Genomic DNA, 57,671 nt, shown 5'->3' with positions numbered 1-57,671 from the left:
AGGTCGACATCTCTCTCGACCCGTTTCCGCAAAATGGCGGCATCAGCACTTGGGAATCCCTTTATGCGGGCGTTCCGGTCGTCGCCAAGCTCGGCCTTGGCGCTTCCTCGCGCGCCGGTGGCTCGATCGTGGCGGCGGTCGGTCTCGACGATTGGGTCGCCGAGGACGACGACGGCTATGCCGCGATCGTGTGCAAATACGCGGCGCAGCCTGATCGCCTGGCGAAGTTGCGCGCGGAGTTGCCGGTCCGGATCGCGGCTTCGCCCGCCGGAAACGTCGAGCTGTACACGCGCGAGGTCGAAGCAGCCTATCGCCGGTTCTGGCGCGATCACTGTGCCGGCGCTGCCGGACGCGGCGAGGCGGGGTAAGCGGCCCTTGCATCGCCCCCGGGAAATCCCGGAGTCGCTGCGGGTCGGGTGACGAGCCGGCCAGGGCCGCGAATCAGTTAGACTCGCACCAGGGCATTCTCCGGAGAGACACCTTGCAGACCAGCGGCGGCGGCGCGCGCGCATTCCAGAACGCGCGATTGCAGAAGAAGTTGATGAAGCAGGCCGACGCCGTCATCGCCGCTGCGGCGAACGCCTATGGCCAGGGCCGATATACCGAGACCGAGGCGCTGTGCCGCGAGATCCTGAAAGCCCTTCCGGATCATATCGACGCCCTGCACCTGCTCGGCATGTGCGCCCATGACGCCCGGCGCCTCGAGGAGGCGAAGGAGCTGCTGGAGCGCGTCATTGCGCTCGACCCGCGCCTGCACGATGCCCACAACAACCTCGCCACAGTGCATTTCGACCTCGGCAATTACGAAGAGGCTCGGCGATGCCAGGAGAGGGCGATCGCGTTGAAGCCGAATTTCGCGGTGGCGCTGACAAATCTCGGCAACACGCTGATGCATATGGCGCTCTACGAGCAGGCGCTCGAGATGCACGAGCGCGCGATCAAGATCAAACCGGATTATGCCGATGCGCTCTGCAATCGCGGCATGGTCGAGCTCGTGCTTGGGCAGGTCATGCGCGCCAAGGAGAGTTTCGATCGCGCCCTGCTGTTTCAGCCGCGCCACGCCGAGGCGATCGTCGGCGTTGGCATGGTCAGCATGGAGCTGCGGCACCACGAGGAGGCGGCGGCCAAGTTCGCCATGGCGCTCGCGATCAAGCCCGGCGCGCCGAGAATCCTGGCCCAGCGGGGACGGCTGAGCTACGAGCTGCAGCGTCTTGAGCCCGCGCTTGCGGATTTCGATGCGGCGCTCGCGATTTCGCCCAAGCTCGAACTGGCTCTCCGGGGCAAGGCGCAGGTCTGCCTGGTCATGGGGAGGACCGCGCAGGCGATGGCGGCCGCGACGACCTTGATCGAACGAAATCCGCGCTCCGAAATAGGGTTGGCGCTGCTGGGCTTCGCCTATTCCAACCAGGGAGACATGGACTCCGCGATCCAATATCTCGATCGCGCCCTGGCGCTCCGACCGGATTATGGGGACGCGATCAGGGGCAAGATCTTCTTGCTGGACTACCTCGCAGACGCCGATTTCGCGGTCCAGCAGGCGGTACGAAAATCCTGGTGGGATGCGATCGGCTCGAGGATACCGCGAAGGACGCTGCCGAAGCGGCCGCTCGATCCGGACAAGCGGATCGTGGTCGGCTACGTCGCCGCCGAATTCCGGCAGCACTCGGCGGGACTCACGTTGCTGCCGGTGCTGCGCAACCATGATCACGCCAAGTTTGAGATCATCTGCTATTATTCCTGGCCGGGAGCGGACGAGTACACCGCCAAGTTCAAGTCAATGGCGGACGTCTGGGTCGACGCCTGGCAGATGTCGGACGACGAGCTCGCCGATCGTATTCAGGCCGACAATGTCGACATCCTGATCGACGTTTCCGGCCACACCACCGGTAACAGGCTGCAATGCTTCGCGCGAAAGCCGGCTCCGATCCAGGCCACTGGATTCGGACACGCCACGGGTACGGGCATGCCGACCATGGACTATGTGCTCGCGGATCCCATTTTCATTCCGCCATCGGTTCGGCATTTGTTTCCGGAGAAGATCTATGATCTCCCGTGCCTGATCACGATGGAGCCGGTCACCAATCTGCAGCCTTCCGAGCTGCCGATGCTCCGCAATGGCTACGTCACCTTCGGCGTGTTCAACCGCATCTACAAGATCTCGGATGATGCGATCCGCGTGTGGTCGCGCATCATGCGGGAGGTGCCGGGATCGAAGATCGTCCTCAAGCATGGTTTGCTCGATGATACGCTGCTGCGCGACAGCCTGATCGCACGCTTCATCGCGCAGGGCATTGCGGAGGAGAACATCACGTGCCTCGGCACCACCTCGCGCGACGACCATCTGATGGCCTTCGACCAGATCGACATTTCGCTCGACACGTTTCCGCAGAACGGCGGCATCAGCACCTGGGAATCCCTCTACAAGGGCGTTCCGGTCGTCGCCAAGCTCGGCATTGGCGCCTCCTCGCGTGCCGGCGCGTCGATCGTGGCCGCCGTCGGGCTCGGCGACTGGGTCGCGGAGGATGACGACGGCTATGTCGAGATCACCCGCAAGTTCGCCTCCCAGCCCGAGCATCTGGCGAAATTGCGTGCGGACCTGCCGGCCCGGATTGCAGCCTCGCCCGCCGGCAATGTCGAGATCTACACGCGTGAGCTCGAAGCGGGTTACCGCCAATTCTGGCGCGACTATTGTGCCGCCGCTTCGGAAGGCGGCGACGCCACGTAGGCGGAGCGGCCGCGCCACGCGGTTCCAAAAGCCGGATCCGCCGTGAGCCCCGGGATATTCCCGAGGGCCGCCGGCCGTACCGACCGGCCCGGGACGAATCAGTTAGACTCGGCCTGGGCCATCCCCCGGAGAGACACCTTGCAGAGCAGCGCCGGCGCGCGCGCATTCCAGAATGCGCGGTTGCAGAAGAAATTGAAGAAACAGGCCGACGCCATCATCTCCGCGGCGGCGAGCGCCCATGGCCAGGGCAGGTACGCCGAGACCGATGCGCTCTGCCGCCAGATCCTGCAAGCCATTCCAGATCATTTCGACGCCACGCATCTGCTCGGCGTGTGCGCGCAACAGGGCGGCCGACTTGAAGAGGCGCAACAGCTGCTCGAACGCGCGATCGCGATCGATCCGCGTTCGCACGAGGCGCAGAGCAATCTCGCGAGCGTTTACTTCGCCCTCCAGAAGCTGGAGGCGGCCCGCGCCTGTCAGGAGAAGGCGATCGCGCTGAAGCCGAATTTCACGCCGGCCCTGGCCGGCCTCGGCAACACACTGCTCCAGATGAACCTCCCCGAGCAGGCCATTGAGGTGTACGATCGCGCCATCAAGCTGAAGCCCGACTATGCCGACGCGCTCTGCAATCGTGGCGTGGCGGAGATGGCGGTTTACCGGTTCGACCGCGCCAGGGAGAGCTTCGATCGCGCGCTGTTGTTTCAGCCGCGCCACGTCGAAGCGCTCATCGGCAAGGGCGTGGTCAGTATCGAGCTCAAGCGCTACGACGAGGCGGAAGCCGCGCTCGCGGCGGCGTTCGCGATCAAGCCCGATTCCGCGAAGATTCTGGCACAACGCGGCCGCCTCAACGCGGCACTGTCGCGGCTGGAGCAGGCGGCAGCGGACTTCGATGCGGCACTCGCAATTTCGCCCCGGTTCGAAGTGGCCTTGCGGGGAAAGGCGGAGGTCTCGCTCGGCATAGGGAACACCGCACAGGCGATCCTGGCCTGCACGACCTTGCTCGAGCAGAATCCGCGCTCCACGATCGCATTGGCATTGCTGAGCTCCTGTTTTGCCAACCAGGGAGAGATCGCCTCCGCAATCGAACATCTCGACGCGGCGCTGGCGATCGCGCCGGATCCAGACTTGATGGCTCGGAAGATCTACTATCTGGACTTCCTCCCTGATGCCGATTTCACGATCCAGCAGGCCGCGCGAAAGTCCTGGGGCGAGGCCATCGGCGCTCGCGTTCCGCAGCGGAAGCTCGCGCCCCGCCAGTTCGATCCCGACCGGCGGATCGTGATCGGCTATGTTTCTGCCGAGTTCTGGTACCACTCGGCATCGTTCGGCCTGCTGCCGGTGCTGCGGCATCATGATCATGCCAACTTCGAGGTCGTCTGTTATTCGTGCTCGCCGACGCGCGATGCGGTGACGGCCGAATTCAGATCGGCGGCCGACGTCTGGGTCGACGCCTGGCAGATGTTCGATGACCAACTGGCTGACCGTATCGAGGCCGACAAGGTCGATATCCTCATCGACGTGTCCGGGCATTCGTCGGGCAACCGGCTTCAGGTCTTTGCCCGCAAGCCGGCTCCCATCCAGGCCACGGGCTTTGGACACGCGACCGGTACCGGCCTTCGGACCATGGACTACGTGCTCGCGGACCCCGTTTTCATTCCGCAGTCGGCGCGGCATCTGCTGACCGAAAAGGTCTATGACCTGCCGTGCCTGATCACGATCGATCCGATCCTGGATGTGCCGCCTTCGGAGCCTCCCATGCTCCGCAACGGCTACGTCACCTTCGGCGTGTTCAACCGCGTCAACAAGATCTCGGACGAGGCCATCCGCGTGTGGTCGAAGGTGATGCGCGAGGTGACCGGATCGAAGATCATCATCAAGCATACCCTGCTTGACGACCCGCTGGTGCGCGACGGCCTCCTCGCACGATTTGTGGCGCAGGGGATTGCGGAAGAGAACATCACCTGCCTGGGCATGTCAGAGCGCGCGGAACATCTGCGGGCCTTTGCGGAGGTCGATATCTCGCTCGATCCGTTCCCGCAGAATGGCGGCGTCAGCACCTGGGAATCCCTCTATGCGGGCGTCCCTGTCGTGGCCAAGCTCGGTCACGGCGCCTCGTCGCGTGCCGGCGGCTCGATCGTGGCGGCCGTCGGTCTTGACGACTGGGTTGCCGAGGATGACGACGGCTATGTCGAGATCGCCCGCAAATTTGCCTCGCAGCCCGAATATCTGGCGAACTTGCGCGCGCAATTACCGGCCCGGATCGCAGCTTCGGCCGCGGGCAATGTTGAAACCTATACGCGCAAGGTCGAGGAGGGCTATCGCCGCTTCTGGTGCGACTATTGTGCGGCGGCTTCGGAACGCGGCGAAGCGACGTAACCCGGACCAACCGGGCCGAGCTTGCGGATACGCATGCGCGGCCCGAGGAGGCCCGTGACGGTCACACGAACGGCGGCTTGATGTTGCTGCGCTTCTCCAGCCATTCCGGCACCGGCAGATTCTTGGCGCGCATGAAATCCGCGTTGAACAGCTTCGACTGATAGCGGCTGCCGGAATCGCACAGCACGGTGACGATCGTCTTGCCGGGCCCGAGCTGCTTGGCGAGACGCATTGCGCCGACGACGTTGATGCCGGTCGAGCCGCCGAGGCACAGGCCTTCGTGCTGGAGCAGCTCGTAGATTACGCCGACGGCTTCGGCATCGGGAATGAGATAGGCGTCGTCGACCTTTGCGGTCTCGACGATGGCGGTCGCGCGGTTGAGGCCGATGCCTTCGGTGATCGAGCCGCCGGGCGTCGCCTTGGCATCACCGGTCCTGAAATACTCATACATGCCGGCGCCGTGCGGATCGGCGCAGGCGATCCGTACGTTCTTGTTCTTGTCCTTCAGGTAGCGGCTGGTGCCGGCGAGCGTGCCGCCGCTGCCGACCGAGCAGACGAAACCGTCGACCTTGCCGCCGGTCTGCTCCCAGATCTCCGGCCCCGTGGATTCGTAATGCGCCTTGGCATTGTCGAGGTTGTTCCACTGGTCGGCGAACAGCACGCCGTTCGGCTCGGTCTTGCGCAGCTCGTCCGCAAGACGGCGGCCGACATGCTGGTAGTTGTTGGGATTGGCGTAAGGCAGGGCAGGCACCTCGATCAGCTCGGCGCCGCACAGCTTCAGGAAGTCCTTCTTCTCCTGGCTCTGCGTCTCCGGGATCACGATCAGGGTGCGATAGCCTCGCGCACTGGCGACGACGGCGAGGCCGATGCCGGTGTTGCCGGCGGTCGCTTCCACCACGAGGCCGCCCGGCTTGAGCTCGCCGCGCTTCTCAGCCTCCAGGATCATCCATTTGCCGGCGCGGTCCTTGACCGACTGGCCAGGATTCATGAACTCGGCCTTGCCGAGAATGGTGCAGCCGGTCAATTCCGAGGCGCGCTTGAGCTTGATCAGCGGGGTGTTGCCGATGGCTTCGACAACGTCGTTTCGAATGGTCATGTCGGGAAAATCGCTTACCAAGGGGGTTGATCAGGTTGGCCAGAACCTAGTGCTTGGGACGCTAAAGGGGAAGGCTTTTGCGCTGCGGCGAAACCGACTGAAATGCCTGTCCGACCAGAGTTATTCTTGGGACACGCGACCGGCGATGATGCGCTCGGCCGCGAGGCGGGATATCAGTAGGAGGAAATGACTGAACTCCGTCAGAGCACGGAAGATGATGGTCGTCGCCAGCCACTTCGCGACCGCTTTTTTCCAAGGACCGGTCGGCACGACATCGGGAACGTGGATGGCGGCCGGATGGCCGAAATCATACCTGCACGGCGAATGGCTTTCTTTTCGGCCATTGACGGATTTGTGAGATGGCTCGGCCAAAGGGCGCGACGGAGCCGAAGCCGCGCTGAGCGTAATGTGGCGGGATGGAAAGGCGTAGGTGCCAGTGTGGCAGCAATATCACATGAAATCTTGGTAAGCTTGCTGGCGTCTCCCGGCGTTTTCAGAATGAGAAAAGCGACTGCGAGACAGGCATCTTTTGTATTTTCGTTCAATCGTCTCAGGTTCGCTGGCATGGCCATCTCGCAACTGCGGGACTGTCCCGCAGTTCGGCGCCCGGCTAGTATCAATGTCGAGGTTCCGCTGAAAGCATCACCACGGTGAACGCGTTGTCCAAAGCCCCCCGATCGTCCCGCCGCGAATCGGTTAATCCGGTTGCGCGGCGGCTTGATCTGCCCGGCGGGGGGTGGATGTGACACAGCATGATCCGGCGATCGCCATGCGGCGGTCCGAAGGTTCTGCCTCCCGGACGCTGCGTGCGGCGCGTTGGATCGCGGTGCTGTGTCTGGCCGCAGGTTCAGGCGCGTGCGTGCTGACCCAGGATCTTCCCGATCCCGCCCTCGATGTTCCCACGCAGTACAAATACGCCGGCAAGGGCGATGCGCCGCCGTCGCTGGATTGGTGGCGCGGGTTTCGCTCCAGGGAGCTGACGCAGCTCATGGAGGAAGCCCAGACCGTCAACCTCGACATCGCCGCCGCCGTCGCGCGCATCGTCCAGGCCGACGCGCAGGCACGGCAGGCGGGCGCGGCGCTGCTGCCGACCCTGTCCGGCACCGGACAGGAGACCTATTCGCGCACCTCCGGCTCCTCCGCGTCGGGGCTCACCAATGGCGGCCGTGAGGTCGTCAACTACCAGGCATCGCTGAGTGCGAGCTACCAGCTCGACTTCTGGGGCCAGAATCGCGACGCGCTGCAGACGGCCGAGGAGACGGCAAACGCCAACCGCTTCGATCGCGACACCGTCGCGCTGACGACGCTGGCAAGCGTCGCCAACGCCTATTTCCAGGTGCTGGCCTCGCAGGACCGCATCCGAACCTCGCAGCGCAACATCGCCAGTGCGCAGCGCATCCTCGATGCCGTGAGGGAGCGCCGCAAGGCCGGCACCGGCACCGATCTCGACGTTGCCCAGCAGGAGAGCGTGCTTGCCAATCAGAAAGCCCTGGTGCCGCCGCTGCGCCAGACGCTCGACCAGAACAGGAATGCGCTCGCCGTGCTGGTGTCGCGGCCGCCGGAAAGCGTGCGCATCGACGGCGGCTCGCTGAACAACGTCGCCATCCCGCGCGTCACACCCGGCCTGCCGTCGGAGATCCTGACGCAACGGCCCGACATCCGCCGGCAGGAAGCGCAGCTCGCCTCGGCGACCGCGAACATCGGCAATGCCCGCGCGCAGTTCTTTCCGACCATCCAGCTCACCGGCAATGGCGGCTACCAGAGTTCCGCGCTGGTGTCGCTGTTCCAGCCGCACGCGGCATTTTTCCAGCTTGTCGGCAGCGCGACGCAGCCGATCTTCGACGGCGGCAAGATCCTCGGCAATTTCGAATTTGCCAAGGCACGGCAGGACGAATTGCTGCAGACCTACCGCAAGACAATCGTCCAGGCGTTCACCGACGTCGACAATGCGCTGTTCTCGATCAAGCAGACCACGATCAAGCTGCAATTGCAGCGCGACGTGCTCAACGCCTCCAGGCGCGCCTTCGATCTGTCCGAGCAGCAATTGCGGGCCGGCACCGCCGACATCGTGACCGTGCTCAACACCCAGCTGACCCTGTTCACGGCGGAAGACGCGCTGTCGCAGGCCCAGCTCGCGCGGCTTCTGGCTATCGTCAGCCTGTATCAGGCGCTCGGCGGCGGCTGGGAGCCGCGAATGGAGAAACCGGTCAATGCTCTTTAAGCCGGACAGCAAGCGAGGCGCGGAGGAGGGGACGGCGAGAAAGTCGCGCGGCCGCGGCTTCATCATGACCGTGATCACGCTGGCGATCCTCGGCGGCCTGTTCTATCTCGGCTGGACCGTCACGCACCAGCAGCAGGCCACCAACCGCAACAACCAGCGGCTCGATCTGCCGGTCCCGGTGCTGGCGGCGAGCCCGCGGGTGCAGGACGTTCCGGTCTATCTCGACGGCGTCGGCGCGATCCGTGCGCTCAACACGGTGACCGTGCGCTCGCAGGTCGACGGCAAGCTGATCGCGGTGAATTTTACGGAAGGGCAAGACGTCAAGAAGGGCGATGTGCTCGGCGAGATCGATCCTGCGCTCTACCAGGCGACATATGACCAGGCCGTCGCCAAGAAGGCGCAGGACCAGGCCCAGCTCGCCAACCAGCGCATCGACCTCACGCGCTACGAGCAGCTCGCGGCCTCCAACGCCGGCTCCAAGCAGCAGGCCGACACGCAGCGCGCGCTGGTGGCGCAGACCGAGGCGCTGGTCAAGGCCGACCAGGCCGCGATCGACAACGCAGCGGCGACGCTGAGCTACACCAAGATCGTGGCGCCGATCTCGGGCCGCGCCGGCCTGCGCCAGGTCGACCAGGGCAACATCGTTCATGCCTCCGACACCACGGGCCTCGTGGTGATCACGCAATTGCAGCCGATCGCGGTGTGGTTCAGCCTGCCGCAACAACAGATCATGCGGGTCAATGCCGCCGCGGCGAAGGGGGCGCTGGCGGTCGACGTGTTCGGCAATGACGGCCTCACCGTGATCGACACCGGCAAGCTCACCGGCATCGACAATCAGGTCGACCAGACCACCGGCACGCTCAAGCTCAAGGCCGAATTCCCCAACGCCAATTACCAGCTCTGGCCGGGACAGTTCGTCAATGTCCGCCTCAAGGTCGAGACCCTGATGCAGGCGCTGGTGGTGCCGACATCGGCCGTGCAGCGCGGTCCGATCGGAACCTTCAGCTATGTCATCGGCGAGGACAATATCGTCTCGGCCAAGCCCGTGACGGTGACCCAGCAGAACGAGCATGACGCCGTCATCGCCAGCGGCCTGTCGGCGAGCGACAGGGTCGTTACCACGGGCTTTGCCAATCTGTCCGACGGCTCCAAGGTCATCATCGGCCGCGACGACCAGACGCCATCGGCCGATCTTGCCCCGCGCAAGCGCTCGCGCGGGCCGGACGCCCAGAAGGATGGCGCCAAGGATGGGCAGAAGGACGGCCAGAAGGACGGGCAGGGCAAGGCCGGCGAGTTCCGCGCCAAGCGCGGCGGCAGCGAGGGCGACCAGAAGGGACAGACCGGTCCGGCTCCGGGACCTTCCCCAGCACCGGCCGCGGGCAGTGGAGCCAAGCAGCCATGATCCCGACAACAGCCGCTTGATGCGGCAGGCATAACCCATGGGTGTCTCCGAACCCTTTATCCGCCGTCCGATCGCGACCTCGCTGCTCGGCATTGCGCTTCTGATCGGCGGTCTGCTGGGCTATTTCGCGCTGCCGGTCTCGGCGCTGCCGCAGGTCGATTTCCCGACCGTGCAGGTGACGACGCAGCTTCCGGGCGCGAGCCCCGATGTGATCGCCTCTCTGATCACCGCGCCCCTGGAGCGGCAGCTCGGCCAGATCCCTTCGCTGTCGGCGATGAACTCGACGAGCTCGTTCGGCGTCAGCCAGATCTCGCTGCAGTTCGATCTCAACCGCGACATCGACGGCGCCACCCAGGATGTGCAGGCCGCGATCAATGCCGCGGCGGGCGTGCTGCCCAAGACGCTGCCTTATCCGCCGACCTACGCCAAGGTGAACCCGGCCGACGCGCCCGTCATGACGCTGGCGCTGCGTTCCGACACCATCTCGCTGCGGGTGATGAGCGACATCGCTGACACCATCTTGGCGCAACGCCTGAGCCAGATTTCAGGCGTCGGGCGCGTCGCGGTGCTCGGCGGGCTGAAACCGGCGGTGCGCATCCAGGCCGATCTGGCGCGGCTCGCCGCCTACGGCATCGCCATGGAGGATTTGCGCACCGCGATCGCCAACGCCAACGTCTCCGGCCCGAAGGGCTCGCTCGACGGCGCCCAGCAATCCTACATCATCGCGGCCAACGACCAGATCGCCGCGGCCGACGCCTACAAGCCCGTCATCATCGCCTATCGCAACGGCTCGCCCGTCACCATCGCCGACGTCGCCCAGATCGTCGATGGCCTGGAGAACGACCGCACCGGCGGCTGGTACCAGGGCACACCGGCCGTGATCATCGACATCCAGCGCCAGCCCGGCGCCAACGTGATCGACGTCGTCAGCCAGATCCGCGCCGAAATCCCCAAATTGCAGCGCGCGATCCCGGCCGGTGTGAACCTCACCATCGTGTCCGACCGAACCGTGACGATCCGCGCCTCGGTTCACGACGTGCAGTTCACGCTCGTCCTTGCCGTCGTGCTGGTGACCTTGGTGGTGCTGCTGTTCCTGCGCTCGATCCGCGCCACCCTGATCGCGGGCGTCGCACTGCCGCTGTCGCTGATCACGAGCTTCGGCATCATGTATTTCGCCGGCTTCAGCCTCGACAATCTGTCGCTGATGGCGCTGACGATCGGCACCGGCTTCGTCGTCGACGACGCCATCGTCATGATCGAGAACATCGTCCGTCACATGGAGAACGGCGACGGCCCGATGGAGGCTTCGCTGAAGGGCGCCAGCGAGATCGGCTTCACCGTGATCTCGCTGACGGTGTCGCTGATCGCCGTGTTCATCCCGCTGCTGTTCATGTCTGGCCTCGTCGGGCGCATGTTCCGCGAATTCGCGCTCACCTTGACGATCGCCGTCGTCACCTCGGCCGTGGTCTCGCTGACGCTGACGCCGATGATGTGCTCGCGCCTGCTCAAGCACGCCCACGAGGAGCTGGCGGTGCCGGGACTGGCCGCCATCAGCCGCTTCATCGATCGCACGGTCGAAGCCTACCACCGCACGCTGCTGGTGGTTTTGCAGCACCAGCGCACCACGCTGGCCGTGACTTTCGCGACACTGATCGCGACCCTCGTTCTCTACGTCGTCGCGCCAAAGGGTTTCCTGCCGCTGCAGGACACCGCCTCGATCACGGCGGTGACGGAGGCGGGCCCGGACGTGTCGTTCGCGGAGATGCAGAAGCGGCAGGCCGAGGCGGCCTCCGCCATCAAGGCCGACCCCGACGTAACAGGCGTGGTCTCGGTGATCGGCGCAGGCTCGGTCAATCCGACCACCAATGTCGGCCGTCTCGTCATGACCTTGAAACCGCGCGGCGAGCGGCGCGACGATGTCGCGGCCGTCATCATCAGGCTGAAGGAGCGGGTCTCGGGCATCCCCGGCATGACCGTCTATTTCCAGCCGGTGCAGGACGTGCAGATATCGACCCAGTCGAGCCGCTCGCAATACCAGTACACGCTGACCGGCACCGATGCGGCGCTGGTGTCGGAATGGGCGCGCAAGCTGGTCGCCGAGCTGCGGCGCGATCCCTTGTTCCGCGACGTCTCCTCGGAGGCGCAGGAGGGCGGGTTGCGCGCCCAGCTCGATGTCGATCGCACCCGCGCTGGCCAGCTCGGCGTGAGCCTGCAGGGAATCACCGACACGCTCAACGACGCCTTTGCGCAGCGGCAGATCTCGACCATCTACGGTCAGGCCAATCAGTATCGCGTGGTGCTGGAGGCGCTGCCGATGTACCAGCGCGATCCCTCGATCCTGTCAAAACTCTATCTGCCGGGCGCGGCGAGCGCGACCGCCGGTGCGCCCAACGCCCAGGTGCCGCTCTCGGCCGTGGCGACGCTGAAACGCACCACGGCGCCGCTTGCGATCTCGCACCAGGCGCAATTCCCGTCGGTGTCGCTCAGCTTCAATCTCGCGCCGGGGGCCGCGCTCGGCGATGCCGTCGACGCCGTCAAGACGATCGAGACCCGGATCGGCATGCCCAACAACATCGTCGGCGTCTATGCCGGCGATGCCGCCGAATTCGCCAAGGCGCTGGCCGGCCAGCCCTGGCTGCTGCTCGCGGCCGTGATCACGATCTACATCGTGCTCGGGGTGCTCTACGAGAGCTACATCCACCCGATCACGATCCTGTCGACGCTGCCTTCGGCCGGCGTCGGCGCCATCCTGGCGCTGGTGCTGTGCGGGCAGGACCTCTCGGTCATCGGCCTGATCGGCATCATCCTCCTGATGGGCATCGTCAAGAAGAACGCGATCATGATGATCGACTTCGCGCTGGAGGCCGAGCGCAGGCAGGGGATGTCGCCCGACGAAGCCATCGTGCAGGCGTGCCTCTTGCGCTTCCGCCCGATCATGATGACGACGCTGGCGGCGCTGTTCGGCGCGCTGCCGCTCGCGATCGAGAGCGGCACCGGCGCCGAGCTGCGCTTCCCGCTCGGCATCTCCATCATCGGCGGCCTCTTGCTGAGCCAGCTGCTGACGCTCTACACCACGCCCGTGATCTACCTCGCGCTCGACCGCATCAACCGCCGCCTCGAGCAGGCGCTGCCGCCGGCCGAATCCGGCGGCCCGCCGGTGGCCGGCGCGACCGAGGGGATGCAGTGATGGCATCGATCTCGGAGCCCTTCATCCGCCGCCCGGTCGCAACCACGCTGCTGTCGATCGGGTTGTTCCTGCTGGGTGTGGTCGCCTACGAGTTCCTGCCCGTCGCTTCGGTCCCGAACGTCGACTTCCCCGCCATCTTCGTCTCGGCCAGCCGGCCGGGCGCCGACCCCTCGGTGATGGCGGCGACGGTGGCGTCCCCGCTGGAGCGGCGTCTCGGCGAGATATCAGGCATCAACCAGATCACCTCGACCTCGACGCTCGGCAACACCAGCATCCAGCTCCAGTTCGATATCGGCCGCAACATCGACAAGGCCGCGCGGGACGTGCAGGCGGCGATCAATGCTGCGATGGTCGACCTGCCGAGCGACCTGCCGACGCTGCCGCGCTTCCGCAAGGCCAACACGGCCGGCGCGCCGATCTACGTGCTGGCGTTGACCTCCAAGACGATCTCTTCGGCCGCGATCTACGATGTTGCCGACAGCGTGCTGGCGCAACGCATCTCGCAGGTGCAGGGGGTCGGCAACGTGGCGATCTCCGGCGCCGACCAGCCGGCCGTGCGGGTCCAGCTCAATCCCGTCGCGCTGTCCAACGCCGGCATCGCCACCGACGACGTGCGCACCGCCATCATCAATGCCAATCCGCTCGGCCCGGTCGGCATCTTCAATGGCGAGCGGCAGAGCGAGACGCTGTCGCTGAACAAGCAGATGCGCAGCGCGAAAGAGTTCCGCGACATCGTCATCAAGAGCGCGAACGGCAATTTCGTGCGGCTGTCGGACGTCGGCGAGATCGAGGATTCCGTCCGCAACGCCCGCTCGATCGCCTGGTTCAACAAGCAGCCCGCCGTGCTGATCCAGATCACCAAGCAGGGCGATGCCAACGTCATCGACGTCGTCGACCGGGTGAAGGCGCTGCTCCCCGAGCTGAAACAATGGATTCCGGCCGGCGTCGAGATCTCGACCCTGGTCGATCGCACCGGCACGATCCGCGCCAGCGTGCTCGACATGCAATGGACATTGCTGGCGACCGCGGTCCTGGTGATGGTCGTGGTCTTCGTCTTCCTGCGCAGGCTGACGCCGACGATCGCGGCCGGCATCTCGGTGCCGCTGGCGCTCGCCGGCACCTGCGCCGGCATGTGGGTCGCGGGCTTCTCCATCGACAATCTGTCGCTGATGGCGCTTGCGATCTCCGTCGGCTTCGTGGTCGACGACGCCATCGTGATGATCGAGAACATGTATCGCAATCTCGAGCACGGCATGCGGCCGTTCCAGGCGGCGCTGGAGGGTGCGAAGCAGATCGGGTTCACCGTGGTCTCGATCAGCCTGTCGCTGATCGCGGCCTTCACGCCGCTGATCTTCATGGACGGCATCGTCGGCCGGCTGTTGCGCGAGTTCTCGCTGACGCTGACCTTCGCCATCCTGGTCTCGACGCTGGTGTCGCTCACGGTCACGCCGATGATCTGCGCCCACTACATTCACCAGGCGACCTCCGGCACGGCGACGCTGTTCGATCGCGTCATCGAGGGCACGCTGTCGCGCATCGTCGCCTTCTACGCGAGAACCCTGCGCACCGTACTGGACTACCCGCTGGCGACGCTGCTGGTGTTCTTCGCCACCATCGGCCTCACCGTGACGCTCTACATCAAGGTCCCCAAGGGCTACTTCCCGACCGACGATTCCGGCTTCGTCATCGGCGCGACGCGCGCCTCGGCCGACATCTCGTTCCAGTCGATGCTCGGCCTGCAGCAGCGGCTCGCCGACATCGTGATGAAGGATCCGGCCGTGGCCGGCATCGGCTCGACCGTCGGCGCCGGAGGCGGGCCGGGGGGAGCGACCTCGAACCGCGGCATCATGTATATCAGCCTGAAGCCGCCGGAGGAGCGCGACCACGTCTCGACGGAGGTCGTGATCGATCGTCTGAGACGTGCGCTGTACCCGGTGGCCGGCATCCGCCTCTTCATGTTCGCCGCCCAGGACGTCCGGGCCGGGGGGCGGCAGAGCGATTCAGACTATCAATACACGCTGACCAGCACCGACCTCAGTCTGCTGCAGAAATGGGCGCCGATCGTCGCCAAGCGCATGGAGAGCGTCGAGGGCATCACCGACATCTCCAGCGACCGCGACCCCGGCGGGCTTCAACTCACCCTGAACATCGATCGCCAGAAGGCGTCGGCGCTCGGCGTCAGGGTTCAGGACATCGACAACGCACTCAACAACGCCTTCTCGCAGCGGCAGATCTCGATCATCTACACCCAGCGCAACCAGTACATGACCGTGCTGGAGATCGACCCGAAATTCCAGGTCGATCCGTCCAACCTCGATCGCATCTATGTCGCGGGCGCGGGCGACGCGCAGGTGCCGCTGTCGGCCGTGGTGCATGCGAGCCGCGGGCTCGCCGCGCTCGCAGTCTATCACTCGCAGTCGTTTCCCTCGACCACAGTATCCTTCAACCTCATGCCGAACGTGCAGCTTCAGGCGGCGACGCAGAACATCCAGCGGGTGGTCGAGGAACTGCACATGCCGGAAGGCATCCGCGGCAGCTTCGACGGCAATGCCGGCGACTTCGCCAAGACCAGCGGACGCCAGCCGCTACTGATCCTCGGCGCGCTGGTGGCGATGTATATCGTGCTGGGCGTGCTCTATGAGAGCCTTGCCCATCCGCTCACGATCATCTCGACGCTGCCCTCGGCTGGGTTAGGGGCGCTGCTCGCGCTGCAACTCACCAACACGCCGCTGACGGTGATCGCCTTCGTCGGCATCATCCTCTTGATCGGCATCGTCAAGAAGAACGGCATCATGATGGTGGATTTCGCGCTCGAGGCCGAACGCCAGCGCGGCCTGTCGTCGGCGGAGGCGATCTTCGAGGCCTGCCAGGCGCGCTTCCGCCCGATCCTGATGACGACCATGGCGGCGCTGTTCGCCGGCATTCCGCTGGTGGTGGCGACCGGCCCCGGCACGGAGCTGCGCCGGCCGCTCGGCATCACCATCATCGGCGGCCTGTTCGTCTCGCAGATCCTGACCCTCTACACCACGCCGGTCATCTACCTGCTGATCGACCGCCTGCGGCGGCGGCCCGCGCCGCGCCCGCTACCGGCACCGGCGGAATAGGTTGTTGAAGCCGCGCTTCGAGCGTATAGCGGCGCCCATGTCGAACCCGCCAGAACTCGCCGCCGTCGCCGATCCGATCCCGGAGTGCCCGCACTGCCAGAAGCCGATGCCGCTGTGCGTCTGCGACAGCGTCACGCCGATCGAAAACCGGCTGTCGCTGCTCATCCTCCAGCATCCTCAGGAGCAGGACAGGGCGCTTGGCACCGCGCGCCTGCTTGCCCGGCATTTCGCCGATGCCACCGTTCGGGTCGGCCTGTCCTGGCCGAGCCTGTCCAAGGCGCTGGGCCGGCCGGTCGAGAATGCCGCGCACTGGGCTGTGCTCTATCTCGGCTCGGCACGCGCCGCCGACCTCGATGCGCAAGCCGAGATTGTCGCGCTCAACCGCAAGGGCGAGATCGCGGAGAACCAGCGCGCGATCCTCGGCAAGCTCGAAGGCGTCGTGCTGCTCGACGGCACCTGGAGCCAGGCCAAGGCGCTGTGGTGGCGCAATCCCTGGATGCTCAAGTGCCAGCGCGTGATCCTCAATCCGGCACACCCCTCGCGCTATGGCCGTCTGCGCAAGGAACCGCGCCGCGATGGGCTTTCGACCATCGAGGCCGCGGCGACTGTCCTGGCCGGCCTCGAGCGGCGCCCCGATATCGCCGACACGCTGCATGCGAGTTTTGAACGGCTGTTAACACGCTATCGCGAAGTTCAGGCCGAGATGCCAGAACTGGCTCCCAAGCCTGCGGCAAAGGGCCGGCGCGACTTTCGGCGGCGCAAACGAGCCTGACTTCGGCCCAACTCATCTGTACGGTCGATTGCACCGCAAGGCGCGGGCGTCTAGAGACCATCGGCCGGTACAGGTCCGATCTGCAGTTCTGGTGCGGCATCGGAGAGTGGCAACCGAAGGGGCAGTCGTATTCAGCTCGCAGTGAAGGAAATTCTGACACAGGCGGCGCGGCCCGACCGTTGGGGCACGCTCGCGCTGATGGACATTTCGCTGCGCTACCGGCGGACCGTGATCGGCCCGCTCTGGATCACGCTGACGCTCGCCGCCACCATCGCAAGCGTCGGCACGGTCTACGCGGCACTGTTCAAGCAGGACATCGCCGCCTTCCTGCCGTCCTTCGCGGTCGGCCTGATCGTCTGGACCCTGATCGCCACGACGCTTCAAGAGGGTTCCAACATCTTCGTCGCGTCCGGTCACCTCATCAAGGCGGTGCCGGCCCCGCTGATCGTTCATGTCCTGCAGATGATTACGCGCAACATCATCATCTTCGCGCATCATCTGGTGATCGTCGTGCTGCTCTACCTCGTGATGCCGTGGCCGCTGCGCTGGAGCATGCTGCTCGTGGTGCCCGGCTTTGCGATCCTCTTTCTCGTGCTGATCGCTGGCGCCGTCGCGCTCGGCATGCTCTGCGCGCGTTTTCGCGACATCGGCTCGGCGATCGTCAGCGGGCTGCAATTCGTCTTCTTTCTCACCCCGATCATCTGGACCGAGGACAGCGTGCGTGGCACCTCGTTTCACTGGCTGACATGGGTCAATCCATTCGCGACGCTGCTCGATCTCGTGCGGCGGCCGCTATTGTCGCAGCCGACCGATATGGAGCAATGGCTGCTCGGTGTAGTCTATGCAATCGTCGTGGCCGTCGTCGCCCTCTGCTGCTACGCGAAATACCGCCATCGCGTGGCGTATTGGCTGTGATGCGGGCATGACCACCACGGCCCATATCGTGCTTCGCGACGTCTCGGTCACGTTCCCGGTGCTGACATTCCGCGACCGTTCGCTGCGCAGCCGGTTCGTCGGCGCTGTGACGCTGCGCCGGAAGCCGGCGGTCTCGCACATCGTCACGGCGTTGAGCGGGGTCAGTCTCGACGTCCGCGCCGGCGACCGGCTGGCCATCATCGGCGCCAACGGCGCCGGCAAGACCACGCTGCTGCGCGTTCTCGCCGGCATCTACCATCCGACGGCGGGGAGCATCGACGTGCTCGGCCGCTGCCTGTCGTTGTTTGATCTGTCAGCCGGGTTCGACGAGGAAGCGACCGGCTACGAGAACATCATGCGGCGCGGCCTCGTGATCGGCGCGCGGCGTGCCGAGATCGACGCGCGGCGCGCGGAGATTGCGGAGTTCACCGAGCTCGGCGACCGGCTCGACCTGCCGCTGCGCACCTATTCCAGCGGCATGATGCTGCGCCTGATCTTCGCGGTCGCGACCGCGGTCGAGGGCGAGATCGTGCTGCTCGACGAATGGATCGGCGTCGGCGACCAGCGGTTCCGCAAGAAGGCGCGGCAACGGCTGGACGAGATCGTTGCCCGCGCCGGCATCCTGGTGCTCGCCTCGCATGACATCGAGCTGATCCAGAGCACCTGCAACCGGGCGATCTTGCTGGAGCAGGGCAGGATCATCGCGGCCGGCGCAACCGATGCGGTTCTCGCGCAATATTTGGCGGGGGCCGGGGCGAAGAAGGCGTAGCCGTCCACAACGAGCCCCGCTGATGCGGCGTCCGGTCAAACTCGGACGAAGGCAGTTGCCTAAGCCATTGATCCCCTATATTGGTCCGGCCTTACGGGGCCACGTGGCGGAGTGGTTACGCAACGGTCTGCAAAACCGTGTACACCAGTTCAATTCTGGTCGTGGCCTCCATCACAAATCTCTGATTTTCCAGCACAATTTGATCCGCGCTTGGACTCGGTGCCGCGGTGCGCGGGTGCTTGCCGCGAGCTGCGCGGCGGCGCGGTCACCGGGTTTGCCCGGGGCCGGCTGGAAACCTCCGATTCAGGCTCACTGGCATAGAGTTCGCATCTGCGAAGTGATGCAACTCGTCACCCGAGCACTGGAGCCACAAATGGGCGACATCGTCCGATTTGTCCCGAAATCCGAGCTGGAGCGGGCTCGTCTCATTCGCGAAGCCCGCGCGATCTACGACAGCATCTTTCCATCGGCAGTACCCGACCGGGCGACGCAGGATGGCGAGGAGCGCGTCAAGACCTGATCGTCGCCGCGTCGCGTTTGCAACGTCGGCCGGACGGCACGACGCCCGCGAGACGGTCGGTTCGGCTCACCGTGAAATCAGCCCTCAGCAGGCCGCGTACCAGCCGTCGGGAAACGGCAGGAGGGGCCAGGCGCCCTCATTGTCATTGGCAGCCATCGGAGTTCTCCTCGGTGTCGCCTCGAGGCTCCACGAGCGCGGCGCGAACTCCTGCTCCGAAGCGATAGCGAAATCGTCGATGACCATGGCGTCCCGGACGGCATCCAGCAGCAAATTGAATTCGGCTTCGCTTCTCATCGCACCCTCGCAAAACGCGGTTGGCGCAATGTCGCAAAGCCGGTTTGTCACCCGATTGAGCCGATCGTTCGCATTTTAACGATCCGGCGATCGGGCCTCGATTGGTTAGCAATCTCTAAAGAAGTCCCTTCGGGAACCTACGTTCCTCCCGACGACGCCGAGTGTGAAAGAGATCACATCTTCCGCGATTTATTCCTCCTACCCCTTCGCACAACACCGGCCGCCAGGGCCGGGAGGCGGGCAGGGCAGACAGGAGACTGGTCATGAAGGCGAGGTTCTTGCGGTTTGCGGGTGTGAGAAGCCGGGCGCGTCGCGCCTCCACGGTCGGGCTGTTCCTGACGTTGTTTGCCTCGGCGGCGCACGCGCAGGGCACGGCGGAGCAGCGCCGGGCCTGCACGCCCGACGTCTACCGGCTCTGCGCCGGCGAGGTCCCGAACGTCCGCGCCATCACGGCCTGCCTGCGCCGCAACCGCGCCAGTCTGAGCGAAGCCTGCCGCACCGTGTTCGACCAGGCCGGGGGCTGAACGACCTGTGGGTTTGTGCGCAGCAAGTCGTCTGACCGACTGACGAATTCGCGATTCCGGCGCTGTGGATATGCTGCGGACAGGCTGTGGATCGGCAACGGCTCGTGAAGCCCGAGGCGAGTGAGGCAAGACCGTCATCACCTCAGACTGCGTCGTTGCGCGCGGAGCGAAGCAATCCAGAGTGCTTCCGCGGGCGTGGCTCATCCAACTCGGCCCAGACTGTTGCCGAACGCTCCCCGCATTTCGTCTCAAATTGCAACCCGCGCGTGCAAGAAGTCTTGATCGGCTGTGATCTAGGGGTGAGTGCCAGGCTTGAACGCCGCTCCGGGCCCCGACGACTAATCGATAGCGTGCATGAGGATCAGGGAAACGTGATCAGGCTTCCACTTCCTAAAGCACCAAAATGGTGCTTTAGTGCTTTCCATGAGCCAGTCGTCCCGAAACGCGCCATCTGCGCTGCGTTACAGGCTTGCCCCTGACCCGGCCGCCAAGGCCGCCCTGGAGGCGACGTTCGGGGCCTATGACCGCATGATGGAAATCCTCGATGAGGTCGCGCGGAGCCACAACATCGGGTCCAACGTCGTGCTGCTGCATGCTCACGCCTATGAGCCGATCCGCAAGGCAACCGCTCTGCCCTCGCGCCTGGTGACGCTCGGCCTGCGCGACCGCGCCGACTATCGCGCGGCGCAGGGCCGCCGCCTGCCGCTCGACGACAAGCTCGCCAAGATCAAAGGCCCCGCGACCATTTCGATTGCGACCGTGGAGGGGCGCTTCAGCGTGCCCTTCGACTATGCCGGCTACGCCGAAGGCTGGGGGCAGAGCGTGCCCGCGCGCCTCGTCCGTACCGAAGACGGCTTCGAAGTTCACTACGGCGTCACGCCGAACACTCTGCCAGAGGAGGAGAACGCTATGGATACCATCGCTGCCGCCCCCGACAATTTCCTGTCCCGGGTCGGACGTCTCATCGCCGGAATCGCCTACGACGCGATCGAGCAGGCGGAGGGCAAGAACAAGCTGACGGTGGTTGGCCAGGCCATCCGCGAGATCGAGCGGGCCGAGAGCGAGGCGCGCGACGCGCTCGCCGCCGCGCGGGCCGAGGAATACCGCCTCAATGCACGCCGCACCGAGATCGAGCGCGAGATGGCGGATCTCGCGCCGAAGATCGAAGGGGCGATCACGGAAAATCGCGACGACCTCGCGCGTGCCGGCATCGCGCGGCAGATGGATCTGGAGGCGCAGTTCGAGGTGCTCTCCCGTGCCATCGACGAGAACAACGAGAAGATTGAGCAATGCGTCACCTCGCTGCGAGCCGTGCTGTCGGCGCTCCAGGATGCCGAGCAGCGCCGCGCCGACCTCGAAAAGAGCGAGGCCACCGCAAGCCGTCAGGTCTCGACCTCGTCCCGCAAGCCAGGCAGCGCGTCTGCGGCGGCGAAGGCGCTGCGGGCGGGCAGGGCGGTGGCGCGTGCCATCGGCGTGCCGCCGGGCATCCCGTATTCGAGCGATATCGACGAACTCAGCGCGCTTCATCGCGACAAGGAAATTGCAGCGAGGCTGGCGCGGTTGAAGTCGCGCTCCTGAGTGCCGTGTCATGAGCGCATTGCTCGAACACGTCATGATGCCGGAGGTCCGGCCGTTCGCGATCGCGGCGGCCATGATCGTGATCGTCGGCTCGATCGAGGTGGTCTCGATGCTGGTCGGGGCTTCCTTGAGCGAGATGCTCGGCACCAACATCGATTTCGGTCATCCCAGCGACAACGGCGTCATCAACGCCATCTCCTGGATCAATGTCGGCGGCGTGCCGCAGTTGATCTTCCTGCTGCTGTTGCTCGGCGCTTTCTCCATCACCGGCTTCCTGATCCAGGACGTCGCGCGGATGGTGGCGGGGCCCTTGCCCGCGACGGTCGCCTCGGTCGGGGCTCTCGTGGTCTCGGTTCCCCTGGTGCGTGCCGCCAGCCGGGCCATCGCGCGGGTGATCCCGAAGGATGAAAGCTACGTCGTTGGCCTTGGGGATCTCGTCGGCCGCATCGGCGAGGTCGTCATCGGACCGCTCGACCAGGGGCCGCCCGGCAAGGTCAGCGTCGCGGACATCCACGGCAACCGCCATTTCGTCTGGGCGGTCGCCGCGCCGTCATCATCGCCCCTGCCGCAGGGAACTATGGTCCTGCTGGTCGATCGCGACGGCACCCGCTTCGTCGCGGTGAAGGCCGACGATGAACTCAAACCGTCCAAGCCCACTCTAAGCAGCTAGCAAGCCATTATCGGAGAAAGTCATGTTCGACATCGCAGTCCCGGCCATGATCGGCGTCGCGCTGATCGTCGTTCTCGGGATCGTCTTCACCATCCTCTACAAGCGCGCCACGCGCGACGAGGCCTTCGTGCGCACCGGCCTCGGCGGCAAGAAGGTCGTGCTCGATGGCGGCGCCATGATCCTGCCGATCTTCCATTCCTATGCCAGCGTCAATCTGAAGACGCTGCGGCTCACGGTGGAGCGCAAGGAGCGGGAATCCCTCATCACCAAGGACCGCCTGCGCGTCGACATCGTCGCCGAATTCTACGTGCGCGTCCGCCCCGATGAAGAGAGCATCGCGCTGGCGAGCCAGACGCTGGGCGCTCTGACCAACGACGCAGAGGCTCTGCGCAACCAGGTCGAGGCAAAATTCGTCGACGGCCTGCGTTCGGTGGCGGCGACCATGAGCATCCTGGAGCTTCAGGAGAAGCGTTCGGACTTCGTCAAGCACGTGCAGTCCACGGTCGAGTCCGACGTGAAGTCGAACGGGCTCGAGCTGGAATCGGTGTCGCTGACCAAGCTGGACCAGACCGACGTCAAGTTCTTCAATCCCGAGAACTTCTTCGACGCCGAGGGCCTGACCCAGCTCAAGACCGTCACCGAGACCCGCCGCCGCGACCGCAACGCGATCGTGCGCGACAACGAGGTGGCGATCGCGCAAAAGGACCTCGAGGCGCGGCAGCAGACCCTCGGCATCGAACGCACCAAGAAGGAAGCCGAGCTCTCCCAGGAGCGCGACATCGCCAACAAGACCGCGAGCACCCGCGCCGAGGTCGCGACCGCGACGCAGACCGCGCGCCTGACCGAGGAGAATGCCCGCATCGATACCGACCGGGCCGTCGCCGAGAAGGAGGCCGGCGCCAAGCAGGTCAAGGAGACCGCGGTGATCGAGTCGGACCTGGCGATCAACAAGCGCAGGACCGACGCCCAGCGCGAGATCCAGATCGCGACCCAGGAGAACGAGATCCAGATCGCGGCCAAGAGCAAGGAAACGTCGGAAGCCGTCACCGAGGCCAAGACAGCCGAGGCACTCGCGGTCTCCGCGGAGGAAAAGGTCGTGACCGCGCGCGCGGTCGAGGTCGCCGATCGCGCCCGTCTCACCCAGGTCCTGGCCGCGCGGACCGAGGCCGAACGCAAATCGACCGAGCTGATCGTCGCGGCCGAGGCCGAGAAGAAGGCCTCGCTCGACCGTGCGGAGGCCGTCAAGACGCTGGCCACCGCCGAAGCCGAATCCAACAAGATCAAGGCCGTCGGCGTGCGCAACATCGGCGAGGCGGAAGCGGCCGTCATCACCATGAAGAACGAGGCGCAGAACAAGCTCGGCGCCAACGTGATCGACTTCGAGATCGCCAAGAAACGGATCGAGACCATGCCCTTGGCGCTGGCCGAGATGGTCAAGCCGATCGGAAATCTCAAGGACGTCCGCATCCTGCACACCGGCGGCGCGTTCGGCGGCAGCGGGGCCGGTGGGGGCAACGTCGGCTTCGGCGAAGGCCTCGCCGGCGAGCTTCTCAAGGTGCATGCGCTGCGTCCGATGATCGACGAAATCCTGCGCCAGAGCGGCTTTGCGCCGGGCGACGATCCGGTGAAGGCGCTGGTCGGCGCCGTGACCGGCAAGAGCAACGGGGCCGCGATGCCGTCGCCGGCGCCGGAGAAGACAAACTCTGCCGATCTATGAATGCCCGTTCATTGCTGCGGAGAATTCGAAACGATAAACAGGCTGGGCGCGTCTCGCGTCGCGCAGACGTTCCGGAGTGCAGATCGATCGCGTTCTGAACCTTTCGATCGCGCTCCGGACGAATCTTGAGGCGACGCTTTTGATTGCCGCGGCGCCTGCGCCGATCGACGCCGGGCGCCGAGGCCTGTTTCGATCGGAGGATTTTCCCATGAAGTATTTTCTGTCCGGATTGATCGCGATCGGTCTGTCGATCGCCGCCATGCCGTCGTTCGCGGCTGACGCCCGCAACGTCACGGTCGTCAACGAGACCGGCTATGCCATCAAATTCCTCGGCTTCAACGCGCCGGACGACGGCCTGGACGAATGGGAGAACGAGCTCGACAAGGTCTTGCAGAACCAGACCAGCACCTATGTCGAGTTCGACGAGGACGATGAGGGCTGCGTCTGGAACATCCGCGTCGACTGGCAGAATTACGACGAGGCCGTGCTGTGGAAGAACGTCAACCTCTGCAAGATGACCGCGCTTCGGCTGCGCTACGACCCCGGCACCAAGACCACCTCGTTCCTCGCAGAATAGCCGCCGGCTGACATCGCCCGGAGGAGGGGCCGCTGAGGCCCTTCCTCAAGTACGTTCGGATGATGACGAATTCGTCCTTTGCAAGCGCAACCGGCTTTGTTATACGCAGCCCGCGCGAACGAATGGTTCGCCTTTTCCTCGGTAGCTCAGCGGTAGAGCATCCGACTGTTAATCGGATGGTCGCTGGTTCGAATCCAGCCCGGGGAGCCAAATCTTACCGCAAAATCAATGAGTTGTGATCGCGCTCTCAAGTGGCGCGCGATGTCGTTGCATTGATTTCTGAGCCGCGCGTTCGCGAATGCCCGCCCGGAATCATCTTCAAGCGGATGTGTGCACGGGCGCCGTCACGCCACGAGGGCGGCGCCAAATCGACTCAATTGAAATCGAGCCTTGGGGCGCCGGACCTTTACGGAGCTGATTCCCATGCGAGACATACAGGTCGACCGTTCGCACATGGCCCCCTCGATTCTGCCGGCCGACGTTCCCGAGCTGAGCGACGACGAATGCCTGGCCTGTCTGGCCCGTGCGGTCGAGACGCCCGATTCGGCGCGGCTGGACGAGGTCGCCGCTCTGATCGGCCGCCTCGCGGTGGCGATCGAATAATCCCTCCGGTCCCTGCAGCGGTAAGATGCGGAAGCCTTCGCCCGCAGGCGAACGGCCGTGTTGCGTTTTGGCCGTGCATGCTCCAAAGATGCCGCGAATTTCGTCCGCGGCATCGTCCGCATTGCAGGGTCCGCAAATGTCCGGTTTCTCGACCGCGCGCCTCAAAATGGTCGATGGCCAGGTGCGCACCAATGACGTCACCGACCGTCGTGTTCTCGATGCTATGCTCACGGTTCCGCGCGAGGCCTTCGTGCCGGCCAGCCGGCAGGCGCTGGCCTATCTGGATATCGACCTCGACGTGAGCGAGGGCACCGACAAGCGCTTCCTGATCAAGCCGCAGCTCACCGGCAAGCTGCTGCAGGCCGCCGAAATCGGCGAGGGCGACAACGTGCTGGTGGTCGGCTGCGCCACGGGATACCTCGCCGCGCTGGCCGCCAAGCTGGCCCGCCAGGTCACTGCAACGGAATGCGATTCGGCTCTGGCCGCGAAAGCCAGGGATGCCCTCGCGTCCCTGGGGCTTGCCAACGTCACGTGCAAGGCTGCGGCCTGCACCGAGGGCGATCCTGCCGGCGCTCCCTATGACGTGATCATCCTCAATGGCGCTGCCGAGGTGAAGCCGGAGGCGCTGCTCGGGCAGCTGAAGGAGGGCGGGCGTCTGGTGGGGGTATCAGCCGAATCCAGGCCGCCGCGGGCCATGATCGTGACCCGGACCCACGGCGAATTCGGCCATCGAACCCTGTTCGATGCCGCAGCCCCGGTCCTTCCCGGGCTCGAACGGGCGGCCGCCTTCGTCTTCTGACGGCCCAAATCCCGTTAAAATCCCGTTCTGAATCAGAAGTGTGGCCGGGATGCTGCACGTGAAGAGTTTCCACCGAGAACTACGCTGAGGTAGTTCCGTCGCGCCAATCCGCATCCTATGTTGCGGCGGGGCAACGACTCCACTCGGTAGACGGTAACCCAGCTCGCGGGCACGAGGTGGGCGTTAGAATGAACGGAATTTTTGGGATGCATGGGGTGAAGCTCTTCACCGGAGCTGCGGTTTCGGTCCTGCTGCTCGCGCTTGCCGGGCCGACGCCTGCCTTGGCCGATACGATCGAGTCCGCGCTGGTGCGCGCCTATCAGAACAATCCGCAGCTCAACGCGCAGCGTGCCCAAGTGCGGTCGACTGACGAGAACGTGCCTCAGGCCTTGTCGGGTTATCGCCCCACGGTCACGCTGACCGCGAGCGGGGGCTATCAATATCAGGACCAGCAGAGTTCGCTGTCCAGCGCGCCGTTCTACGGTGCCACTGCTCCCCGCAGCGTCGGCATCGGCGTCACGCAGACGCTCTACAATGGCAACATCACCGCAAACAAGACGCGCAACGCGGAGGCACAAGTTTCCGGTACGCGCGAAGCGCTGCGTGGCATGGATCAGACCGTCCTGCTGAGTGCTGCCACGACTTACATGGACTATCTGCGCGACTCGGCCACGCTCGAGGTCCAGCGCAGCAACGTGCGGGTGCTGGAGCAAACGCTGAAGCAGACCCGCGACCGCTTCAATGTCGGCGAAGTCACGCGCACCGACGTTGCGCAATCTGAAGCGCAGCTGGCGGCCGGCAGGACGCAGGCTCTGACTGCCGAAGCGAATCTCAACACCACCCGCGCCGCATTCCGTCGCGTCATCGGCAACGAGCCGACGAACCTCGCCCCGGGCTCGCCGGTTGATCGGTTCCTGCCCGCAACACTTGCCTCGGCGGTTCAACTCGGCCTCGTCGAGCATCCCGACGTCACGTCGGCGATGTACGGCGTCGACGTCAATTTCCTGCAGGTCAAGATCGCCGAAGGCGCGCTGCTGCCGACGGTTTCCGTGACGGCCCAGGCCCAGCAGGCCAACGAGCAGTCCTTGATCGCATACAGGGCCACCAGCGCGTCCGCGATCGCGTCGGCCAACTGGCAGCTCTATGACGGCGGCAACAAATATTCGTTGATCCGCCAGTCCAAGGAGAACCTGGCGCAGCAGCGCCTCAACCTCGAGAAGATCCGCGACCAGGTTCGTGCGAACGTCGTGCAGTTCTGGGGTTCGTTGCAGGCCGGCAAGGCGCAGGTGCAGTCCGCGCAGGCGCAGGTGACGGCATCCGAGATCGCGCTGAACGGCGTGCGCGAGGAGGCCAAGGCCGGTCAGCGCACCACGCTCGACGTGCTCAACGCGCAGCAGGCGCTGGTCAATGCGCGCGTTGCGCTGGTCACCGCACAGCACGACCGTGTCGTCGCATCCTACAACGTTCTCGCCGCCGTTGGCCGTCTGGCGCCGCAGGTGCTCGGCCTTGCAACCACGGTTTACGATCCCAGCGTTCACTACCATCAGGTCCGCGACAGCTGGGCCGGCGTGCGTACGCCTGACGGGCGCTGAAGTCCCGTAGTCGTCCGGTCGGCATCGCCGATAGCCGAAGCCGACCGGCGCTTTGCTTGCAATCGTCAAAATCCCTGACATAGCCTTGCCAAGACAATGCGGGTCGATTCGCCTCGCATTGCTGCCGTGTGCGTAGAGTTCGAGTACCGGGGGCGGGGGCGCACCGCTGCACGTTGAACCGTGATCTGGGGACAAGTCGGGGGGCCGCGACGAAAATGTCGGGCCACTCGTTGCGGAACCGGCCAATCCGGTCGTGCTTGGTGTAAAACAACGCATGCGAGGGCGTTGATGATGTGGAGTCGGAGATGACGCAGCCTGCAAAGGTCACAGAACCCTCGATGGAGGAGATTCTGGCCTCGATCCGGCGCATCATTGCCGACGATGAGGCCAAGCCGCCGCCGGCCGAGACTGCCAAGCCGGAGAAAGCTGCGGCACCCGCCGCGCCGGCAAAGCCGCAGGCGATGAACGACATCCCGCCGTCCAAGGTTGCACCGCCCAAACCCGCCGCCGAGAAGCCCGCGCCGGCCCCGGCCGCAAAGCCGGCACCGGCGCCAGCTCCCGCACCCGCGGCGGACGCCTCGCCCAACAGCCAGGACGACATCGATGCGCTGCTGGCAGGGCTCGATGCCGCCACGCCCGCGCCTGAGGTTCGTGCGCCCGAACCGGAGCCTGAGCCGGAGCCTGAACCCGACGTGCTCGAATTGACGGACGAGATGGCGATGGATCCCACGCCGCCTCCGCCGCCGCCGAGCTTCCGCAAGGTCGAGCCGCGCGACGATCTCGAATTCGCCGAAGCGCCGCCGCCGCGTCCGACACCGCCGCCGTCCTACGCGCCAGTCGATTTCGACGCCCCGCCGCTGCCGCCGCAGCAGCCCATGCTGGCGCAGTCGACGGTCTCGGCGGTCGAATCCGCCTTCAACTCCCTGGCCCATACGGTCCTCAGCAGCAACGCGCGGACGCTGGAGGATCTGGTCAAGGAGATGCTGCGTCCCATGCTGAAATCCTGGCTCGACGACAATTTGCCGGCCATGGTGGAACGCATCGTCAAGGCCGAAATCGAGCGGGTTTCGCGCGGCGGCCGCTAACCGCCCCTGCGGCCCCGATAAAGCCCTGCTCCTGCGGCATATTCGGCCTGCGGATAAGGCCGGAAAGCTGTCGCCGCTGAGCTTCCCGTTGACTTGACCCGCACACGCGGCTTTCTAGCGCCCATGATCGAGAAAAATTACCAGCCCGCCGATATCGAAGCCCGCATGTCCGTGGTGTGGGAGGACAGCCTTGCGTTCAAGGCCGGCCGTCCCGATCGTCGTGACGCCGTGCCCTTTACCATCGTGATCCCGCCGCCGAACGTGACGGGCTCGCTGCACATGGGCCACGCCCTCAACAACACGCTCCAGGACATATTGTGCCGGTTCGAGCGCATGCGCGGCCGCGACGTGCTGTGGCAGCCCGGCACCGACCACGCCGGTATCGCCACCCAGATGGTGGTCGAGCGGCAGCTGATGGAGCGCCAGCAGCCTGGCCGCCGCGAGATGGGCCGCGAGAAGTTTCTCGAGCGCGTCTGGCAGTGGAAGGCCGAAAGCGGCGACACCATCATCAACCAGCTCAAGCGTCTCGGCGCCTCCTGCGACTGGTCGCGCGAGCGCTTCACCATGGACGAGGGCCTGTCGAAGGCCGTCGTCAAGGTGTTCGTCGAGTTGCACCGCGACGGCCTGATCTACAAGGACAAGCGGCTGGTGAACTGGGACACCAAGCTGCTCACCGCGATCTCCGATCTCGAAGTGCAGCAGACCGAGGTCAAGGGCCACCTCTGGTATCTGCGTTACCCGATCGAGGGCAAGACCTTCAGCCCCGAGGATCCCTCGAGCTTCATCGTCGTCGCCACCACGCGTCCCGAGACCATGCTCGGCGACACCGGCGTTGCCGTGCATCCCGAGGACGAGCGCTATCTGAAGCTGGTCGGCAAAAACGTGATCCTGCCGCTGGTCGGCCGCAAGATCCAGATCGTCGCCGACGACTATTCCGATCCGGAGAAGGGCTCGGGCGCGGTTAAGGTGACGCCGGCGCACGACTTCAACGACTTCGAGGTCGGCAATCGCCACGGCCTGCGCCGCATCAGCGTGCTCGACAGGGAAGGCTGTCTCGATCTCGTCGACAACGAGGACTATCTGCGCGACCTGCCGGAAGGCGCGGCGCAATTCGCCGAGGAATTCCACAAGGTCGACCGCTTCGTCGCGCGCAAGCGCATCGTCGAACGGCTGGAATCGTTCGGCTTCGTCGAGCGGATCGAGCCGCACACCCACATGGTGCCGCACGGCGACCGCTCCAACAGCGTGATCGAGCCCTATCTGACCGACCAGTGGTACGTCGACGCGAAGACTCTCGCAAAGCCCGCGATCGCGGCGGTGCGCTCGGGCGAAACGTCGTTCGTGCCGAAAAACTGGGAAAAGACCTATTTCGAGTGGATGGAGAACATCCAGCCCTGGTGCATCTCGCGCCAGCTGTGGTGGGGCCATCAGATCCCGGCCTGGTACGGTCCTGACGGCAAGGTGTTCGTCGCCGAGACCGAGGAAGAGGCGATCAGCCACGCGCTCGGCTACTACGTCGAGCAGGAGGTCATCACGGCCGAGCAGGGCCGCGAGATGGCGCTCGACCGCAACAAGCGCGAAGGCTTCATCACCCGCGACGAGGACGTGCTCGACACCTGGTTCTCCTCGGCGCTGTGGCCGTTCTCGACGCTCGGCTGGCCCGAGGACGCGCCCGAGGTGCAGCGTTACTATCCGACCAACGCACTGGTGACCGGCTTCGACATCATCTTCTTCTGGGTCGCCCGCATGATGATGATGGGCCTGCACTTCATGAAGGAGGTGCCGTTCTCGACGATCTACATCCACGCCCTCGTCCGCGACGAGAAGGGCGCCAAGATGTCGAAGTCGAAGGGCAACGTCATCGACCCGCTCAACCTGATCGACGAATACGGCGCGGACGCGCTGCGCTTCACGCTGGCCGCGATGGCGGCGCAGGGCCGCGACATCAAGCTCGCCACCAGCCGCGTCGAAGGCTACCGCAATTTCGCGACCAAGCTGTGGAACGCCTCGCGCTTCGCGGAGATGAACCATTGCGTCGTGCCCGACGGTTTCGAGCCGGCGAAGGCGAAGGAGACGCTCAATCGCTGGATCGCGCATGAAAGCGCGCACACCACGCGTGAGGTGACCGAGGCGATCGAAGCCTACCGCTTCAACGATGCCGCAGGCAGCATCTACCGCTTCGTCTGGAACGTCTATTGCGACTGGTATGTCGAGCTCGCCAAGCCCGTGCTGCTCGGCCCAGACAGCCCGGCTAAGGACGAGACCCGCGCCATGGTTGCCTGGGCGCGCGACGAGATCCTCAAGCTGCTGCACCCCTTCATGCCCTTCATCACCGAAGAGCTGTGGGAGGTGACGGCCAAGCGCGATGGCCTGCTCGCACTGGCGCCGTGGCCGCTGAAGCCGGCCGAGCCGACGCCGGAACAGCTGGCGATGCTCGCGGCTGCCGCCGGGCCGACCGATCCGCTGGTGTCGCCGATGCTGGCCATGCCGATCTTCGACCACGCCGACTTCAGCGATCCCAAGGCGGAGGCCGAGATCGGCTGGGTGATCGACCTCGTCACGCAGATCCGTTCGGTGCGCGCCGAGATGAACATCGCGCCGGCGACATTGACAGCGCTGGTGCTTGCGGGCGCCTCGGCTGAAACGAGGGAGCGCGCGCCGCGCTGGACCGACGTCATCAAGCGCATGGCGCGCCTGTCCGACATCTCCTTCGCCGACCGCGCGCCTGACGGCGCGGTGCAGCTGCTCGTGCGCGGCGAGGTCGCCGCACTGCCGCTCAAGGGCGTGATCGACGTCGCCGCCGAGCGCACGCGTCTCGACAAGGAGATCGGCAAGGCCGATGCCGACATCAAGCGCGCCGAGTCGAAGCTGGCGAACGAGAAATTCGTCGCCAACGCGGCCGAGGAGGTCGTCGAGGAGGAGCGCGAAAAGCGCGAGGCGGCGCTGGCCCGCAAGGCCAAGCTGCTCGAGGCGCTGGAACGGCTGAAGCAGGCGTCCTAGCCTCGGTGTCATTCCGGGACGGCTCATAGAGCCGACCCCGGAATCTCGAGATTCCGGGTTCGATGCTGCGCATCGCCCCGGAATGACAGTCATTTCGGGAATGGCTTGCTCAAAAACTTCGAGCCCCTGACGCCGTAGCGCCAGGGCAGCTCGACCGCCTTGGTGATGCCGATCCGGATGCCGGTCGCGACCTCCACATCCTCCGTCCGGGCATGGAGCGCGATCGGGGGGCGGTCCAGCGGCAGGGTGTTGTGCGCGATGGTGATGCCGAGCGCCTCGGTCAGCTTGCCAGGACCGGAGCACAGCGCGTGCACCTCCTGCAGATGACGGCGGCGGCGCATCGCGGCGAGGCCATGCGTCGGTTCCAGGGCGCGGATCAGCACGGCGCTGGCCGAGCCTTCCTCCTCGCAGACGAAGTTCACGCACCAATGGATGCCGTAGGAGCGGTAGACATAGGCGTGGCCGGGCGGGCCGAACATCACCTGGTTCCGCGGCGTCTGCCCGTTGTAGGAGTGCGCCGCTGGCTCGGTATGATGATAGGCCTCGACCTCCACGATGATCCCTCCGACGCCGTCCACCAGCATGGTCGCGCCGATCAGGTCGGGCGCGACCTCGCGGACGTCGCGGTCGAAAAAGCTGCGCTTCAGCCGTTTGCCGAGGCGCGGGGATGGAGCCTTGGAGCTTGGAGCCATTCGAGGTGAGAATCGCCTGAGAACAGAGCAAGATAATGCCCATATCTGCCATGTTCCCTGAAGCGGTGCGAGCCGGGTTGCAGCGGGCAGGCAGACCGACTAGGTAGGACCTGAACAGACCGGACGGATCATGGTCGTTATTGTCGATACCATCGCGAACCCGCTGCGCCCGCGCCACCCTGAAAAGGTGAATCGCCCCGACTCCGCTTCGCCGCCGAAGCCGGACTGGATCCGTGTGCGCGCGCCCAACACCCGCGGCTACGCCGACACCCGCAACATCGTGCGGTCGAACGGCCTGCACACGGTGTGCGAGGAGGCGGGTTGCCCGAACATCGGCGAGTGCTGGGACAAAAAGCACGCCACCTTCATGATCATGGGTGACACCTGCACCCGGGCCTGCGCCTTCTGCAACGTCAAGACCGGCCTGCCGAATGCGCTGGACGCGGCCGAGCCGCAAAACGTCGCCGAAGCCACCGCCAAGCTCGGCCTTGCCCACGTCGTCATCACCTCGGTCGATCGCGACGATCTCGCCGACGGCGGCGCCGTGCATTTTGCCCAGACCATCCGCGCGATCCGCGCCGCCTGTCCCACGACCACGATCGAGATCCTGACGCCCGACTTCCTGCGCAAGGAGGGGGCGCTCGAAGTCGTCGTCGCCGCCAAGCCCGACGTGTTCAACCACAATCTCGAGACCGTGCCGTCGCGCTATCTGACAGTGCGGCCCGGCGCGCGCTACTTCCATTCGATCCGGCTGCTGCAGCGGGTCAAGGAGCTCGATCCCACCATCTTCACCAAGTCCGGAATCATGGTCGGCCTCGGCGAGGAGCGCCACGAGGTGCAGCAGGTGATGGACGATCTGCGCTCGGCCGACGTCGATTTCCTGACCATCGGGCAATATCTGCAGCCGACCCGCAAGCACCATGCTGTGATGCGCTACGTGCCGCCGGACGAGTTCGCCTCGTATGAGAAGATCGCCTACACCAAGGGCTTCCTGATGGTGTCCGCGAGCCCGCTGACCCGTTCGTCGCACCATGCCGGCGAGGACTTTGCGAGACTGAAGGCCGCGCGGGCAGCAACTGCGCGCTGAACCGCCATCTGAGCCACCATGCCCAAATTTTCGAGCAAGCGCCGTGTCAACCACAGCGCCTCCCAGATGTTCGATCTGGTCGCCGACGTCGAGCGCTACCCGGAATTCGTGCCGCTCTGCAGCGCGCTGAAGGTGCGCCAGCGCATGGCCAAGCCCGATGGCACCGAGGTGCTGGTCGCCGACATGACGGTGTCGTTCAAGCTGGTCAGGGAATCCTTCACCAGCCGCGTGACGCTCGATCGCGCCAATCTGAAAATCCTGGTCGAATATCTGCAGGGTCCCTTCAGCAATCTCGAAAACCGCTGGACGTTCGAGCCCAAGGGTGAGGACGTCTGCGACGTCGGTTTCTTCCTGTCCTACGAATTCAGGAGCCGCATGCTGGCGATGCTGATGGGCTCGATGTTCGACGCCGCCTTCGCGCGTTTCTCGACCGCGTTCGAGAAACGGGCCGATGCGATCTACGGGCGGCCGAAGCTGGCGTCGACGTAGGTAACTCTCGTGTCCCGGACGCGCTGCAACGCCCTTCGCGTTGCTGCGCAGAGCCGGGACCCACCCCGCACGAACATCTCGGAGAGATGGGCCCCGGCTCTGCAGCGCGCCGCCGAAAGGCGCTGCGCTGCGTCCGGGGCACGAGACCTTGCTCAATCCACCGCCTTCACCACGTCCGGCGGCTGCGAGGCGTAATACGCTGCGGCCGCCTCGATCTCCTGCGGCGTCATCGCGCGGGCGATGTTGCGCATCTGCTGGCTGATGTCGTTGCGGCGCTCGCCGGAGGCGAAGGCCTGGAGCTGCGCCTTCATGTAGGCCTCGGATTGTCCCTCCAGCCACGGGCTGCCGGTCTTGTTGTCGAGGCTGCCATGGCAGGAGCCGCAGGGCGCGATGCCGCGCATCGGCGCGCCGTAGATGACGATGTTGGGCTTTGGCAGCTGCGGGGTCGGGTGATAGGCCGGAAGCCGCGGCAGGTAGGCGTAATAGTTGGAGAGATCGGCGATCTCCTGGTCGGTCAGGTTGACTGCGAACGGCGACATCACGGCATTGGTGCGCGCGCCCGAGCGGAAATCGTGCAGCTCCTTGTAGATCACGGCGGCATACTGGCCGGCGAGATTGGGCGAGTCCGCGCGGCTGACGCCGGTCGGGCCGTGGCAGATCGCGCAACGCTGCGCCAGCGTGGCGCCGCGGCCGATCGCCTCCTGGCTCGGGCGCGACAGCGTGTTCGAGGTCAGCACGACCTCGGACAAGCGCTTTGCCTGTTCGGGCGCCGTGACGTTGGCCGAACGCTGCGGCACGCCGGCGGCGCTACAGATCGCGTCCCAGACGCCCGCGAACTGAACCCAGGGCTGCGCGAAGGGCAGCACGATGAAGCCGGCGATCGCAGTCACGGTCAGGATCGCCGCGGTGATGCCGACGCCGATCCTGAAATGGCTGTTGCGGAGGGTGAAGAGGTCGCGCGTGCTCATCACTGCGCTCCCACATAGACGGCCGGCACCGAGGTGCCCGAGCTCAGCGCGAGATTCAGGATCGGATAGCCGTAATTGGTGAGCGTGAGGCCGATCATCAACGCCACCCACAGCGCGTGCGTATTGAGCGCGACCGGCACCGTCTTCGGCTCATGCACGGCGAGCGCAAAGCGGTAAGGGCCGGCATCGGTCTGAGGCGCACGCATGCCGCGGGCGAGGATGACAATGAACATGATGCCCGAGGCCAGCAGGACGAAGCCGCCGATCGCCGAAAGCGTGACCGAGAGCGCCTGCGGCGCGATGGCGGGATCGCCGAAGTCGAAATAGGCCATGCGGCGCGGCATGCCGAGAATGCCGACCCAGTGCCATGGGAAGGTGGTCACGATCATGCCGATGAACCACAGCCAGAGCTGGGTACGCATCAGCCTGACATCGATCAGCTCGCGTCCGGTCAGATGCGGCCACAGATCATAGGCAATCGCGAAATACATGATCACGATGGCGCCGCCGAAGATCAGGTGGAAATGACCGGTGATCCACTGCGTGTTGTGGATGGAGGCATCGAGCTGATAGCTCATGTTGATGAGGCCGCCGGCGCCGCCGAAGCCGAGCATGACGAACGAGAACGCCAGCGCCAGCATCATCGGATTGTCCCAGGGCAGGGCCCTGATCCAGCCGAACATGCCGCGGCCGCCGCGCACGCGCGCTGCGATCTCGACCGAGGCGCAGATCGTGAACACCGTCAGCAGCGTCGGCAACGCCACCAGCGCCGTGAAGGCCGAATGGATGAACTTGAAGCCGGCGCCGACCTGCGGATCGGCGAAGGTGTGGTGCATGCCGATCGGCATCGCCACGACCAGGAACAGGATGAAGGAGATCCGCGCCATGCTGTCGGAATAGACCCGTCCGCCGATCGCGCGCGGCACGATGGTGTAATAGGCGATGTAGGTCGGCATCAGCCAGAAATAGACGATGGCGTGCAGCGTCCAGGAGAAGAACACGCGCGCAAGACCGGCATCGATGGTCGCTTTCAGGCCTGCGGCGACCGGGATGATCTGGAGCAACAACTCGAGCGCGGCGCCGACGGCGGTCCAGGCCCACAAATAGGAGCCCGCGACATTGGCGAACATGGCGAGCGGCACCGGCGCACCGGGATTGGCCTTGCGCCAGACGCGCAAGTTGATCGACATCAGCGCGACCCAGATCCACGAGCCGACCACGACCAGGACGACGCCGAGATAGTAGAAGACGTTGCCGATCAGCGGCGGATAGAACGTGTAGAGCACCGAGGCGCGGCCCAGCGCGATCGGGATCACCGCCATGACGCTGCCGATGACGATCAGCCAAAATCCGGCCCAGGCCCAGCGCACGCCGACCAGGCGCTGCTGCAGCGCGGATTCGCTGATGGCATAGCCGAAGCCCATCGCGACCAGCGTCGGGAACACATAGCCCATCACCGTGCCGTGCGCGGTCAGTGAGCGGTAGTAGAGCTCCGGGTTGGACAGCCAAGTGCCGATCGGGCTGCGGATGAACATCTGCCAGGCGCCGAGCGTCAGCGCGATGCCGAACACCGCGAAGGCCAGCCAGAAATGGGCGAGGATGAGCTTCCTATTGACCAACACAGCTCAGCCTCCCGCCGCCCTTCGCGCGGTTCGCAAATTCGGTCTTGTCGATCACCTTGACCTTGCCCCACATGCCCTCGTGGCCGAAGGAGCAGAACTCCTGGCAGGGCATCAGATAGTCGCCGGTCCTGGTGAAGCGCATCAGCTGCTCCGAGATGTAGCCCGGCACCAGCATGGTGTTGACGTTGGTGCCCTGGATCAGGATGCCGTGCACGACGTCGGCGCTGGTGGCGCGGAGCGTGATCGGCGTGTCCGCGGGCACCAGGATGCAGGCCGGCGTGAAGGAATATTGCTGGCCGATCGCGCGGACGGTGACAGCGCCGCTGGCCTCAAGCACGCTGCCGAGATTGCTTTCGACGAACTCGCCGGAGAGATGGATGCGCGAGGGATCGATGGTCTCGACACGCGGCTGCGGCATGGTGGCGCGATGAATGCCGGCGAAGGCCGCTAATCCCGCCATCACCACGATGATGATCACGGCAATGGTGGCCCAGCGCCGCTCGACGCGGGCCGCCACCTCGGCACTGGCGCTGCCATGGGTGTCTTGCGCGCTCATTGCAGCGGCCCACGCGGCAGGAACACGAACAGATAGAAGGCGAGCCACATCGCGACCACGCAGGCCGTGGCGATGCCGGCGAGCAGAAGCGCGCCGGACGGGCCTTGCGCGACGACCTCCTCGACGGCCTGGTCGGCGGCGGCTGGGCTGGTCGGCGGATCGGAATTGATCATGTGATGCCTCAGTTCAGCGGCGCGGAGCGCAGCTCGTTGGCTTCGCGCGCCGAGACCGGCGTGCCGCGATTGCCCCAGGCGGTGCGGATATAGGAGACGACGGCGGCGATCTCGTTGTCGGATAAGAGACCCGCGAAGGGCGGCATGCCGTAAGGCATCGGATTGCCCTTGGTCCCCGGCGGATAGCCGCCATTGAGCACCATGCGGATCGGGTTGACCGCCGACTGCATCTCGATCGACTGGTTGTTGGCGAGCGGCGGCCAGTGCGGCGGCTTGCCTTCGCCCTGCGTGCCGTGACAGCTCGCGCAGCTCTTGTCGTAGACGGTCTTGCCGAGGCTGATCAGCAGGCTGCTCTCGGTGGTCGGCAGCGTCGAGCTTGCCGGCGGCGGAGGCGAGGGCTCCGCGATGCCCTTGAGGTACACCGCCATCGCCCTGGTATCCTCGTCATTGAGATATTGCAGGCTGTTGTGCACGACCTCGGCCATCGGGCCGTAGACCACGCCGCGCATGGAGACGCCGGTCTGGAGCAGATCGGTGATGTCCTTGATGCTCCAGTCGCCGAGGCCGGCTTCACGGTTGGAGGTCAGGGACGGCGCATACCAGTTCTGCATCGGGATCAGGCCGCCCTTGAAGGCATCCGATTGCGAGGTGCCGCCGAGCGCGTTGATGGGCGAATGGCACATGCCGCAATGGCCGAGCCCCTCGACCAGATAGGCGCCGCGATTCCATTCCGCGGATTTCTTCGGATCGGGCTTGAATTCGCCTTCGCTGAAGAACAGCGTGCGCCAGCCGAGGATGAGCTGACGATTGTCATAGGGAAAGCGCAGCTCGTGCGGCTTGTTCCTCTGGCTCACCGGCGCAATCGAGCGCAAATACGCGTAGATCGCGTCGCTGTCGGCGCGCGTCACCTTGGTGTAGGACGCGAACGGCATCGCCGGATAGATCAGGCCGCCGTCCGGGAAGCGGCCGCTGTGCATGGTCTTGTAGAAATCATCGGCGCTCCACTTTCCGATGCCCGTATCCGGATCGGGCGTGATGTTGGAGGTGTAGAGCGTGCCGAACGGGGTCGGCATGGCGCGGCCGCCGGCGAACAGGCGCCCCTCGGGCGCGGTATGACACGCCGTGCAATCGCCGGCACGGGCGAGATATTCGCCGCGCGCGACGATGTCGCTGCTCATCTCTTGAGTCTTGACCTGCGCCTGCGCGGCCGTCGTCAACGCGGCCAGGGCCAAGAGTGTGATCGACAGTTTCGAGCCCATCATCCGCCTCGTCAGTTGGGCTGGCTGCCGCAGCCGAACGGCAGCGCGTAGGTGCCTTTCGGAACGGGAGCAGGATTGGTGGGCGTGGGCCGCGTCGCTAGCCAGGCGGCCACGGCGGTGACGTCGGCCTCGGTCAGATGGCCGGCGACTTGCTGCATGCAATCCGGCGATTTCGCGGTGCGGGTGCCGTAGCGCCAGGCGCCGAGCTGGGCACTGATATAGGCGGCGCGCAAGCCGAGCAGGCCGGGAATGCCGGGCTGCATGCCGGCCAGTGCCGGGCCGTGACAGCTCACGCAGGCCGGAATGTTGCGGCTGGCATCGCCGCTCGTGGCGAGCAGCTCACCCTGCGCAAGGACCTCCTTGCTGACCTCGCTGGGCGCCGGCTGCGGCAGCGGCGGATGCTCCCCGGCGAAATATTCCGCCATCGCCTCCAGATAGGGATCGGGCAGAAACTCCAGCAGATAGTTCATCGGCGGATATTTGCGCCGGCCGCTGCGGAAGGCGAGGAGCTGGTTGTAGAGATAACCGGCCGGCTTGCCCGCGAGGCGCGGGAAATAGACGTCGCTGGTGCCTTCGCCCTTGTTGCCGTGACAGGGCGTGCAGGCCTCGACCCGGGCCGCCATCGTATCAGGCGGCTGGTTGGCCGTTTGGGCGGTCGCACCATCAATTGCGGCCAAGGTGAAGATCACAGCGGCTGAGGCCGCGGTGCGAGCGAACACGTTCGTCGCCCTCCATCATGCGGGTCCGGTTGATTCCGGATCACAACGTAGAGCGGCATTATTGCGCCAATATTTTCTCGCGCAAGCTCCGAAGAGCGTGATGACGTTTGGCCGCGCCGTATACGCTCGCGATTCTGATCGAATTCGACAAAATTACGTGCTTTGTGAAAACCCGACGTGACGCAGCAGCCTCGCGGCAGTTCCTGCCCGAGTTTTGCCTGGTCACATCGCCCTCCTTTGTCAGGGGGCGCAGGGAAGACCGGATGCCGGCTGGCACCCGCGGTCCACTGTGCGAATCCTGCGTCACAAGAAGCTGCACAGCGGCATACAGGTGTAGCCAGGACAACCCGGCCTTCCCTGCGCAGTGGTTTGACGGCTTATGCCGAGCTCTCCCCGGGGAGCGATGCACTATTGCCCCCGTCGCCTTGCAGATGACTGATGCGCGCGCCCGGTCGGGCAACACACATCACCACAAGACTTGACGCACAGACCCCGGGCGTCAGGACGACACGGTTTTGCCGTACGCATGTCACACCGGTCGTGTGCGCGAAGGTCGTTGCTCACGGTTTTGCCGCCCTGCAATGCCTGTCGCGCCGATGTGACGAGCGCCCACCGCAGCTCACCCCACGTTTCGTGACGATCGCGATACGCCCCTCTGACCGGGGTGAGGTGACGAGAGAATGCGACAAAGCCGAATTTCTGTAAAGGCGAATATTTTTGCGCGAGGCGATTGACCGGCCGGTTGGGTGTTTTGCCTGTCGGGCAACACAAGGGCTTGTAGCCCGGACGAGCGCTAGCGGCATCCGGGATTCACGCGGGCGGTGCTCCCGGGCTGTCGGTCAATGCGTCCAAGGTGATTGCGGCCGATCCCGCCGCGCGCATGGTGGAATTGGCTGTCAGCGCCAAGGTCAAGCCGTCCGATGCCGACGCGGTCAAGCAGCGTGTGCCCGACCATGCGAGCGCGCCGCTTGCGGCAGCGGGAGCCCGGCGGCGACATAACGCGGACCCTGCAGCTTGGAACGAAACTAATTCCAAGCCGCGCGCTATTTGCTCCAGCGCAACCAGATTCCCGGCACCAGCGGCGAGCTTCGCGGCCGATCGCGACGGCATGCACCGTCGCGCGGACACCGGCTCGCGCTCCAATACGTCGGGCCGCAAGAAAAATGGGGCTGCAGTGGAACGTACGATCAACAACCTTTCATCGGGGCGAGGGCGGCCGCGAAACAAAATCCAGGGCACGATGCGGCTGTCGTTGACGGCGTCGGTCCTGTTGCTGCCGGCGTTGGCCGGAGAAGCCTGCCTCGCGCAATCGGCAACGCCTGGCGCGGCGGTCCAGCTCGATCCCGTGGTTGTGGATGCGCCGAAGAGCGCAGCGAAGCCCGCGGTGGCCGCGCACGAGCGGGTTGCGGCACGGCGCCGGGCCGCCAAGCCGCAGCCTCGCAGCGGTGACGGCTCCGGCGAAGCGGCAACGGCGCCCGCGACGGCAGCCGCGTCGGTGCAGGAGCGCTTCGAGGCGCTCGCGGGCGGCGTCGCCCTGGTCAAGCGCGAGGATCTGGCGCCGACCGGCAATCCAACCCTGTCGCGCGCGCTCAGCGGCGTTCCCGGCGTCGTGGTGCAGAACTTCTTCGGCGGCAACGACCAGCCGCGCATCCAGATCCGCGGCTCCGGCCTGCAGCAGAATCCGGTCGAGCGCGGGCTGCTGGTGCTGCAGAACGGCCTGCCGATCAATCGCGCCGACGGCTCCTACATCGTCGGCTTTGCCAATCCGCAGCAGGCCGAGGCCATCGAGGTCTATCGCGGCTACATGGCCAATCGCCTCGGCGCGACCGTGCTCGGCGGCGCCCTGAACTTCGTGTCGCCGACGGGATCGTCCTCGCCTGGCACGCAAGTCGCAGTCAGCGGGGGCAGCTTCGGCCAGATCAACGCGAGCGCGCAGACCGGCGGCAGGAAGGACAATGTGGACGCGCTGGTCCAGGCCGATTTCAGTCGCCGCGACGGCTTTCGCGACTACAACAGCTCCGAGCGCAGCAGCTTCAACGCCAATATCGGCGCCGTGCTGTCCGAGAATGTCAGCACGCGTTTCTTCATCGGCTACACCGATCTCGGCTTCGACGTCGCGGGACCGCTGACCAAGAGCGCGATGGAGGCCAATCCGAAGCAGGTGTTTGCCGGCCCGACCTTCATCCCGCCGTCCACCTCGATCAATCCCGGCCCCAACGTGGTGCGCGACAGGCCCCGGCGCGAGGGCGACCAGTTCGTTCTGGGTTCGCGGACCACCGCGACGTTCGACGCGCATCTGTTCGACATTGCGCTCGGCTACACCCACACCGACGACATGTTCCGCTTCCCGATCTCGTCGGGCATCCGCGCCACGCGGGGCGACGATGCGACCGGCGTGTTCCGCTACGCCTACAAGCCCGACAGCGCAGCTGCGCTGCCGCTCGTGGAAACCACCGCGCAATATTCGGTGGGATCGGCGGACCGGGAGAACTTCATCAACCAGGCCGGGCAGGCCGGGGCCAAGTTCGGCGAGAGCCGGCTCGACGCGACCACGCTCGCGCTTCATACTGGCGTCAATCTTCCGGTCTGGGACCGGATCACGGTGTCGCCTGCGATCGCCTATGGCTATGCCACGCGCGACAATGACGATCTCTATCGGAACGCGACACGGCCGACGATTGCCTACAATCCGGCCAACCCGACCGCGCTGCTGCCGAACGGCGCCGTGCCGACGCAGAGCTCGAGCTATGCGCGCAGCTATTCGGCCTGGAGCCCCAGCCTCGGCGTGACCTTCCGCCCCGTGACCAGCCAGACCATCTTTGCCGCGGTCAGCCGCAGCTTCGAGCCGCCGTCGCATGACGATCTGCTGGCGACGATCAACGGGACCCCGAACAGCAGCGCCGGCCGGCCGACGCCGGGCAATCCGGCGCTGGTCGCCGCGGTGTTCGCAACGCCCGATCTGAAGGCCCAGACCGCCACCACGGTCGAAGGCGGCTGGCGCGGACGCGCCGGCATCCTGTCATGGGATGCGGTCAGCTATTATTCCTGGGTCGACAACGAGCTTTTGAGCCTGCGCGATTCCACCGGCGCGCTGATGGCGGCCTTCAATGCCGACCGCACCACGCATTTCGGCGTCGAGCTCGGCTTCGGTGTCAGGCTGACGGAGCGGCTGACCGGCCGTGTCGCCTACACCTATCAGGACTTCCGCTTCGACAACGATCCGCTGCGCGGCAACAACCACCTCGCCGGCGCGCCGCCGCATCTCGTCAACGCGGTCCTGCAATATCAGGCGACCGACGCCTGGAAGCTTCAGGGCGTGGTGCGCTGGAGCCCGGGCCACATGCCGGTCGACAACATGAACACGCTGTTCGCCGATCCGTTCGTGGTCGCCGACCTGCGCAGCGAATACCGGATCAGCGAACGCGTCTCGGTGTTCGGCGAGATCACCAATCTGTTCAACGCGACCTATGCCGCATCAACCCTGATCGTCGATCAGGCGCGGCCGGACCAGGCCGCTTTCATCCCCGGCGACGGACGCGGCTATTACGGCGGCATCCGGGCGCGGTTCTAACTCGCAAAGGAGATTCAAGATGATTGCGGACCACACGATGCCGCCGGCCGAACTGCCGGGCTGCGATCTCGACGTCGCGAAGATGCCGGGCCACTGGCTGCTGGCCCGGCTCGGCAAGCGCGTGCTGCGTCCGGGCGGTCTTGGCCTGACGCGCGCGCTGCTGCACGGGCTGGTGATCGGCGCCGAAGATGATGTCGTCGAGTTTGCGCCCGGGCTTGGCGTTACCGCACGCATGATCCTGGAACGGGGCCCGCGGCGCTATGTCGGCGTCGAGCGCGATGCGCAGGCGGCGGCGTGGACCAGCCGGCAGCTTCCTGCGAAGGGACATGTCGCGGTCGTCGTCGGCACGGCCGATCAGACGACGCTGCCGGCCGGCTTTGCCTCGGTCGTGATCGGCGAGGCGATGCTGAGCATGCAGACTCAGGAGCAGAAGCGCCGCATCGCGGCCGAGGCGTTCCGGCTGCTTCGCCCCGGCGGGCGCTATGGCATCCACGAGCTCGCCGTGACACCCGACGACATGCCGTTCGGCCAGAGGCAGGAGATCGACCGCGCGCTCTCCGGAGCCATCCATGTCGGCGCGCGTCCCTTGTCCGGCGACGGATGGAGAGGGCTGCTGGAGAGTGTCGGCTTTCACATCGAGGCGGTCGAATTTGCGCCGATGCACCTGCTGCGGCCGCGGCGCCTTGTCGAGGACGAGGGCCTGATCGGCGCGTTGCGGCTCGCGAGGAATCTGCTGCGCGACCGGGCGGCGCGGCGGCGGGTGCTGGGGATGCGCCGGGTGTTCGAGCAGCATCGCGACAATCTGGCTGCGATCCGCGTGATCGCCCGCAAGCCGTAAGCGGAGCGATCAGCCGCGCGGCGGCCGCGGCGTCCGGCGTTTGGCCGCATGCCGGCGCGGCGAGCGCGTCACGCGGGGGCGCAGGCGGGTTACTGCCGCGGCGCGTTTCGGCTTGGCCGCGACCTGCGGGCCGCGAGCCAGGTCCATCAGCATGCGCAGCGCCTCGACCACGGAGCGCTGACGAACGGCGCTGCGGCCGATCGCCCCGAAGCGATGCTCGCGGTGGATGATGCGGCCATCGCGCGCGGCGGCGGCGAAGTGGACGAGACCGACCGGCTTGCCGGGCGTCGCGCCACCGGGACCCGCAATGCCGGTGATGGCAACCGCGAGATCGACATCGGCCCGCTCCAGCGCGCCGACCGCCATGGCGGTTGCGGTTTCCTTGCTGACCGCACCGAAATTGGCGAGCGTGCCCGCCTCGACCCCAAGCATCGCGCGCTTGGCGTCGTTGGAATAGGTGACGAAGCCGCGATCGATGACGTCAGACGAACCGGGGATGTCGGTCAGCGCGGCCGCGACGAGACCGCCGGTGCAGGACTCCGCCGTCGCGATCGTCAGCTTGCGCATCCGGCACAGATCGAGCAGCGAGCGGGAGAGGGCGCGTGCGTCGCTGCCGCCCATGGCCTAGACGCTCCAGGGCAGGCGGATGGTGGCGCTCGCGGTCGCCGCGATGCCTTCTTCACGGCCGGTGAAGCCGAGCCGCTCGCTGGTGGTCGCCTTCACCGCGACGCGCGAGATGTCGACGCCGGAGATTTCGGCGATGCGCGCGCGCATGGTGTCGCGCAACGGGCCGATCTTCGGCCGCTCGCAGATCATGGTGACCTCGAGATTGGCGATGCGGCCGCCGCGCGCCGTGACGCGCTCGATGGCGTATTTCAGGAACTGGTCGGAGGAGGCGCCCTTCCATTTGGGATCGGTCGGCGGGAAGTGCGAGCCGATGTCGCCGTCGGCGAGCGCGCCGAGGATGGCATCGACCAGCGCATGCAGGCCGACATCGCCGTCGGAATGAGCGAGAAAACCCTTGGTGTGCGGCACGCGCACGCCGCAGAGCATGACGTGGTCGCCTTCGCCGAAGGCGTGCACGTCGTAGCCCGTGCCGGTCCTGATGTCGCCGAGTTGGGCCGCCAGGCGCGCTTCCTCGCGCACGAAATCTTCGGGGGTGGTGAGCTTCATGTTGGCAACATCGCCTTCAAAGGTTGCGACCGTCAATCCCGCCCATTCGGCAATGGCGGCATCGTCGGTGAAATCCGAGCGTCCATCCTTTGCCGCGCGACGATGCGCCTCGAGGATGACGTCGAAACGAAAGGATTGCGGCGTCTGCGCGATTCGCAAACGGGCCCGGTCCGGCGTGTCCTCGACGTCGCCGCCCGCGCCGGTGACCTTGATGGTGTCGGTGACGGGAACGACGGGGATCGCAGCGCCGGTGCGGGTTGCGGCCTCGATCGCGCGCGAGATCACGCCGGCCGAGACGAAGGGGCGGGCGGCGTCGTGGATCAGCACGATATCGGGCTTGTGCCTGGCGAGCGCTTCAAGGCCGGCGAGCACCGAGGCCTGACGCGTGGCGCCGCCGTTGGTCGGCGGCTCGTGCTTCAAGCCTGCGACCGCGGCCGTGAACATGGCGCTGTCGTCGGGGTTCACCACGGGCTGGACCGCAAACACGTCCGCGTGGCGGCTGAAGGCTTCCATGGCGCGGTAGATCACGGGCACGCCGCCGATCTCGCGATATTGCTTCGGCCCGCCGGCGCCGGCACGCAGTCCACGCCCGGCTGCGACGAGGACGACCGCGGTGCGCTGTGATTTCGCCATAGGACTCGAATACTCAGTTGGTGATGGAGAGTCGGGGAGTGGGGTGATTGCCGCATGCCTCTAGCACGGCAGGCCCGCAAAAAAAGGGGGTTTCCCCGGATTGTTGGAAACAGCATTTTGCTGCACTGCACTTGAAAGATTTGCGGACTTGTCTAAACTGTAGGCATGACGCTTGACTGCACAAGAATTGTGCGCAAGATAGGTCGTGGCAGGCGCGATGAGGCCCTGCCCAGGCAACGAGACCCCCGTGACCGGTTCGGCAGTATCCGGCTCTAAGCCGTTGAAAATTGGCGATATTGACGTCGCCACCCCGGTCTTCCTGGCGCCGATGTCGGGGGTGACGGACTCGCCCGTCCGCCGGCTGGCCGCCGAGCTCGGGGCCGGTCTCGTCGTGTCCGAAATGACTGCCAGCGATGAGCTTGCCAACGGCCACCGGATGTCCCGGTTGCGCTGCGAAGCCACGGGCGTCGGCCCGCATGTGGTCCAGCTCGCCGGCTGCGAGGCCCATTGGATGGCCGAGGGCGCCCGGATCGCCGAGGCCGAGGGCGCCGATATCATCGACATCAACATGGGCTGTCCGGCCCGCCACGTCACCGGTGGCCAGTCCGGCTCGGCCTTGATGCGCGACCTCGACCATGCCGTCAGCCTGATCGATGCGACCATCGCGGCGGTGAAGGTGCCGGTGACGCTGAAGATGCGGCTCGGCTGGGACGACCGCACGCGTAACGCGCCGGAGCTGGCGCAGCGAGCGGAAGCGGCCGGCGTCAGGCTCGTCACGGTCCACGGCCGCACCCGCAGCCAGTTCTACAAGGGCGAGGCCGATTGGGATGCGATCCGCGCGGTGCGCGAGGCGATCTCGATTCCGCTCGTCGTCAATGGCGACATCACGACTTACGAGAAGGCGCTCGCGGCGCTCGAGGCCTCCGGCGCCGACGCCGTGATGATCGGCCGCGGCGCGCAGGGCCAGCCCTGGTTGCCCGGCCAGATCGGCCGCCGCCTGACGGGCGGGGCCGAGGAGGCGACGCCCTCGCTCGAAACCCAGCTGCATTATGTCCAGACGCTCTATGAGGGCGTCTGCGCGCTCTATGGTCTGCGCGTTGGCCTCAAGCACGCCCGCAAGCATCTCGGCTGGGCGCTCGACGTCGCTGCAGAGGCAAGCGGCGCTTCCGTCGAGAAGCTGAAGGGGTGGCGGAAGACGATCCTCACCTCGGAGGATCCGCGCCTCGTTCGCCAGTCGCTGCAGGATGCCTTCGACGATTTCGCATGGAGCGCTGCTGCATGAGCTCAGCCGCTGAACATCGCCGGGTGTCCGACAGCGACGCGATGCTGGATGCCTTGCCCAATCCCGTGCTCATGATCGGGCCGGACGGCAAGATCGTCGCGGCCAATATCGCAACCGAAGCCTTCTTCGATATCTCGACCCAGTTCCTGAAGCGGCAATCGTTGAAGGAGCTGGTGCCGTTCGGCAGCCCGTTGCTGGCGCTGATCGACCAGGTGCGCTCCTCGAACTCGCCCGTCAACGAGTACAAGGTCGATCTCGGCACGCCGCGCATGGGCGGCGACCGCCAGGTCGATCTGCACGTCGCCCCGCTCACCGAGCGGCCCGGCCATATCGTGGTGATGCTGCAGGAACGCACCATCGCCGACAAGATGGACCGCCAGCTCACCCATCGCAGCGCCGCGCGCTCGGTGATCGCGCTGGCCGCGATGCTGGCGCACGAGATCAAGAACCCGCTCTCCGGCATCCGCGGCGCGGCGCAGCTGCTGGAGCAGCAGGCCTCGTCCGAGGACCGCATGCTGACGCGGCTGATCTGCGACGAGGCCGACCGCATCGTGACGCTGGTCGACCGCATGGAGGTGTTCGGCGACGAGCGCCCCGTGGTGCGCGGCCCCGTCAACATCCATTCCGTGCTCGACCACGTGAAGCGGCTGGCGCAGTCCGGCTTTGCCCGCAACATCCGCTTCATCGAGGATTACGATCCCTCGCTGCCGCCGGTGCTGGCGAACCAGGACCAGCTCATTCAGGTGTTCCTCAATCTCGTGAAGAACGCCGCCGAAGCCCTGATCGACGTCCCCGACGCCGAGATCCAGCTCACCACCGCGTTCCGCCCCGGCGTGCGCCTGTCAGTCCCCGGTCAAAAATCCCGGGTATCGTTGCCGCTCGAATTCTGCGTGAAGGACAACGGACCAGGCGTGCCGGACGATCTTCTGCCCAATCTGTTCGACCCCTTCGTGACCACCAAGCAGACCGGCTCGGGCCTAGGTCTTGCGCTGGTCGCCAAGATCGTCGGCGATCACGGGGGCATCATCGAATGCGAATCTCAGCCGCGCAAAACCACCTTCCGCGTGCTGATGCCGATGTATTCCACATCGGCGAAACATGCCGATCAAAGCAGTCGCGCCGACTCTGCCGGGAAGCCGTCGCCTGCGTCACAGGGGGCGAAATGAGGATTAACGATGCCCGCAGGTAGCATTCTCGTAGCCGATGACGACACCGCCATCCGCACCGTACTCAATCAGGCACTGTCCCGCGCCGGCTACGAAGTACGGCTGACCGGCAATGCCGCGACGCTGTGGCGCTGGGTCAGCCAGGGCGAGGGCGATCTCGTCATCACCGACGTGGTGATGCCCGACGAGAACGCGTTCGACCTGTTGCCGCGGATCAAGAAGATGCGGCCGAATCTGCCCGTGATCGTCATGAGCGCACAGAACACGTTCATGACGGCGATCCGCGCATCCGAGCGGGGCGCGTATGAATATCTGCCAAAGCCCTTCGACCTGAAGGAGCTGATCGCCATCGTCGGCCGCGCGCTCGCCGAGCCGAAGGAGCGCGTCTCGACGCCGGACGAGGACGCCGAGATGGAGGCGATCCCGCTGGTCGGCCGCTCGCCAGCGATGCAGGAAATCTACCGCGTGCTGGCGCGCCTGATGCAGACCGACCTCACCGTGATGATCACGGGCGAGTCCGGCACCGGCAAGGAGCTGGTGGCGCGCGCGCTGCACGATTACGGCAAGCGCCGCAACGGCCCGTTCGTCGCGGTCAACATGGCGGCGATCCCGCGCGACCTCATCGAATCCGAGCTGTTCGGCCATGAGCGCGGCGCCTTCACCGGGGCCAACACCCGCGCCTCCGGCCGGTTCGAGCAGGCCGAAGGCGGCACGCTGTTCCTCGACGAGATCGGCGACATGCCGATGGAGGCGCAGACGCGCCTGCTGCGCGTCCTGCAGCAGGGCGAATACACCACGGTCGGCGGCCGCACCCCGATCAAGACCGACGTGCGCATCGTCGCCGCCTCCAACAAGGACCTGCGCGTCCTGATCCAGCAGGGCCTGTTCCGCGAAGATCTGTTCTTCCGCCTCAACGTCGTGCCGCTGCGGCTGCCCCCGTTGCGGGAGCGTATCGAGGATCTGCCCGATCTCATCCGGCACTTCTTCGCGCTGGCCGAGAAGGACGGTCTGCCGCCGAAGAAGCTCGACGCACTGGCGCTGGAGCGGCTGAAGCAGCACCGGTGGCCCGGCAACGTGCGCGAGCTGGAGAACCTCGCCCGGCGTCTTGCCGCACTCTATCCGCAGGACGTGATCACGGCCTCCGTCATCGACGGCGAGCTGGCGCCGCCTTCGGTCAGCCCCGGCGCCGCGGTCCAGCAGGGCGTCGACAATCTCGGCGGTGCCGTGGAGGCCTATCTCTCATCGCACTTCCAGGGTTTCCCGAACGGCGTGCCGCCGCCGGGCCTGTATCACCGCATCCTCAAGGAGATCGAGGTGCCGCTGCTGACGGCCGCGCTTGCCGCTACCCGCGGCAACCAGATCCGCGCCGCGGATTTGCTCGGCCTCAACCGCAACACGCTGCGCAAGAAGATCCGGGATCTCGACATCCAGGTCTATCGCAGCGGGGGCTAAACTCGCGCAACGAACGCATTTGCGCTGGCGACAAACGCCAACGCGTTTGCGCCGGGGTGGCTCAGCTCCCCCTACCAAAGCGGAGCTGAGCCTGTCCGGATCACGCTGGCCGTCGTGGCTGGCGCGGTGAGCAGAAGTCGGATGGGGCCGAAATGTTCCGCGCGCACACACGCATGGGACATTTGGGCGCGGCGATCGGATTACCTGACGAGCCGTCCTGCGGGCAGGGCGCGCGCGACGTCGGCTGTCGGCTCCTGGAACGCGGGCCCATTGACCATGAGGTCGGCGGCCACGATCAGCAGCAGAACGGCAGAGACCATCATCGCGAGGAAGAACCTGTCCATGCCGGTCAAGCCGCGGCGACGGAATTCCGTTCCCGCAGGCGAGGTCTGCCAGCAGAGCCGGCTGTGGATTGCATTGCTGCGCGGCGGGGGTCACGCCGCGGAATTGTCGCAATTCGGCAACAATGTGGTACGAATACATCAGTATCCGCCCCCGTCGCGGACCCGTTTTCAGCAACACCATTGCCGGAATGACCAGCGCAGAGACCTCGGCCGCACACTTTGACACGGCCCCAGCAGAAGAGCCCCGGCGTTGGTCGGCACGGCGCTGGCTGGCGCCCTTTGCCGTGGCACTGGCGCTGGGGTCGGCGCTCCTGACTTTCCTGGTCCTGACCGGCCTCACCACGATCGAGCCGACGCCCGAGGTGGTCCGCTCGTTCTACCTGATCAACGCGACCACGATCCTGCTGCTGGTCGTGATCATCGTCCGCGAGCTCTGGCAGCTGATCCTGGCGCGGCGGCGGGGCAGGGCGGCGGCGCGCCTCCATGTCCAGATCGTCAGCCTGTTCTCGATCGTGGCGGTGCTGCCGGCGGTGCTGGTCGCGGTCGTCGCCAACGTCACCATCGAGCGCGGCCTCGACCGGTTGTTCTCCGGCCCGACCAAGGAGGTGATCCAGAATTCGCTGACGATCGCGCGCGCCTATATGCAGGATCATGCGCAGCTGATCCGCGGCGACATTCTCGGCATGGCCAACGACATCGCGCACGCCCGGCCGCTCTACGACCAGGATCGTCGCTCCTTCCGTGAGATGCTGACCGCCAGCGCCGGCTCGCGCAACCTGCCGGGCGCGATGATCATCGACAAGAACACCAACATCCTGGAATCCGCCGATACCGGCATGCGGCTCGCTTATTCGCCGCCGGCGCCCGACTTCCTCAGCAACGTCAACGAGAGCGAGCCCGAGATCGCGGTGCTGCCGGACGCGAGCTTCGTCGCCGCGGTGATCCGACTGCGCGCCTTCAACGACACCTTCCTCTACGTCGCTCGCCCGCTCGATCCGAATGTCGTTGCCCAGCTCAAGCAGACCGAGGTCAGCGTCGCCGAATACGCCCAGATCGAGTCGCGCCGGCTCGGCATCCAGGTCGCCTTCGCGCTGATGTTCGCAGTGATCGCGCTGACCATCCTGATGGCCTCGGTGCTGCTCGGCCTCAACTTCGCCAATTCGCTGGTCTCGCCGATCCGGCGGCTGATGAATGCGGCCCACACCGTTTCGACCGGCGACCTCCACGTCCAGGTGCCCGTGCACCAGTCGGAAGGCGATCTCGCCCAGCTCGGTGAGACCTTCAACAAGATGACGCAGGAATTGCGCAGCCAGCGCGACGAGCTCGTCAACGCCAGCGACCTCATCGACAGCCGCCGCCGCTTCATCGAGGCCGTGCTGTCCTCGGCGAGCGCCGGCATCATCGGCGTCGATGCCTCCGGCAGCGTCGGCATCTTGAACCGTTCCGCCGAGAAGCTGATCGGGCACGCCGAATCCGAGACGCTCGGCCATCCGCTCTCGGACGTGCTGCCGGAGCTCGACGAGATGATGAAGGCGGCGCGGGAAGGGACCCAGCGTCTGGTGCAGGGCCAGATCACGATCACCCGCGACGGCACCGAGCGCAACCTCTCGGTCCGCGTCAGCGCCGAGAAGAACCAGCCGCATGACAGCTACATCATCACGCTCGACGACATCACCGAGCTGGTGTCGGCGCAGCGCACCTCGGCCTGGGGCGACGTTGCGCGCCGCATCGCCCACGAGATCAAGAACCCCCTGACGCCGATCCAGCTGTCCGCGGAGCGCATCCGCCGCAAGTTCGGCAAGGACATCACCGAGGCCAAGGACAAGCAGATCTTCGAGCAGTGCACCGACACCATCGTGCGCCAGGTCGACGACATCAGGCGCATGGTCGACGAGTTCTCGCGCTTTGCCCGGATGCCCAAGCCCGTAATGGAGGGCGAGGACGTCGCCGACACCGTGCGGCAGGCGGTGTTCCTGATGAAGGTCGCCCATCCCGAGATCGATATCGAGGCCGAGTTCAGGCAGGATCCGCTGCGAGCCCAGTTCGACCGGCGGCTGATCTCCCAGGCTGTCACCAACATCGTCAAGAACGCCACCGAGGCAATCGAGCAGGTGCCGCCGGAGGAACTCGGCAAAGGCCGCATCGACGTCGTCGTGTCGCGCGAGGGCGAGGACGTGCTGATCGACGTGATCGACAACGGCATCGGCCTGCCCAAGGTCGCGCGCTCGCGGCTGCTCGAGCCCTATGTGACGACCCGGGCCAAGGGCACCGGCCTTGGCCTTGCAATCGTCGGTCGCGTGCTGGAAGACCATGGCGGGCGGATCGAGCTGAAGGATGCGTCCGACTTCCGCGAGGGCCAGCGCGGGGCCTGGATGCGAATGCGCTTTGCGGTCACCGGGCAACCCGCCAAGTCCGAAGGGGCCGCCGAGTCGGCACCGGTAGCCAAGGACGTCACCAGGGAAGCGGTGGCAGAGCCGGCAAAGGACGCGGCGCCGGAAACAAAAGAGCCGGCGGCCGAAACCAAAGAGCCGGCTGAAATGACTAATGATTCAACGAAAATCGAAGCCTCAACGGGCATCTGACAAGACAGGCGCAACCCATGGCTAGTGAAATTCTGATTGTCGACGACGAGGCCGATATTCGCGATCTCGTCGCAGGCATTCTCGAGGACGAGGGTTTTGTCACGCGCACCGCGCGCGATAGCGACTCCGCACTGGCTGAAATCGCCAACCGGCGGCCGCATCTGGTGTTCCTCGACATCTGGCTGCAGGGCTCCAAGCTCGACGGCTTGCAGCTCCTGGAGCAGGTCAAGAAGGACAACGCCGACCTGCCGGTGGTGATGATCTCCGGCCACGGCAACATCGAGACCGCGGTCGCCGCGATCAAGCGCGGCGCCTATGACTTCATCGAGAAACCGTTCAAGGCCGATCGCCTGATCCTGGTCGCGACCAGGGCATTGGAGAACTCGCGGCTGAAGCGCGAGGTCAAGGAGCTGAAGCAGCTCGCGCCGAGCGCAAGCTCGCTCGTCGGCCGCTCGCCCAGCATGAACCAGCTGCGCCAAACCATCGAGCGCGCGGCCAAGGCCAACAGCCGCATCCTGATCGTCGGCCCCGCCGGCGCCGGCAAGGAATTGACCGCGCGCACGCTGCACACCGCCTCGGGCCGCGCCGACGGTCCCTTCGTCGTCATCAATGCCGCTGCGATCACGCCCGAGCGCATGGAGCACGAGCTGTTCGGCGTCGAGCAGTCCAACGGCGAGCAGCCGCGCAAGCCCGGCGCGCTCGAGGAAGCCCATGGCGGCACGCTGTTCATCGACGAGATCGCGGACATGCCGCGCGAGACCCAGAACAAGATCCTGCGCGTGCTGGTGGAGCAGTCGTTCCAGCGCGTCGGCGGCACCGCCAAGGTGCAGGTTGACGTGCGCATCATCTCCTCCACCGCGCGCAATCTCGAAGAGGAGATCGCGGCGGGCCGTTTCCGTGAGGACCTCTATCATCGGCTCTCGGTGGTGCCGATCCGCGTGCCCGCGCTGTCGGAACGGCGCGAGGACATCCCGGAATTGATCGACTATTTCATGGAGCAGATCTCGGCCGGCAGCGGCCTGCCCAAGCGGCAGATCGGGCAGGACGCGATGGCGGTGCTGCAATCGCATGTCTGGCCGGGCAACGTGCGCCAGCTCCGCAACAACGTTGAAAGAGTCATGATTCTGGCCGCCGGCGGCCCGGAGGTGATCATCACCGCCGACATGTTGCCGCAGGACGTCGGCTCGATGGTGCCGGCGATGCCGACAAGCAACAATGGCGAGCACATCATGGGCCTGCCGCTGCGTGAGGCGCGCGAAGTGTTCGAGCGCGACTATTTGATTGCACAGATCAGCCGTTTTTCAGGAAATATTTCTCGCACGGCCGAGTTCGTTGGCATGGAACGGTCGGCGCTGCATCGAAAGCTGAAGGCGCTCGGTGTCGGCTAGGGCGCTTTCGAGCCAAGCGGGCCCCACGTCGTGCAAGGAAAGAGACGTCAAAACAAGACTCTAGCACCGCGACATGGCGCCAGCACCTTAAGGATGAGCGGGGAAAAGCATCGATTTCCGTAGTTTTTCGGGGCAATACGGCAGGGCCTGGCACGTGAAGCAGCTTGCCTAAAAGGTTCACCTGTCCTCTAATCGCACAGCTGTTCCTTCCGAGGGGGATCTCATGAAGGAACGGCAACCGGGAGAGGCCCCGAACCTCACAAGAGGGCCGCAACCGGCGCAAGAAAAAGAAACTCAAAGCGAGAAAAAAACAATGGCGGCAGACCGCGCACAAAACCTACAGGACACCTTCCTCAATCACGTTCGCAAAACCAAGACGCCACTGACGATCTTTCTGGTCAACGGAGTGAAGCTCCAGGGCATCGTGACCTGGTTCGACAATTTCTGTTTGCTGCTTCGGCGCGACGGTCATTCGCAGCTGGTCTACAAGCATGCGATCTCGACCATCATGCCCGGTGCGCCGATCCAGCTGTTCGAAGGCGGCGAGGATCAGCCGGCTTGAGAGTGATCTGATTGGAACCCCGGAATTTCGACGGGGATGCCGACCGTCCGCGGTCGGCAGGGGCTAAGCAGACGGGGCGGGTGCTTGTCGTCGGCCCCTATTTGCGGGTGCGCGCCGGCAGTGCCGACGCGCAATCGGAGAGTCATGTTCAGCGTGACGCCGAGGCCCGGCTCGACGAAGCCGCGGGCCTCGCCCGCGCGATCGATCTCGTCATCGCCGACGCCATCATCGCGCCGATCAGCCAGATCAGGCCCGCGACCTACATCGGCAAGGGCAAGGTCGAGGAGATCGCCGCGCTCGCCAAGAGCCTCGACGTCGAGCTCGTGGTGATGGATTGCGCGCTGGCGCCGATCCAGCAGCGCAATCTCGAGAAGGAACTGGACGCCAAGGTGCTCGATCGCACCGGCCTCATCCTGGAAATCTTCGGCCGACGCGCCAAGACCAAGGAAGGCGCGCTCCAGGTCGAGCTCGCGCATCTCAACTACCAGCGCTCGCGCCTGGTGCGCTCGTGGACCCATCTGGAGCGCCAGCGCGGCGGTTTCGGATTCATGGGCGGTCCCGGTGAGACCCAGATCGAGGCCGACCGCCGCCTGATCCAGGAGCGCATCACCAAGCTCGAGAGCGAGCTGAAGAAGGTGCAGGCGACGCGGCGGCTGCATCGCGCCGGCCGCCAGCGCGTGCCGTATCGCGTCGTGGCTCTGGTCGGTTACACCAATGCCGGCAAGTCGACGCTGTTCAACCGCCTGACGCGCGCCGATGTGCAGGCCGCCGATATGCTTTTCGCGACACTCGATCCGACCTTGCGCGCCCTCAGCCTGCCGCATGGCGGCAAGGCGATGCTGTCGGACACGGTCGGCTTCATCTCCAATCTGCCGACCCAGCTGGTCGCGGCGTTCCGCGCCACGCTGGAGGAGGTGCTGGAAGCCGACGTCATCCTGCATGTGCGCGACATCTCGCATGAGGACGCCGAGGCGCAGCAGAGCGACGTCGACGCCGTGCTGCGCCAGCTCGGCATCAACCCCGATGATTCAGGCCGCATCATCGAGGTCTGGAACAAGATCGACCGTTACGACGCAGAGCAGCGCGAGGAGCTCTTGAACATCGCCGCGCGCAGGCCGGCGGATCATCCGGCGATGCTGGTCTCGGCCGTGTCAGGCGAGGGCGTCGATGCGCTGCTTGCCGCGATCGAGGAGCGGTTGGCGGCAAAGCGCCATACACTCGATCTCTCGATCGACGCCGCCGACGGCGCCGGCATCTCCTGGCTGCACCGCAATTCCGAGGTGCTGGCGAAAGAGCTGCACGACGGACGCTTCGACATGACCGTGCGGGTAGACGAGACCAAGCGGGATATCGTGGTGTCCAGGTTCGACGCGGTGCCGCATCCGACGTAGCCCGTCCGGCAGTCAGTCATAGTCCTCCACCCACAAGCACCCCCCGTTTGCTTTGCCAACTACGAGGACACCGAGATCAATGGTGGCGTCAGTCGCAGGACTAAATTGCCGAAAGTCTGATGATCGGCAGTTTGTCAGAAATTGAACGGGTTCGTCGAATAACGCCGCGAACCGTTGCCAGAGTTCGGCTGCACGAGAGGGGCTCATCTCCTTTCCGCCGTAAGTAAGCGATGTGGTCAACACGTGAGTTGCGAGAGCCGCCGCTTCATCGCTCGTGACGATAGTATAGATTTCAACATCGTCTGAAAGTCCGAAAGCCCGTGCGATTTCCGGTGGCGTGACCGGCCCTGGGATCACGCCGCATCGTGTCTTGCCAAAGGGGCGCTCGGTTTCGATCTGGCGACAAACTTCAGGCTCGGGCAAACTCATGGGACCGTTCCTCACGACGGGGCCACCAGTTTCTCCTCCGCCTTTGCCGCATTCCACAGCGCATCCATCTCCGCAAGCGAGGCCTGCTCCAGCGTCCGTCCCTGCGCCGTCAGCGTCCGTTCGATGTAGGCGAAGCGCCGCTCGAACTTCGCATTCGTCGCACGCAGCGCGGCTTCCGGATCGGCATCGACGTGACGGGCGAGGTTCACCAACGCGAACATGAGGTCGCCGGTCTCTTCCGCAATGTCCTGCTTGTTGTTGCGCTCGAGCGCAGCCTCGATCTCGTCGGCTTCCTCGCGGATCTTTTGCAGCACCGCACGAGGGTCGTTCCAGTCGAAGCCGACGGTGGAGGCCTTGCGCTGCAGCTCCATCGCGCGCGTCAGCGCTGGCTGGCCGGCCTTCACGCCCGACAGCAGCGATTTGTGCGCCGGCGTCGCCTCCGGCGGACGGCGCGCGGCGCGCTCGGCCTTCTCCTCGGCCTTGATGCGGTCCCAGACTTCCTTGACGTGGGAGGAGGCGAGATTGCCGTCCTTGTCGGCGAAGACGTGGGGATGACGCCGGATCATTTTTCGCGTGATGGCCTCGACCACGTCCCCGAACGCGAACGCGTTCTGCTCGGACGCCATCTGGGCGTGGAACACGACCTGCAGCAGGAGATCGCCGAGCTCCTCGCGGAGATCGTCGAGATCGCCGCGGTCGATGGCGTCAACCACCTCATAGGCTTCCTCGATCGTGTAGGGCGCGATCGTCGCAAAATCCTGCTCGAGGTCCCAGGGGCAGCCGGTCACCGGCGTGCGCAGCGCCGCCATGATCTCGATCAGGCGGGAAATGTCGCGGGAAGGGGTCATTGCGGGGCGTCTCCAGGGTCCCGAACTTTATGCCAAAAGCCGGCCGCCGTTCCCAGCGCAGCACGGCGGAACGGGTCGATTTCCACCGATTGGCTGATGCGTTCCCCGGTGCTAAAGCGCGGGCATGAGCGACGCATTTTCATCACAGACCGCGCTGGTGCTGTTTTCCGGCGGCCAGGATTCCACGACGTGCCTGGCCTGGGCGCTGAGCCGCTTTGCGCGCGTGGAGACGCTGGGGTTCGAGTACGGCCAGCGCCATGCCATCGAGCTTGAGTGCCGTGACCGGCTGTTCGCCGGCGTCAAGGCGCTGCGCGCGGATTGGGCCGCCAAGCTCGGTGAGAGCCACACGCTGTCGATCCCGACGCTGGCGGCGGTATCCGAAACCGCGCTGACGCGCGACGTCGCGATCGCGATGGGCGCTGACGGGCTGCCGAACACCTTCGTGCCGGGCCGCAACCTGGTGTTTCTGACGTTTGCGGCGGCGCTGGCCTATCGTCGCGGCATCTGCCACATCGTCGGGGGCATGTGCGAGACCGACTATTCCGGCTATCCCGACTGCCGCGACGAGACGATCCGCGCGATGCAGACGGCGCTCTCGCTCGGCATGGCAAGGCCCTTCGAGCTGCACACACCGCTGATGTGGATCGACAAGGCCGCGACGTGGAGGCTGGCGCAGGATCTCGGCGGCGACGGCCTGGTCAACCTGATCCGCGAGCACTCCCACACCTGCTATCTCGGGATGCGCGGCGCGCAGCACGATTGGGGCTATGGCTGCGGCGAATGCCCGGCGTGCAGCCTGCGGGCGAAGGGGTGGCGGGAGTTCGTGGCGGGTAAGTAGAGCCACATGGTCGGTGTCATCACCCGCGAAGTGTTTAGCCCGGACAGATCACTGACGGGTGTTCGGAGACATAGCTGACACGT

The 57,671-nt window shown here is 65.6% G+C and carries 47 protein-coding genes and 2 tRNA genes (1 of these 49 running past the window's edge); 35 read left to right on the top strand and 14 right to left on the bottom strand.

Annotated elements, in window-relative coordinates; genetic code table 11:
- The 3 genes from CO669_RS24995 to CO669_RS24985 form a co-directional block, all read left to right on the top strand.
- Positions 1-368, top strand: the final stretch of a protein-coding gene (locus CO669_RS24995; protein WP_198964251.1) for an O-linked N-acetylglucosamine transferase, SPINDLY family protein. Its footprint begins 1,873 nt before the window's first position; only the last 368 of its 2,241 coding nucleotides appear in the window; its start codon lies beyond the left edge, outside the window; its stop codon occupies positions 366-368.
- A gap of 113 nt (positions 369-481) precedes the next feature.
- Positions 482-2,725, top strand: a complete 2,244-nt coding sequence (locus CO669_RS24990) for an O-linked N-acetylglucosamine transferase, SPINDLY family protein (RefSeq protein ID WP_198964250.1) — start codon at positions 482-484, stop codon at positions 2,723-2,725.
- Between the two features lie 138 nt (positions 2,726-2,863).
- Positions 2,864-5,101 carry a tetratricopeptide repeat protein gene (locus CO669_RS24985; protein ID WP_198964249.1) on the top strand — a complete coding sequence of 746 codons (2,238 nt, stop codon included), beginning with the start codon at positions 2,864-2,866 and terminating at the stop codon, positions 5,099-5,101.
- A 61-nt stretch (positions 5,102-5,162) separates the two neighbouring features.
- Here CO669_RS24985 and CO669_RS24980 read toward each other — a convergent pair whose 3' ends face one another.
- On the bottom strand, positions 5,163-6,197 hold the full coding sequence (locus tag CO669_RS24980; RefSeq protein WP_097662595.1) for a cysteine synthase A: 1,035 nt from the start codon (positions 6,195-6,197) through the stop codon (positions 5,163-5,165).
- A 769-nt stretch (positions 6,198-6,966) separates the two neighbouring features.
- Between CO669_RS24980 and CO669_RS24975 the strand changes: the two genes are divergently transcribed.
- The 9 genes from CO669_RS24975 to CO669_RS36135 all read left to right on the top strand — a co-directional run bounded on the left by CO669_RS24975 (position 6,967) and on the right by CO669_RS36135 (position 19,087).
- A complete protein-coding gene (locus CO669_RS24975) occupies positions 6,967-8,418 on the top strand; it encodes an efflux transporter outer membrane subunit (protein ID WP_245444484.1) in 1,452 nt (483 codons plus the stop codon).
- Positions 8,408-9,820 carry an efflux RND transporter periplasmic adaptor subunit gene (locus CO669_RS24970; protein WP_097662593.1) on the top strand — a complete coding sequence of 471 codons (1,413 nt, stop codon included), beginning with the start codon at positions 8,408-8,410 and terminating at the stop codon, positions 9,818-9,820. The genes CO669_RS24975 and CO669_RS24970 overlap by 11 nt, the downstream gene beginning before the upstream one ends.
- A gap of 37 nt (positions 9,821-9,857) precedes the next feature.
- Positions 9,858-13,007 (top strand): efflux RND transporter permease subunit, encoded by a 3,150-nt coding sequence (locus CO669_RS24965; protein ID WP_097662592.1) that lies wholly within the window; start codon positions 9,858-9,860, stop codon positions 13,005-13,007.
- Positions 13,007-16,111: an efflux RND transporter permease subunit gene (locus CO669_RS24960; protein WP_097662591.1), complete on the top strand. Its 3,105-nt coding sequence runs from the start codon at positions 13,007-13,009 to the stop codon at positions 16,109-16,111. The genes CO669_RS24965 and CO669_RS24960 overlap by 1 nt, the downstream gene beginning before the upstream one ends.
- Positions 16,112-16,148: 37 nt before the next feature.
- Entirely contained in the window at positions 16,149-16,883 is a 735-nt protein-coding gene (locus CO669_RS24955) for a tRNA-uridine aminocarboxypropyltransferase (RefSeq protein WP_097662590.1), read from the top strand.
- Between the two features lie 141 nt (positions 16,884-17,024).
- Complete coding sequence (locus tag CO669_RS24950; RefSeq protein WP_245444466.1) at positions 17,025-17,798, top strand: ABC transporter permease; 774 nt, start codon at positions 17,025-17,027, stop codon at positions 17,796-17,798.
- 7 nt (positions 17,799-17,805) lie between these two features.
- Positions 17,806-18,567: an ABC transporter ATP-binding protein gene (locus CO669_RS24945; RefSeq protein ID WP_097662588.1), complete on the top strand. Its 762-nt coding sequence runs from the start codon at positions 17,806-17,808 to the stop codon at positions 18,565-18,567.
- 97 nt (positions 18,568-18,664) lie between these two features.
- A tRNA-Cys gene (locus CO669_RS24940) sits at positions 18,665-18,738 on the top strand.
- 202 nt (positions 18,739-18,940) lie between these two features.
- Entirely contained in the window at positions 18,941-19,087 is a 147-nt protein-coding gene (locus tag CO669_RS36135) for a hypothetical protein (RefSeq protein ID WP_198964248.1), read from the top strand.
- An 84-nt stretch (positions 19,088-19,171) separates the two neighbouring features.
- Here CO669_RS36135 and CO669_RS24935 read toward each other — a convergent pair whose 3' ends face one another.
- On the bottom strand, positions 19,172-19,381 hold the full coding sequence (locus CO669_RS24935; RefSeq protein WP_097662587.1) for a hypothetical protein: 210 nt from the start codon (positions 19,379-19,381) through the stop codon (positions 19,172-19,174).
- 263 nt (positions 19,382-19,644) lie between these two features.
- On the opposite strand from CO669_RS24935, the gene CO669_RS24930 reads away from it, so the two are divergent.
- The 11 genes from CO669_RS24930 to CO669_RS24880 all read left to right on the top strand — a co-directional run bounded on the left by CO669_RS24930 (position 19,645) and on the right by CO669_RS24880 (position 31,526).
- Entirely contained in the window at positions 19,645-19,905 is a 261-nt protein-coding gene (locus CO669_RS24930; protein ID WP_097662586.1) for a hypothetical protein, read from the top strand.
- Positions 19,906-20,319: 414 nt separating this feature from the next.
- On the top strand, positions 20,320-21,483 hold the full coding sequence (locus CO669_RS24925) for a PspA/IM30 family protein (RefSeq protein ID WP_097662585.1): 1,164 nt from the start codon (positions 20,320-20,322) through the stop codon (positions 21,481-21,483).
- Positions 21,484-21,493: 10 nt separating this feature from the next.
- Complete coding sequence (locus tag CO669_RS24920; protein ID WP_097662584.1) at positions 21,494-22,153, top strand: OB-fold-containig protein; 660 nt, start codon at positions 21,494-21,496, stop codon at positions 22,151-22,153.
- Between the two features lie 22 nt (positions 22,154-22,175).
- A complete protein-coding gene (locus CO669_RS24915) occupies positions 22,176-23,870 on the top strand; it encodes a flotillin family protein (protein ID WP_097662583.1) in 1,695 nt (564 codons plus the stop codon).
- A 208-nt stretch (positions 23,871-24,078) separates the two neighbouring features.
- Positions 24,079-24,447 (top strand): hypothetical protein, encoded by a 369-nt coding sequence (locus CO669_RS24910; protein WP_097662712.1) that lies wholly within the window; start codon positions 24,079-24,081, stop codon positions 24,445-24,447.
- A gap of 135 nt (positions 24,448-24,582) precedes the next feature.
- Positions 24,583-24,657, top strand: a tRNA-Asn gene (locus CO669_RS24905).
- A 213-nt stretch (positions 24,658-24,870) separates the two neighbouring features.
- The gene (locus CO669_RS24900) at positions 24,871-25,050 is read left to right on the top strand and encodes a hypothetical protein (protein ID WP_097662582.1); all 180 of its coding nucleotides are present in this window, start codon (positions 24,871-24,873) and stop codon (positions 25,048-25,050) included.
- A gap of 136 nt (positions 25,051-25,186) precedes the next feature.
- Complete coding sequence (locus CO669_RS24895) at positions 25,187-25,849, top strand: protein-L-isoaspartate O-methyltransferase family protein (protein ID WP_097662581.1); 663 nt, start codon at positions 25,187-25,189, stop codon at positions 25,847-25,849.
- Between the two features lie 206 nt (positions 25,850-26,055).
- A complete protein-coding gene (locus CO669_RS24890) occupies positions 26,056-27,441 on the top strand; it encodes a TolC family outer membrane protein (RefSeq protein WP_097662580.1) in 1,386 nt (461 codons plus the stop codon).
- 305 nt (positions 27,442-27,746) lie between these two features.
- On the top strand, positions 27,747-28,526 hold the full coding sequence (locus CO669_RS24885; RefSeq protein WP_198964247.1) for a PopZ family protein: 780 nt from the start codon (positions 27,747-27,749) through the stop codon (positions 28,524-28,526).
- A 123-nt stretch (positions 28,527-28,649) separates the two neighbouring features.
- Positions 28,650-31,526: a valine--tRNA ligase gene (locus CO669_RS24880; RefSeq protein WP_097662578.1), complete on the top strand. Its 2,877-nt coding sequence runs from the start codon at positions 28,650-28,652 to the stop codon at positions 31,524-31,526.
- An 89-nt stretch (positions 31,527-31,615) separates the two neighbouring features.
- Here CO669_RS24880 and CO669_RS24875 read toward each other — a convergent pair whose 3' ends face one another.
- Positions 31,616-32,218: a DNA-3-methyladenine glycosylase gene (locus CO669_RS24875; protein WP_097662577.1), complete on the bottom strand. Its 603-nt coding sequence runs from the start codon at positions 32,216-32,218 to the stop codon at positions 31,616-31,618.
- Between the two features lie 130 nt (positions 32,219-32,348).
- On the opposite strand from CO669_RS24875, the gene lipA reads away from it, so the two are divergent.
- Complete coding sequence (lipA, locus tag CO669_RS24870) at positions 32,349-33,305, top strand: lipoyl synthase (protein ID WP_097662576.1); 957 nt, start codon at positions 32,349-32,351, stop codon at positions 33,303-33,305.
- A gap of 18 nt (positions 33,306-33,323) precedes the next feature.
- The gene (locus CO669_RS24865; protein ID WP_097662575.1) at positions 33,324-33,794 is read left to right on the top strand and encodes a type II toxin-antitoxin system RatA family toxin; all 471 of its coding nucleotides are present in this window, start codon (positions 33,324-33,326) and stop codon (positions 33,792-33,794) included.
- A gap of 152 nt (positions 33,795-33,946) precedes the next feature.
- Here CO669_RS24865 and CO669_RS24860 read toward each other — a convergent pair whose 3' ends face one another.
- From CO669_RS24860 to CO669_RS24840, 6 genes are read right to left on the bottom strand one after another with little or no spacing between them, the layout of a single operon-like run.
- Positions 33,947-34,762, bottom strand: coding sequence for a c-type cytochrome (locus tag CO669_RS24860; protein ID WP_198964246.1), 816 nt, complete (start codon positions 34,760-34,762; stop codon positions 33,947-33,949).
- Positions 34,762-36,384 (bottom strand): b(o/a)3-type cytochrome-c oxidase subunit 1, encoded by a 1,623-nt coding sequence (locus CO669_RS24855; protein ID WP_097662573.1) that lies wholly within the window; start codon positions 36,382-36,384, stop codon positions 34,762-34,764. Before CO669_RS24855 ends, CO669_RS24860 begins: the two co-directional genes overlap by 1 nt.
- Positions 36,371-36,940, bottom strand: a complete 570-nt coding sequence (locus tag CO669_RS24850) for a cupredoxin domain-containing protein (protein ID WP_097662572.1) — start codon at positions 36,938-36,940, stop codon at positions 36,371-36,373. The genes CO669_RS24855 and CO669_RS24850 overlap by 14 nt, the downstream gene beginning before the upstream one ends.
- A complete protein-coding gene (locus tag CO669_RS36130; protein ID WP_198964245.1) occupies positions 36,937-37,113 on the bottom strand; it encodes a hypothetical protein in 177 nt (58 codons plus the stop codon). Before CO669_RS36130 ends, CO669_RS24850 begins: the two co-directional genes overlap by 4 nt.
- An 8-nt stretch (positions 37,114-37,121) precedes the next feature.
- Complete coding sequence (locus CO669_RS24845; RefSeq protein ID WP_198964260.1) at positions 37,122-38,372, bottom strand: cytochrome c; 1,251 nt, start codon at positions 38,370-38,372, stop codon at positions 37,122-37,124.
- An 11-nt stretch (positions 38,373-38,383) separates the two neighbouring features.
- Entirely contained in the window at positions 38,384-39,091 is a 708-nt protein-coding gene (locus CO669_RS24840) for a c-type cytochrome (RefSeq protein WP_097662570.1), read from the bottom strand.
- A 1,240-nt stretch (positions 39,092-40,331) separates the two neighbouring features.
- On the opposite strand from CO669_RS24840, the gene CO669_RS24830 reads away from it, so the two are divergent.
- Positions 40,332-42,662, top strand: coding sequence for a TonB-dependent receptor family protein (locus tag CO669_RS24830; protein WP_097662569.1), 2,331 nt, complete (start codon positions 40,332-40,334; stop codon positions 42,660-42,662).
- A gap of 19 nt (positions 42,663-42,681) precedes the next feature.
- The gene (locus CO669_RS24825; protein WP_245444464.1) at positions 42,682-43,500 is read left to right on the top strand and encodes a class I SAM-dependent methyltransferase; all 819 of its coding nucleotides are present in this window, start codon (positions 42,682-42,684) and stop codon (positions 43,498-43,500) included.
- A 9-nt stretch (positions 43,501-43,509) separates the two neighbouring features.
- On the opposite strand, the gene CO669_RS24820 is transcribed toward CO669_RS24825, so the two are convergent.
- The gene (locus CO669_RS24820; protein ID WP_097662568.1) at positions 43,510-44,121 is read right to left on the bottom strand and encodes a CinA family protein; all 612 of its coding nucleotides are present in this window, start codon (positions 44,119-44,121) and stop codon (positions 43,510-43,512) included.
- Between the two features lie 3 nt (positions 44,122-44,124).
- Positions 44,125-45,306, bottom strand: a complete 1,182-nt coding sequence (locus tag CO669_RS24815; protein ID WP_097662567.1) for a bifunctional 2-C-methyl-D-erythritol 4-phosphate cytidylyltransferase/2-C-methyl-D-erythritol 2,4-cyclodiphosphate synthase — start codon at positions 45,304-45,306, stop codon at positions 44,125-44,127.
- Positions 45,307-45,586: 280 nt separating this feature from the next.
- Between CO669_RS24815 and dusB the strand changes: the two genes are divergently transcribed.
- The 3 genes from dusB to ntrC are packed head-to-tail and all read left to right on the top strand — an operon-like array spanning position 45,587 to position 49,206.
- A complete protein-coding gene (dusB, locus tag CO669_RS24810; RefSeq protein ID WP_097662566.1) occupies positions 45,587-46,588 on the top strand; it encodes a tRNA dihydrouridine synthase DusB in 1,002 nt (333 codons plus the stop codon).
- On the top strand, positions 46,585-47,754 hold the full coding sequence (locus tag CO669_RS24805; protein ID WP_097662710.1) for a two-component system sensor histidine kinase NtrB: 1,170 nt from the start codon (positions 46,585-46,587) through the stop codon (positions 47,752-47,754). The genes dusB and CO669_RS24805 overlap by 4 nt, the downstream gene beginning before the upstream one ends.
- A 9-nt stretch (positions 47,755-47,763) precedes the next feature.
- Positions 47,764-49,206: a nitrogen regulation protein NR(I) gene (gene ntrC, locus CO669_RS24800; protein WP_097662565.1), complete on the top strand. Its 1,443-nt coding sequence runs from the start codon at positions 47,764-47,766 to the stop codon at positions 49,204-49,206.
- A gap of 200 nt (positions 49,207-49,406) precedes the next feature.
- Here the strand turns inward: ntrC and CO669_RS36125 are convergent, their stop codons facing one another.
- Entirely contained in the window at positions 49,407-49,550 is a 144-nt protein-coding gene (locus CO669_RS36125) for a hypothetical protein (protein WP_198964263.1), read from the bottom strand.
- Positions 49,551-49,738: 188 nt separating this feature from the next.
- On the opposite strand from CO669_RS36125, the gene CO669_RS24790 reads away from it, so the two are divergent.
- The 4 genes from CO669_RS24790 (at position 49,739) to hflX (ending at position 55,473) form a co-directional block, all read left to right on the top strand.
- A complete protein-coding gene (locus CO669_RS24790; protein ID WP_198964244.1) occupies positions 49,739-52,132 on the top strand; it encodes a sensor histidine kinase in 2,394 nt (797 codons plus the stop codon).
- Positions 52,133-52,149: 17 nt separating this feature from the next.
- Positions 52,150-53,520, top strand: coding sequence for a nitrogen assimilation response regulator NtrX (gene ntrX / locus CO669_RS24785; RefSeq protein ID WP_097662563.1), 1,371 nt, complete (start codon positions 52,150-52,152; stop codon positions 53,518-53,520).
- Positions 53,521-53,833: 313 nt separating this feature from the next.
- Positions 53,834-54,082, top strand: coding sequence for an RNA chaperone Hfq (hfq, locus tag CO669_RS24780; protein WP_007591126.1), 249 nt, complete (start codon positions 53,834-53,836; stop codon positions 54,080-54,082).
- Between the two features lie 11 nt (positions 54,083-54,093).
- A complete protein-coding gene (hflX, locus tag CO669_RS24775) occupies positions 54,094-55,473 on the top strand; it encodes a GTPase HflX (protein WP_198964243.1) in 1,380 nt (459 codons plus the stop codon).
- Between the two features lie 12 nt (positions 55,474-55,485).
- Here the strand turns inward: hflX and CO669_RS35400 are convergent, their stop codons facing one another.
- Complete coding sequence (locus CO669_RS35400; RefSeq protein ID WP_143278723.1) at positions 55,486-55,902, bottom strand: hypothetical protein; 417 nt, start codon at positions 55,900-55,902, stop codon at positions 55,486-55,488.
- A gap of 11 nt (positions 55,903-55,913) precedes the next feature.
- Positions 55,914-56,750 carry a nucleoside triphosphate pyrophosphohydrolase gene (gene mazG / locus CO669_RS24770; protein ID WP_097662562.1) on the bottom strand — a complete coding sequence of 279 codons (837 nt, stop codon included), beginning with the start codon at positions 56,748-56,750 and terminating at the stop codon, positions 55,914-55,916.
- 124 nt (positions 56,751-56,874) lie between these two features.
- Between mazG and queC the strand changes: the two genes are divergently transcribed.
- Positions 56,875-57,588, top strand: a complete 714-nt coding sequence (gene queC / locus CO669_RS24765) for a 7-cyano-7-deazaguanine synthase QueC (RefSeq protein WP_097662561.1) — start codon at positions 56,875-56,877, stop codon at positions 57,586-57,588.
- Positions 57,589-57,671: the final 83 nt, after the last annotated feature.

This window comes from Bradyrhizobium sp. Y36 (assembly GCF_002531575.1).
Classification (GTDB): Bacteria; Pseudomonadota; Alphaproteobacteria; order Rhizobiales; family Xanthobacteraceae; genus Bradyrhizobium.
Note: the sequence above shows the minus strand (reverse complement) of the source record. Positions and strands in the feature narration are given on the sequence as shown.

What these genes read in the sequence shown, in the direction of transcription:
- CO669_RS24980 (WP_097662595.1), bottom strand. Translation starts at nt 6,197, where the DNA reads ATGACCATTCGAAACGACGTTGTCGAAGCCATCGGCAACACCCCGCTG.
- CO669_RS24975 (WP_245444484.1), top strand. Translation starts at nt 6,967, where the DNA reads ATGCGGCGGTCCGAAGGTTCTGCCTCCCGGACGCTGCGTGCGGCGCGT.
- CO669_RS24970 (WP_097662593.1), top strand. Translation starts at nt 8,408, where the DNA reads ATGCTCTTTAAGCCGGACAGCAAGCGAGGCGCGGAGGAGGGGACGGCG.
- CO669_RS24965 (WP_097662592.1), top strand. Translation starts at nt 9,858, where the DNA reads ATGGGTGTCTCCGAACCCTTTATCCGCCGTCCGATCGCGACCTCGCTG.
- CO669_RS24960 (WP_097662591.1), top strand. Translation starts at nt 13,007, where the DNA reads ATGGCATCGATCTCGGAGCCCTTCATCCGCCGCCCGGTCGCAACCACG.
- CO669_RS24955 (WP_097662590.1), top strand. Translation starts at nt 16,149, where the DNA reads ATGTCGAACCCGCCAGAACTCGCCGCCGTCGCCGATCCGATCCCGGAG.
- CO669_RS24945 (WP_097662588.1), top strand. Translation starts at nt 17,806, where the DNA reads ATGACCACCACGGCCCATATCGTGCTTCGCGACGTCTCGGTCACGTTC.
- CO669_RS36135 (WP_198964248.1), top strand. Translation starts at nt 18,941, where the DNA reads ATGGGCGACATCGTCCGATTTGTCCCGAAATCCGAGCTGGAGCGGGCT.
- CO669_RS24935 (WP_097662587.1), bottom strand. Translation starts at nt 19,381, where the DNA reads ATGAGAAGCGAAGCCGAATTCAATTTGCTGCTGGATGCCGTCCGGGAC.
- CO669_RS24930 (WP_097662586.1), top strand. Translation starts at nt 19,645, where the DNA reads ATGAAGGCGAGGTTCTTGCGGTTTGCGGGTGTGAGAAGCCGGGCGCGT.
- CO669_RS24920 (WP_097662584.1), top strand. Translation starts at nt 21,494, where the DNA reads ATGAGCGCATTGCTCGAACACGTCATGATGCCGGAGGTCCGGCCGTTC.
- CO669_RS24915 (WP_097662583.1), top strand. Translation starts at nt 22,176, where the DNA reads ATGTTCGACATCGCAGTCCCGGCCATGATCGGCGTCGCGCTGATCGTC.
- CO669_RS24910 (WP_097662712.1), top strand. Translation starts at nt 24,079, where the DNA reads ATGAAGTATTTTCTGTCCGGATTGATCGCGATCGGTCTGTCGATCGCC.
- CO669_RS24900 (WP_097662582.1), top strand. Translation starts at nt 24,871, where the DNA reads ATGCGAGACATACAGGTCGACCGTTCGCACATGGCCCCCTCGATTCTG.
- CO669_RS24895 (WP_097662581.1), top strand. Translation starts at nt 25,187, where the DNA reads ATGTCCGGTTTCTCGACCGCGCGCCTCAAAATGGTCGATGGCCAGGTG.
- CO669_RS24890 (WP_097662580.1), top strand. Translation starts at nt 26,056, where the DNA reads ATGCATGGGGTGAAGCTCTTCACCGGAGCTGCGGTTTCGGTCCTGCTG.
- CO669_RS24885 (WP_198964247.1), top strand. Translation starts at nt 27,747, where the DNA reads ATGACGCAGCCTGCAAAGGTCACAGAACCCTCGATGGAGGAGATTCTG.
- CO669_RS24880 (WP_097662578.1), top strand. Translation starts at nt 28,650, where the DNA reads ATGATCGAGAAAAATTACCAGCCCGCCGATATCGAAGCCCGCATGTCC.
- CO669_RS24875 (WP_097662577.1), bottom strand. Translation starts at nt 32,218, where the DNA reads ATGGCTCCAAGCTCCAAGGCTCCATCCCCGCGCCTCGGCAAACGGCTG.
- lipA (WP_097662576.1), top strand. Translation starts at nt 32,349, where the DNA reads ATGGTCGTTATTGTCGATACCATCGCGAACCCGCTGCGCCCGCGCCAC.
- CO669_RS24865 (WP_097662575.1), top strand. Translation starts at nt 33,324, where the DNA reads ATGCCCAAATTTTCGAGCAAGCGCCGTGTCAACCACAGCGCCTCCCAG.
- CO669_RS24860 (WP_198964246.1), bottom strand. Translation starts at nt 34,762, where the DNA reads ATGAGCACGCGCGACCTCTTCACCCTCCGCAACAGCCATTTCAGGATC.
- CO669_RS24850 (WP_097662572.1), bottom strand. Translation starts at nt 36,940, where the DNA reads ATGAGCGCGCAAGACACCCATGGCAGCGCCAGTGCCGAGGTGGCGGCC.
- CO669_RS36130 (WP_198964245.1), bottom strand. Translation starts at nt 37,113, where the DNA reads ATGATCAATTCCGATCCGCCGACCAGCCCAGCCGCCGCCGACCAGGCC.
- CO669_RS24845 (WP_198964260.1), bottom strand. Translation starts at nt 38,372, where the DNA reads ATGGGCTCGAAACTGTCGATCACACTCTTGGCCCTGGCCGCGTTGACG.
- CO669_RS24830 (WP_097662569.1), top strand. Translation starts at nt 40,332, where the DNA reads ATGCGGCTGTCGTTGACGGCGTCGGTCCTGTTGCTGCCGGCGTTGGCC.
- CO669_RS24825 (WP_245444464.1), top strand. Translation starts at nt 42,682, where the DNA reads ATGATTGCGGACCACACGATGCCGCCGGCCGAACTGCCGGGCTGCGAT.
- CO669_RS24820 (WP_097662568.1), bottom strand. Translation starts at nt 44,121, where the DNA reads ATGGGCGGCAGCGACGCACGCGCCCTCTCCCGCTCGCTGCTCGATCTG.
- CO669_RS24815 (WP_097662567.1), bottom strand. Translation starts at nt 45,306, where the DNA reads ATGGCGAAATCACAGCGCACCGCGGTCGTCCTCGTCGCAGCCGGGCGT.
- CO669_RS24805 (WP_097662710.1), top strand. Translation starts at nt 46,585, where the DNA reads ATGAGCTCAGCCGCTGAACATCGCCGGGTGTCCGACAGCGACGCGATG.
- ntrC (WP_097662565.1), top strand. Translation starts at nt 47,764, where the DNA reads ATGCCCGCAGGTAGCATTCTCGTAGCCGATGACGACACCGCCATCCGC.
- CO669_RS36125 (WP_198964263.1), bottom strand. Translation starts at nt 49,550, where the DNA reads ATGGACAGGTTCTTCCTCGCGATGATGGTCTCTGCCGTTCTGCTGCTG.
- CO669_RS24790 (WP_198964244.1), top strand. Translation starts at nt 49,739, where the DNA reads ATGACCAGCGCAGAGACCTCGGCCGCACACTTTGACACGGCCCCAGCA.
- ntrX (WP_097662563.1), top strand. Translation starts at nt 52,150, where the DNA reads ATGGCTAGTGAAATTCTGATTGTCGACGACGAGGCCGATATTCGCGAT.
- hfq (WP_007591126.1), top strand. Translation starts at nt 53,834, where the DNA reads ATGGCGGCAGACCGCGCACAAAACCTACAGGACACCTTCCTCAATCAC.
- CO669_RS35400 (WP_143278723.1), bottom strand. Translation starts at nt 55,902, where the DNA reads ATGAGTTTGCCCGAGCCTGAAGTTTGTCGCCAGATCGAAACCGAGCGC.
- mazG (WP_097662562.1), bottom strand. Translation starts at nt 56,750, where the DNA reads ATGACCCCTTCCCGCGACATTTCCCGCCTGATCGAGATCATGGCGGCG.
- queC (WP_097662561.1), top strand. Translation starts at nt 56,875, where the DNA reads ATGAGCGACGCATTTTCATCACAGACCGCGCTGGTGCTGTTTTCCGGC.